Consider the following 56357-nt stretch of genomic DNA (forward strand, 5'->3'; position numbering starts at 1 on the left):
TTAAACTCTGCGCTGAAATTTCTTTTTTTCATTGAGGCACCTGTAATGTTCTGAGATGAGCATATCACCTCTGTTCAGGTGGCCAAATTCAGTAAACCACTACAGTCGAGGGTGTTCAGGTGGGCATATGAGCGTGGCAAAGTGAAGATGAATCCATGCCAGGGGGTGAAGCAATTTAAGGAGCAAGCGCGCACGCGTTACGTCACGGACAAAGAATATGATGCACTATTCAGCGTTTCGTCAGTACCGGTGAAGATTGCCATGGAGTTGGCATATTTATGCTGCGCACGTCAGGGTGACATCCTGGACCTTAAAAAGAGTCAGATACTTGATGAAGGTATTCTAATTCAGCAAAGCAAGACTGCAGTGAGTCAGATTAAAGCCTGGACAGTACGCCTATCGAATGCGATCACCATGGCAGATTCACTTCCGTTGAATAGTGGCATGGTCAGCCTTTACGTAATCCACCAGCAGTCAGGTTCTCGTTATACACGTGATGCTTTTAATGCTCAGTGGATGAAGGCGAAAAAGTTAGCCGCAGAAAAATTTCCTGAGCTCGAATTTAACTTCACGTTCCATGATCTGAAAGCTAAAGGGATATCTGATCTAGAAGGAACACTTCACGAGAAGCAGGAAATTTCAGGTCATAAAAATGCATCACAAACGGCGAGATATAACCGAAAAATTTCTGTAGTACCGGTGGTCGGGGGGCAGTAATGCCCTCCTCAAATACCCAAAAGAACCAAGAACCTTCAAATAAGCATTCTCATTTGAATAATCACATTAAGTTAGCATCATCAAGTTTGAGGAAGGGCGATCTTACTTGAATGTTTCAAATTGCAGATGCGTAAACATTTTATAACCCAGGATCCGCCACATCGTCGATGAACTGTCGAGCTTTGTCATTAAAGCCTACCGCAGAAAAAACGATTGTTAAGCTACCGTCACGGATGGTAACTGTTTGACGGCGCATAAATTCACCAATGAGGTGATTTATTCCTGCTTGTGTATAGGCGTACCAATACATTCCCATAGACGGGTCGCAGTTCTGCCACCAACGCAATTTGGTTCCATTGACATACATGCTTGATGAACTTCCAGATGCTTTACATTCGATACCATTACGAGGCAACAGGTAAGCATTCACATCACCTTTTGCAGACCTTGAAAGAAGCATATACCAATAGCCATCATCTGACATGACTGTCGGTTCACCACGTTTATTTATGTACCACCCCTCGGCATGGACTGGAATGAGAATACAACAAAAGAACAAAACTACTGAAGTAAAGGCGCGCATTTAAAATTCTCCTTAAATTTTCTGCTTAGAGAGATATTTTACTTGTATGAATGTCGAGTTCGGCTTTTCGTTAAATTGCACGAATACCATCATAGAGCAAGAATGTATCACCTGAAGTAAAATTTAACTTGTACTAGGGCACTTCACCGTAAAAATTTTCGAATGGCGAAACGGAATGGCGAAAGAATGGTGAATGGCGAAAAATGGACAATAAAAAACCACCTTTCGGTGGTTTATACGACACTGCTTATCATTGATTTTATTCTATTTTTTCCCATGGTAGCCGGAGTGGGACTTGAACCCACACAGCGCGAACGCCGAGGGATTTTAAATCCCTTGTGTCTACCGATTCCACCATCCGGCCAGGGAAGAAAGTGGAGGCGCGTTCCGGAGTCGAACCGGACTAGACGGATTTGCAATCCGCTACATAACCGCTTTGCTAACGCGCCTTAAATCTGTTGTCTTTCGACCTGCACCCGCAAACTGCCGATGCTTTAATCTGGAGCGGGAAACGAGACTCGAACTCGCGACCCCGACCTTGGCAAGGTCGTGCTCTACCAACTGAGCTATTCCCGCATGTCATCAAGTAACTATTAAACGACTTCCTAATCACTTGATTTCATTGTCGTCCGGCTAACTGTGCCGCCGTTCGATGCGTTGCATTCTACTGATATGACGTTATGAGTCAACGTTATTTTTTGCATCTCAGGATCGTTTGCTGAAAATTAAGCCGAAACGATCACTGTTCAAGCAAATCACCGCGCGCAGCGTTCAAATATTGCAGCATTGACCACAATGTCAGCACCGCCGCAACCCACAGCAGACCAATGCCGGCCCACTCTACCCAGGCATTCGGACGCCACAGCATCCACACCAGCGCCGCCATCTGCGCAGTGGTTTTAACTTTACCGATCCAGGACACCGCCACGCTGCTGCGTTTACCCAGCTCCGCCATCCACTCGCGCAGGGCAGAGATAATAATCTCACGTCCAATCATGGTCGCGGCAGGCAGCGTCACCCACCAGGTATGATAATGTTCCGCCACCAGCACCATCGCGATTGCCACCATCACCTTATCCGCAACCGGATCGAGGAACGCGCCAAAGCGGGTACTCTGGTTCCAGCGACGCGCCAGATAACCGTCAAACCAGTCCGTCACGGCAGCGATCAGGAAAATAAGCGCACAGGCAAAAGGCGCCCAGACGACCGGCAGGTAAAATGCCAGGACGAAGAACGGAATGAGCACAACGCGAAAGAGAGTGAGCAACGTAGGGATATTAAATCGCATGATGACGGTAACTGTCTGTTGTCAGTAAAATTTAGCTCTATGTTGCTACAGAGCCCTCAATGTTTCAACGAGTAGTAGATCTTTTCTGCCAGCCCTTGCGAAATACCCGGCACTTTTGCAATTTCTTCCATACTGGCGTTGAGTAATCCTTGCAATCCGCCCATATACTTCAACAGCATCTGGCGACGTTTTGGCCCGACGCCTTCAATCGTCTCAAGGGTACTTGTATTTTTCACTTTCGCCCGTTTTTTACGGTGCCCGCTGATGGCATGATCGTGCGACTCATCGCGAATATGCTGGATCACGTGCAGCGCAGGGGAATCCGGCGGCAGGCTAAAGCCCTCGCCTTCCGGCTCAAAGAACAGCGTTTCCAGGCCAGCCTTACGATCTGCCCCCTTCGCTACCCCTAGCAGCAGCGGATGGTTCTTGTCCCACTCTACGTCGAGCGATTCGAATACCGCCTTCGCCTGCCCCAACTGCCCTTTCCCGCCGTCGATAAGGATAACGTCCGGGATTTTGCTCTCTTCAATCGCTTTACCATAGCGACGGCGCAGCACCTGGTTCATGGCGGCATAATCGTCACCGGGCGTAATACCAGTGATGTTATAGCGACGATACTCTGCCCGCAGGGGGCCATTCGCATCAAAGACCACACACGACGCCACGGTCTGCTCACCCATCGTATGGCTGATGTCGAAGCATTCCATGCGTTTCACTTCCGGCAGCTTGAGCAGCGTAGCAAGGGCGGTTAAACGCTGGCTGACGGTCGACTGCTGGGACAGTTTGGTGGTCAGCGCCGTGGCGGCATTGGTTCGCGCCAGCTTCAGATAACGCGCGCGATCGCCCCGCGGTTTCGTCTGGACATTCACCCGGCGGCCTGCCAGCTCTGAAAGCGAATCTGCCAGCAGGGTTTTATCGTCGAGCGTGAAGTCTAGAAGGATCTCCGAGGGCAGCGTACGCATCTGGCTGCCCTGCAAATAAAACTGGCCGACAAAAGTCTCCACCACTTCACCCAGCTCAGTGCCGCCCGGCACTTTCGGGAAGTAGCTGCGGCTGCCGAGCACTTTGCCCTGACGAATAAACAGCACGTGAACACAGGCCAGACCGGCGTCAAAGGCAACGCCGATAACATCGAGGTCGTCGCCCGTATTAGAAACAAACTGCTTCTCAGTCACCCTGCGCACCGCCTGGATCTGGTCGCGGATGCGTGCGGCCTCTTCAAATTCCAGCGCCGCGCTGGCTTTTTCCATACGAGTAATCAGTTGCGTCAGCACCTGATCGTCTTTCCCGGCTAAAAACAGGCGGACATATTCCACCTGCTGCGCGTACTCTTCTTCGCTTACCAGCCCTTCAACGCACGGCCCCAGGCAGCGGCCAATCTGATATTGCAGGCACGGCCGGGAACGGTTGCGGTAGACGCTGTTTTCACACTGGCGAACGGGGAAGATTTTTTGCAACAGCGCCAGCGTTTCGCGTACGGCATAACCGTTCGGGAAAGGGCCAAAGTATTCACCTTTCGCATGCTTAGCCCCACGATGCATCGCCAGGCGAGGATGGGTATCACCGCTCAGGAAGATAAACGGGTAGGACTTATCATCGCGCAGCAGGACGTTGTAGCGCGGCTGATACAGCTTGATATAGTTGTGCTCAAGCAGCAGCGCTTCCGTTTCCGTGTGCGTCACGGTGACATCAATGTTGTGGATGAGTGCGACCAGTGCTTCGGTTTTACGGGAGGCAAGATTGCTGCGGAAATAGCTGGAAAGGCGTTTTTTGAGATCTTTCGCCTTACCGACATAGATAACCGTACCGCCAGCGTCGTACATTCGGTAGACGCCCGGCTGGCTGGTGACGGTTTTCAGAAATGCTTTTGAATCGAACGCTTCACTCACTGACTTATTAACGACTCCGCATTGCACAAACCATGGCGAATGGCCAGGTGAGTCAGTTCGACATCACCGTGAATGTTCAATTTACTGAACATCCGATAGCGATAGCTGTTGACCGTTTTCGGGCTGAGATTCAACTGCTCTGAGATCTCATTCACCTTCTGACCTTTAGTGATCATCAGCATAATCTGCAATTCGCGCTCAGACAAACTGGCAAACGGAGATTCCGTTTTTTCCGGTTCAATCTGACTCAGAGCCATCTGTTGAGCAATATCAGAAGCGATGTAACGCTGCCCGGCGTATACGGTGCGGATCGCATTGACAACTTCCTGCGGCGCGGCGCCTTTACTGAGATACCCGGCAGCACCCGCCTGCATAACCCTGGCAGGCAGTGGATTTTCGGTATGGACGGTCAGCATGATGACTTTGGTATCAACGAACATGCGCGCGATTTTGCGCGTGGCTTCAAGCCCGCCAATACCGGGCATGTTCATATCCATCAGCACCACGTCTGCGGAGTTAGCGCGACACCATTTGACGGCATCTTCGCCACAGCACGCCTCGCCGGCAACTTTAATACCCTTTATATCTTCAAGAATGCGTCGTATCCCTGCGCGCACCAGTTCGTGGTCATCAACAAGAAGGACGTTGATCAAAGGAAATGTCTCCAGAATAGGGATAACGCTACTGACTGCTAATTGGGTTTATATTAACGGTTTTCCATGCAAGATTAAAACGCTAAAAAATCGGCTATACGATTCTGGTCTCGTTTTTGGAAATTAGGCTGTACAGCAAGTGGAAAGAAAACCCTTGTCCGCTGGGCTTTTACCGCTATTTTCTAGCATCGATATTCAAAAAGTTACTAAAACAGTTGTTAACTCAAACGAAAAAGAGCGCGCGATTTTTTGTAACAACAATTAACGAATGACGAACCGGGGATAAACATTTAATTGCCGCTAACATATTGGACAGAGTATCTTCATAATCCGCGTCGACCAATAATCGCGGCGCGACAAGTATAAAAAACAACCACTGCATTTTTTGCCATAGCTTGTGGTATACTCCGCCGCCTTAACTTTCATCGTCGCGCTCATGCGCTGTTTTATAATGAGGAAAATAAATGAGCACACCTGAATTTGCCACTGCCGAGAATAACCAGGAACTGGCACAGGAAGTAAACTGCCTGAAGTCGCTGCTGACGCTTATGCTACAGGCGATGGGCCAGGCTGATGCTGGACGTGTGATCATTAAAATGGAAAAACAGATCGCGCAGATGGAAGACCAGGCGGAATCCGCTGTTTTTGCCAATACGGTTAAGCAAATTAAACAAGCCTACCGCCAGTAACAAAAACGGCTGGATGCAAAGCATTCAGCCGTTTTCTCGTCTGACACGCAGAACGTGATATCAGTCAGATAAGTCCCGTCGCCGCGGCATAACACGCTATCTGGATCTTATTCGGTGCGTTGAATTTCTTCTGCATATTCTTCTGGTGGAAATTGACGGTATTTTCCGAGATGGAAAGAATGATGGCGATTTCTGCCGACGTCTTCCCTTCTGCGGTCCACTTCAGAATTTCCCGTTCACGCTTGCTGAATTTCATTTCAGGCGGCATCACCGTCTCATGTTCAAAGCGCAACAGTGTAGTGAGCGCCATCTGAACCAGCATTTGTAAACGCAGCTCAATCTCTTCACTGGATATCGAGTGTGCCTGTAAGCTAGTACATGACACGGAGAGGAAGCCGAGCGCATGATTTGGCAGCATCAGACACTGCGTTATTCCCTTACGTAAACCGTGGTCCCGCGCGCCGTCCCATAATTGCTGGGCATCCGTGAATAATTCATCCGTCCAGGGCAAATGACCCTGAATGAAATTCTCCGGCTTCAGTACCGGGTCAATGGCGAAATAATTCTCGGATTGATATTGCGCCATCCATTGTTGCGGATAACTGGAATGGACGGATGTTCGCGGGCGGGTAAATGGCACAGGGTGTCGAACACAAAGCGCATAATAATCGAATTCAAGCGCCTGCGTTTGTCGCTGAAGTTCCTGATATACCTCGTCAGCACAGGTCATTTCCTGAAACCGGAGGACGCATTCCCGTCGCCAGGTGAAAAAGTCTATATCCCTCATACTTGCCGAATGAAGCCTCTGATAAAGATAATCATTATTATGGTGAATATAACCTAACACATAAAGCAGGATCATTTATATAAAATATCGACCACAGACGGATTATCTTTAATTTGGCGATGGCTTATCCACATCGGGTGGAATAAAAAATCAACAAAACTGAATTTATGGGAGGATAATTTGCTCCAGAAGTGACATCTGGAGCAAATTGAGCGTGAAAATGCTACTGCATTAAGAATTTTTCAAGGAACTGGCGGGTTCGAGGCTGCTGAGGATTGGCAAACAGCGCCTTAGCTGGCCCCTGCTCTACTATTCGCCCCTGATCCATGAAAATTGCCCGATCGGCAACGTCGCGAGCGAAGCTCATTTCATGCGTCACAATCACCATTGTGCGTTTTTCCTGCGCCAACTGTCGGATAGTGTTAAGCACTTCCCCGACCAGCTCAGGATCGAGTGCGGATGTGGGTTCGTCGAACAGGATCACATCCGGGCGCATCGCCAGCGCGCGCGCAATGGCGACACGCTGCTGCTGCCCGCCAGATAACCGACGCGGATAGCTCGTCTCCTTCCCGGCCAGGCCAACCTTTGCCAGCAGCTCGCGGGCGCGGGCCGTCGCGTCTTCCTTTGGTTCACCCTTTACGATGACCGGACCTTCGATAATATTTTCCAGCACCGTACGGTGCGGAAAGAGATTAAAGCTCTGGAATACGAAGCCAACATGCTGACGCAGGCGGCGAATCAGCCCTTTTTGCTGGCTGATGGGTTTCCCGGTATCAATGGTGATATCGCCCACGCGGATCGTCCCACCTTCGGGCTGCTCAAGCAAATTAATGCTGCGCAACAGCGTGGTTTTCCCTGACCCACTCGGGCCGATAATTGCCACCACTTCGCCCTGCTCAACCTCAAGGTCGATGCCGTGCAGCACCGTTTGCCCGTGGAATTTTTTCACCAGGTTTTTGACGTCAATTGCACTCATTTTGGATCTCGCTCCTGGCGGTTAAGCTGGTTTTCAAAATAGTTTTGCAGGGCGGACAGCACCGTCGCCATCACCCAGTAAATCAGCGAGGCCGCCAGATACATGGTAAACACTTCCAGCGTGCGCGAGGTGATCAGCTGCGCCTGACGGAACAGCTCCGGCACCTGAATGGTCGCCGCAAGCGAGGTGTCTTTCACCAGGCTGATAAAGCTGTTGCTCAGCGGAGGTAGCGCCACGCGCGCCGCCTGGGGCAGGATCGCCCGGCGCAGCGTCTGCCACGGGGTCATCCCGATACTGGCCGCCGCTTCCCACTGTCCTTTATCGATGGACGAGATCGCCGCACGCAGCGTTTCAGAGGTGTACGCCGCCGTATTCAGCGACAGGCCAATCATCGCCGCCGGGATCGGATCCAGCTCGATACCGAACTGGGGCAGCCCGTAGTAAATCATAAACAGCTGGGCGATAAGCGGCGTTCCGCGAAACACGGAGATGTAAAACCGCGCCAGCCACCGCACCGGCCAGAAGTTCGACATGCGCATCAGTGCCAGCACAAACCCGAGCACCAGCCCGAAGAACATCCCGCCGATACTGAGCTGTAAAGTAAACACCGCGCCCTTAAGCAAGAACGGCAGCGAATCAATAACCAGTTGAATACTTTCTTGCATTATTATTTTTCTACCTGATTTTTAGACATGGGGATGATAGGCAAACAGCGCAGGCGCCCCGCCAGTATGAACAAACAAAATGGGTCCTTCATCCTTAAAGCGCTTGCGGGCGATGCCGTCGATAAGGCCCGCCATCGCCTTACCGGTATAGACAGGGTCAAGCAGAATACCTTCGAGGCGGGCCAGCAGCTTAACGGCCTCCATCCCTTCATCATTGGGGGTGCCATAACCCGGCGCGAAGTAGTCATCCCACAGCAATATTTCCGCCTTCGCCTGAAGCGCAAGCTGTTCTGCCACCGCCTGTTGCAGGGTGACGACTTTCGGCTTTTGATCCGCAACGCTTCTGGAAACCGTCACGCCAATCAACTCTACGTCCGGCATCAGTTGCTCAAGCCCGACCGCTAAACCGGCATGGGTACCCGCGCTGCCGGACGCCACTACCACCGAGGACAAACTCACCGCGCCTTCGCACTGCTGGGCGATTTCCAGCGCGCTCTCAACATAGCCGAGAGCACCCAGCGCATTCGAGCCGCCAACCGGGATGACGTACGGACGAAAGCCCTGCGCTTCCAGGCGCGTCGCCAGTTCATCAAGCTGTGCAGCCGGGTCGGTCAACGCGTCAACCATTTCAACCTGCACGTTGAACAGATCCAGCATCAGGCGGTTACCGTTAGTCAGGTAATTCTCTGCCTGCGTGCCAATCGGGTTCTCCAGCAGGGCTACGCAGTGAAGGCCCAGCTTCGCCGCCACTGCCGCCGTCTGGCGAACGTGGTTAGACTGAATTGCCCCGGCGGTAATCAGCGTATCCGCGCCCTCGCGCAGGGCATCGGCGGCGAGAAATTCCAGCTTGCGCAGCTTATTCCCGCCCATCGCCATGGGCGTCACATCGTCACGCTTAATGAAAATATCGCGCCCCAGATAGTCAGAAAATCGCGGCAGATACTCCAGCGGCGTGGGTGCGCCGATAAATTCCAGACGGGGAAAGCGCGTTAAATTCTGTAGTGACATGGTTCCTCCGGTCACGCAAACAATTGTTATTTCATTATGCACGCAGACGCGCGAGAAATAAAAAAGGCGCTTTTAAAAGCGCCTTTTTTTGTCGGTCAGAGACTTATTTCGTCACGTCTGCGCCGAACCACTTCTCAGAAAGCGCCTTCAGGCTGCCGTCTTTCTGCATTTCAGCAATGGCAGCATCAATGGCTTTCAGCAGATCTTCGTTACCTTTACGCACCGCCACGCCGGACTCCTGACGGGAGAACGCATCGCCCGCGACGGCCAGGGTATTGTTGGTTTTCTTCACCAGATCCAGCGCTGCCAGGCGGTCAACCAGAATGGCGTCTATACGGCCTACGCGCAGATCCTGGTATTTCGTCGGGTCATCATCATAGGTGCGGATGTCCACGCCCTGCACGTTCTGGCGCAGCCACTCTTCGTAGTTGGTGCCCAGACCGACGCCGACTTTCTTACCTTTCAGATCCGCGGCGGATTTGATGCTGCCTTCGTTACCTTTCTTCACCAGCGCCTGGATACCGGACACGGTGTACGGCGTGGAGAAGTCATACTTCTTCTTACGCTCGTCAGAAATGGTCACCTGGTTAATCACCACGTCGATACGTTTGGAATCCAGTGACGCCAGCATACCATCCCATTTGGTCGGTTTCAGGGAGGCTTTGACGCCGAGATGCTTGGCCAGCTCTTGCGCAAACTCCACTTCAAAACCGGTCAGCTTACCGTCGTCGCCCTGGAAGCTGAACGGAGGATAGGTTCCTTCCAGCCCAACCAGCAGCGTGCCGCGCTCTTTGACTTTGTTGAGCAGATTATCTGCCGCGAACGTTTTCACGCTCATCCCCGCGACCAGCGCAACGGCCATCATCCCCATCAGCGCCTGACGACCCAGAACTGCTAATTTCATAAGTACTCCGATACAGTGGAATTTTTGAGTAGTGTAGAGAAATCGCCTGCAACGTCAAAGGCGGCTGCGCTACATCTTATTCTTTTTTAATATATATCAGAAGTTGTTCCGGCGTGGACTTTCTGCTTTATGACGCCCGGCATCTGGACTTTATATTGCGCGTACTTTCGCAGCGCGATGCGGTAATTGTTGGTACTGGTGGCGGGCAGCCAGGGCTCCAGATTTTCATCCAGGTATCCGGTCGTCAGCAGATCGCGGGAGATATTTTGCATGGTCAAATGCTGACCCAGGCGGCGCAGGCGAACCACGTATTCACGCACGGTGCCGTGACTCATCTCCGTTTGTTCAAACAGGAATTGCTTGAAGCCGATAATATCGAAGAAGTCGCTTTGCTCTTTGCAATGGAGATCGCCACAGAAACGGCAAAGCGCTACCCACTCTTTTTGCTCTTCAAGCCAGGCGGCTTCGTCCATCAGCGTGTCGAGGCGGGAAATCGCAATCTTATTCACGATTTCACCGCGACGAACCAGCGTGATGCGGTCGAGTAATTTTTTACAGTGGGCGCAATGCGTCTGGCTGTGTTTAAAGTCTTTCAGGTAGCGGCTTAAAGGCCGTCTTTTAGATTGCTGCACCGTCATGATAACTCCTGGTTGTCAATACGTTGTGCGGCATTTCCAAGGCGAATGACTCACCTATAACTTACCCAGTTTTGTGCGCAGGCGTTTAATGGCCTGGCTGTGCAGCTGGCTCACCCGTGACTCGCCCACCTCCAGCACGGCGCCAATCTCTTTGAGATTGAGCTCTTCCTGGTAATAGAGGGTTAACACCAGTTGCTCACGTTCCGGTAAAGCTTCAATCGCTTCCATCACGCGCTGACGTAAATTCCCTTCCAGTAAGTGGTGTAACGGGTTTTCTTGCTGATGCTCATCCGTCACCAGCTCGATGCTATCGCCATGCTCTTCGCGCCACTCATCATAAGAGAAGAGTTGGCTGTTATTGGTATCGAGCAACATCTGACGATACTCTTCAACAGGAATGCCCAGGCGCTCCGCCACTTCGGTTTCCGTCGCGTTGCGCCCCAGCTCCTGTTCCAGCTGCCCCATCGCATGCGCCACTTCGCGCGCGTTGCGGCGAACGCTGCGCGGCACCCAGTCGCGGCTGCGCAGCTCGTCCAGCATCGCACCACGAATACGCTGCACTGCGTAAGTCGTAAATGCCGTTCCTTGCAGAGCGTCGTACCGGTCAACTGCATTCAATAACCCGATACCGCCCGCCTGTAGCAGATCGTCCAGTTCCACGCTCGCCGGCAAACGCACCTGGAGGCGCAATGCTTCGTGACGCACCAGCGGAACATAACGCTGCCACAGCGAGTGTTTATCCATTACACCTTCAGCGGTATAGAGTGAATTCACGATAAACAGCCCTGCGTTAGTTGAGTTATCGGCATGATTATCCGATTCTGGAGGGGTTTTAATCGGGTGAATAGTGGGTGAAATGAGGGGTTATTTGGGGGGTTACGCGTAAATGCGGACAGAAAAAACCCCGCCGAAGCGGGGTTTAAGCGTAATCAGGCGATTAGCCTTGCAGCAGAGACAGAACCTGCTGAGGAACCTGGTTAGCTTTGGACAGCACGGAGTTACCGGCCTGCTGGATAATCTGCGCTTTGGACATGTTGGACACTTCGGTCGCATAGTCGGCGTCCTGGATACGGGACTGCGCTTCAGACAGGTTGGTAGTGGTGTTGTTCAGGTTGGTTACCGCAGAGCTCAGACGGTTCTGTACCGCACCCAGAGAAGAACGGAATTTATCGATGGAGCTGATAGCGTCGTCCAAGGCTTTCAGTGGGTCAGTAGTGGCAGTAGTAGCAGTCTGAGCGTCAGTGGTGATCTTACCATTCGCATCTTTGTGCGCAACCTTGCCAGAACCATTGGTGATAGAGCCATCAGTCTGAATAAAATAAGTAGCTGTATTTGTGGTGGTTAATGCAGCGTTGTTATCAACATACACATCCGCAGCACCGTTTTTAACCGCACCGGCGTTGTCAACGGCATAGCCGGTAGATGTTGTATAACCTGCTGCAGCAGCACCGCTCTGCAGTTTGTCAGCGCTGATAGAGGCATTAGTAACATCGATAGTACCAGCCGTACCGCCTGCCAGAGTCAGGGTTTCGCCAGATGCAGTGGTAATAGAAGAAGCAATCGCAGTACCACCGCCGTTAGCCTGCAGACCAGCCAGTGTTGCAACTGGTGGGGTACCCGCGCTGTTTTTGGTCAGGTTGCCGGTAGTATCCAGATACAGAGCAGCACCATCATCTTTAGCGGTTAAAGTACCGTCTTTAGCAATGATGACGTCTTGTTTAGTTGTACCGATAGTAACGGTAGCTGAGGTAGTGTCGCCCGCAGATGGGTTCAGGTAGCTCAGAACCTGTGCAGAGGTCGCGCCTGTTACACCGAAAGTAAACTTGTCGTTTGCTTTATCGTAGGTGTAGGTATTTGCTGCTCCTGAGAGACCATCAGCAACAGTGCCAGCACTGAGGACAGTGTCACCATTTGCCAGGCTACCTAATACATCTGCAGAAGATGCAGCTTTAAATCCTGCAGAACCTGTGTACGTATTACCAGCCAGGGTAAAGCCAGCAGCGGTCATATCGGCTGCAGTTGCAACTGCGTTGGCTACGCCACCTTTACCGTTAACGTTAAAACCGGACAGTTTCAGAGTATTAGAGTCTATTTGTTTCAGGTCGATGGTGATGGTCTGGCCATCGTTCGCGCCAACCTGAATTTTCATGGAGCCGTCTTTTGCCAGCACGTTCACGCCGTTGAACTGGGTCTGACCAGATACGCGGTCAATTTCGTCCAGACGGGATTTGATTTCATCCTGAATTGAGTCCAGGTCAGACTGGGAGTTAGTACCGGTAGAAGACTGAACGGTCAGCTCACGAATACGCTGTAAGTTGTTGTTGATTTCAGACAGTGCGCCTTCAGTAGTCTGTGCAACAGAGATGCCGTCGTTAGCGTTACGTGCAGCCTGAGTCAGACCTTTGATGTTGGAGGTGAAGCGGTTAGCAATCGCCTGGCCAGCAGCATCATCTTTTGCGCTGTTGATACGCAGACCAGATGACAGACGCTCAATGGCGGTAGACATTGAAGACTGGTTCTTGTTGATGTTGTTCTGAGTGATCAGCGAGAGGCTGTTGGTATTAATGACTTGTGCCATGATTACGTTTCCTGTTGTTCATCAAATCTGTGGGTTAGATTTGGGTTTCCACCCTTCGGCTTCATCGCCGTCAATGGTGTTATCGTCTGGTCCAAACCAACCTTTAGATTTTTTTTCAGGATCGCGTTAATTTTTTTAGCCACGGAAATACTCTTCTCCAATAGCGTTATTCTCGCCATTAAAAATTTGAACCTAACCGTAAACTTTCCTGAGTTGAGGCCGATAACCCCACTATTCGTTCTACATGTCGTTACATTAAGGAATAAATATGGCAAGTATTTCTACGTTGGGAGTCGGATCAGGTTTGCAGTTAGGCGACATTCTGGACAGTCTGACCGCTGCACAAAAAGCACAACTGACGCCGATCTCTAAGCAGCAAACTTCCTATACAGCAAAACTTAGTGCTTACGGCACGCTGAAAAGTGCATTGGAATCCTTCCAGACGGCAAATACTGCACTTAGCAAAGCCGATCTCTTTACAGCGACTACCACCGCCAGCAGCAGCACATCCTTCAGTGCTACAACCAGCGGCAGCGCGATTGCGGGTAAATACACCATTAACGTATCGCAGCTTGCGCAGGCGCAAACCCTGACAACAGCTAAAACGCAAAGTGATAATAAAACGGCGATTGCGACAGCGGACAGCACCATCACCATTCAGCAAGGTGGTGACAAGAAACCTGTCACCATTAATATCAGTGCAGAAAACAGTTCTCTAACTGGTATCCGAGATGCGATCAACAAAGCGGATGCTGGCGTAAGTGCCAGTATTATTAACGTCGGTAATGGTGAGTATCGTCTGTCCATTACGTCGAAAGATACCGGTAAAGACAATGCCATGACTATTAGTGTCAGCGGCGATGCGGCACTTCAGTCCTTCATGGGCTATAACGGTAATAGCGCAGATACCGCTAACGGCATGATGGAAAGCGTTACGGCCCAAAATGCGCTATTGAAAGTTAATAACGTTGATATTGAAAACAGCAGCAATACAATCAGTGATGCGCTGGAAGATATCACTCTCAACCTGAACGACGTGACAACCGGTAATCAGACCTTAACGATCACTACCGATAACACTAAAGCGACCAAAGCGATAAACGACTGGGTGACGGCGTATAACTCCCTGCAAGATACTTTCAGCAGCCTCACAAAATATACTGCTGTGGATGCGGGTTCAGACGCTCAGAATACCAGCAACGGCGCGTTATTAGGCGACAGTACGCTACGCACTATTCAGACTCAGTTGAGAAGCGTGCTGAATAATCCTCACACCAGTTCCAATATCAAGACCCTGGCTCAAGCTGGCATCACTACCGACCCAAGCACCGGTAAACTGGAAGTGGATGATGACAAGCTTAGCGCGGCAATGAAAAACAGCGCGGCTGGTATCAAAGACCTGCTGATCGGTGACGGGAAAACATCCGGTATCACCACCACCGTTGGAACAAACCTCACAGGTTGGCTCTCCAGTACCGGCATCATTCAGGCTGCAAAAGATGGCGTCAGTAAAACCCTGAACAATTTAACCAAGCAATATAACGCGGCCAGCGAGCGTATCGACACCATGGTAGCGCGTTATAAAGAACAGTTTACGCAATTGGACGTCATGATGAACTCGTTGAACTCTACGAGCAGCTACCTTACACAACAGTTCGAAAATACGTCTTCCAACAAGTAGTAACAGATAATCAGACCCGAGGGGGATAACATGTACGGCGCAAAAGGCACGCAGGCCTACGCAAAGATAGAAGTTGAAAGCGCGGTGATGAGCGCCAGCCAGCAGCAGCTGGTTATCATGCTATTTGATGGAGCCCTCAGCGCACTGGTACGGGCACGTCTGTTCCTTGCAGACGGTAATATCCAGGCAAAAGGGCTGGCGCTCTCCAAAGCGATTAATATCATCGAAAATGGCCTGAAGGTCGGATTGGATGAAGAGAGTAAAGACGAGTTAACACAAAACCTGATCGCTCTCTATGCCTATATGGTTCGTCGCCTGCTTCAGGCCAACCTTCGCAATGATGCCAGTGCCATCGAAGAGGTGGAAAATTTACTGCGCAATATTGCGGATGGCTGGAAGGAGGCAGCAGGTATACCAACTCTTGTCCAGGACGCCGTCTAATGAGTAACGCACCGCAACTTTATGCCCTTTATCAGCAACTCCTTGAGCAGAGCCAGTTGATGTTGCGACTGGCCCGGCAGGGACTATGGGATGATCTGATCATCTGTGAAACCGACTATGTTAATGCGGTGCACTCACTGGCTCGTCTCACTCAGGAAAGTGAACCTTCGATGCAGATTCAGGAGCAGCTTCGCCCGACGCTGCGGGTGATCCTGGACAACGAAGGCCAGGTAAAAACGTTGCTGCAAGCCAGAATGGATGAACTGGCGAAGCTGGTTGGGCAATCCTCCATCCAGAAAACCGTTCTCTCCACCTACGGTAACCAGGGCGGTCATGTCCTGGTTCCGCAAAGTAATAGCGATATCAATTAGCCATTTAACTGGCGTTCGAGCGTTAACCGTTTCGTTCGCCAGGCATTTCTGCCAAACCTGCTCCATACTTGAGTTTCGCGACCTCATGGAGATGGTGCATGCGCAACCCAACACTTTTACAATGTTTTCACTGGTACTACCCCACCGGCGGTGAACTGTGGCGAGAAGTCACGGCATTAGCCCCCAACCTGAACGAAATCGGCATCAATATGGTCTGGTTACCGCCGGCATACAAAGGGGCATCCGGCGGCTATTCCGTCGGGTATGACTCTTATGACCTTTTCGACCTCGGTGAGTTTGACCAGAAAGGCAGCGTCGCCACCAAATACGGCGATAAAGCCCAGTTGTTGGAGGCCATCAACGCCTTAAAAAGTAACCAGATTGCGGTGCTTCTGGACGTGGTGGTCAACCACAAAATGGGGGCCGATGAGAAGGAACCCGTCCGCGTGCAGCGCGTGGATGCGCAGGATCGCACCCAAATCAGCGATGAGATCATCGAATGTGAAGCCTGGACGCGCTACACCTTTCCCGTTCGGGCCGGCCAGTATTCGCAGTTCATCTGGGATTACAAATGCTTTAGCGGTATCGACCACATTGAAAACCCTAATGAGGACGGTATCTTCAAAATCGTGAACGACTACACCGGCGAAGGCTGGAACGATCAGGTCGACGACGAGATGGGCAATTTCGATTACCTGATGGGTGAAAATATCGATTTTCGCAACCATGCGGTGACGGAGGAGATCAAATACTGGGCGCGCTGGGTGATGGAGCAAACCCACTGCGACGGCTTCCGCCTGGACGCGGTAAAACACATCCCGGCCTGGTTCTACAAAGAGTGGATTGAGCACGTCCAGGAGGTGGCCCCGCAGCCGCTGTTTATCGTGGCGGAATACTGGTCTCACGAAGTGGATAAATTGCAGCACTACATCAATCAGGTGGACGGTAAAACCATGCTGTTTGATGCGCCACTGCAAATGAAATTTCACGAAGCATCACGCCAGGGACGCGACTACGATATGAGCCAGATTTTCACCGGTACGCTGGTGGAAGCCGATCCGTTCCATGCCGTGACCCTGGTGGCCAACCATGACACCCAACCCTTGCAGGCGCTGGAAGCCCCGGTTGAAGCCTGGTTCAAACCGCTGGCGTACGCGCTCATCCTGCTGCGTGAAAACGGCGTGCCGAGCGTGTTCTACCCGGATCTTTTTGGCGCCAGCTATGACGACACCGGCGGGGATGGCGAGACGTATCACATCGATATGCCGGTGATTGAACAGCTCCACGAGCTGATCCTCGCCCGGCAGCGTTTTGCCCACGGCGTGCAGACGCTGTTTTTCGATCATCCAAACTGCATTGCGTTCAGCCGCAGCGGGACTGAGGAGCACCCGGGCTGTGTGGTGGTGCTGTCGAATGGTGATGACGGCGAGAAGACGATCTGCCTCGGGGAAAATTACGGCAATAAGACCTGGCGTGATTTTTTAGGCAACCGCGAGGAAACCGTGACCACGGCGGCGGATGGCGAAGGGACGTTCTTCTGTAACGGGGGAAGCGTCAGCGTCTGGGTGATTGAGGACGCGCTGTAATGCTGGAACAGTGCGGTCTTAAAGTGAACGGAATGACCACCAGAGCCGTATGTTCCCCCTCACCCCAGCCCTCTCCCTCCAGGGAGAGGGGGCCGACGGTGAAGGCATTATTTTGTGGAGATCCCTCAGACCACGGGTAGAGGGCGCAAACTCCAAAACGGTTACGGAAGCTTACTCTCCAGCGGATACTTGCTCAGGTAATCTGCGCATTCCACCGTTGGGCGGTCAACCTTGTACAGTTCCATGCCGTCATACTCCAGCGCCGCCCCATCACGATCGAGCGGATAGACGTCTCGTTTTTCGGTCACGTTATAATAATCATCTGAACGCAGCATGATCTTACCCGTCACCGCGATAACGCGCTGCCACTGACGGCAGTCCAGGGTATCACCCTCTGGCGTCACCACCAGCGTGGCAATCGCCTCCGGGCTCACCATCGCGCTCTGCGGCCCTTTCGACTGCCAGTAACCTGCCAGATGCGAAGGTGCCGGATGCTTAACCACTTCCTGATAGTTTTCGACCTGAACGCATCCCGCTAACGTCAGCATTGCAGCCACAATTGCTACTTTTTTCATCATCTTTCCTGCATGCGAAGAAAAAAATATTGTGGCATTAAAGCCATCAGGCTGCCAGCGTAAGATTGGAAGGTTTCACACCTGCATCGACATCACGTCCTGATACGCCGACACCAGCTTGTTACGCACCTGCAACCCCATCTGCAATGACACCGACGCTTTTTGCAGATCGGCCATCACATCGTTGAGCGCCACGCCGGGTTCGCCAAGGGTAAATCTCTCAGCCTGGGTACGGGCCGCGTTTTGCTTGTCGCTGATCCGGTCCAGCGCCGCATGCAGTTGACCGGCGAAGCTAATGCCCTGCGGCTGGTCAGCCACGCTCTGATTACGGGCGGTCATCGCCGTTGCCTGTAACTGACTGAGTACCCCTTCAATGCCCTGTATAGCCATGACTCTCCCCTGGATGGTTTTTTACGAGGTCAAGACTAACAGCTTGTCAATAAGATAATGGCGGTAAATAGCGTTAAAAAACCAGGTTATTTGACGCATAGAAAATCCCGAATCATCAAATAATGGCAGGGCCATCAGTATGGAACTTTTGTCGTGTTTGCCGACCCGGGAGTCAGTTTTGTTTCTCTACACGAATAACGTAAACCACCAGGATTTAAGAGGTGCGCAATGAGTGCGACAGCAGCATCGACAGCGCCGCAGAATAAATCACTCGAGTGGATGAACCGCCTTCGCGCCAACCCTAAGATCCCGTTGATTGTGGCAGGCGCTGCCGCCATTGCGATCGTTGTCGCGATGGTCTTATGGGCAAAAAGCCCGGATTACCGCGCGCTCTACAGCAACCTTTCCGACCAGGATGGCGGTGCCATCGTCACCCAGCTGACCCAGATGAACATCCCGTATCGCTTTGCCGATAACGGTGGTGCGCTTGAAGTGCCGGCAGATAAAGTGCACGAGCTTCGCCTGCGTCTCGCCCAGCAGGGACTGCCGAAAGGCGGCGCGGTTGGGTTTGAATTGCTGGATCAGGAAAAATTCGGCATCAGCCAGTTCAGCGAGCAGGTTAACTACCAGCGCGCGCTGGAAGGTGAGCTGGCCCGTACGATTGAAACCTTAGGCCCGGTGAAAAGTGCCCGCGTGCACCTGGCGATGCCAAAGCCGTCCCTGTTTGTCCGTGAACAAAAGTCCCCTTCTGCCTCTGTGACGGTTAACCTCGAACCTGGCCGTGCGCTGGATGAAGGGCAGATCAGCGCCGTCACGCACCTGGTCTCCAGTGCGGTTGCCGGTCTGCCGCCGGGTAACGTTACGCTGGTGGATCAGAGCGGTCACCTGCTGACGCAGTCCAACACCGCCGGGCGCGATCTCAACGACGCCCAGCTGAAATACGCTGCCGACGTGGAAGGCCGTCTCCAGCGTCGCATCGAAGCGATTCTGGGCCCGGTGGTGGGCAACAGCAACGTGCATGCGCAGGTCACCGCGCAGATTGATTTCTCGAATAAAGAACAGACCGAAGAGCAGTACGCCCCGAACGGGGATGCTTCTCGCGCCGTGTTACGCTCGCGTCAGATCAATGAGACGGAACAGGTCGGTGGCCAGTATCCTGGCGGTGTGCCGGGTGCGCTCTCTAACCAGCCTGCGCCTGCCAACGCCGCGCCAATCTCCACGCCGCCGGCCAACCCGCAGAACGGTCAGCAAACGAATCAGCAGACGACCTCGACCGCGAACAGTGCCGGCCCGCGTAACAGCAGCCGTAACGAAACGACCAACTACGAAGTCGACCGGACTATCCGCCATACCAAACTGAACACGGGAGATATTCAGCGTCTCTCTGTTGCCGTGGTGGTGAACTACAAAACGCTGCCGGACGGTAAACCGCTGCCGCTCACGGCAGAGCAGATGAAGCAGATCGAAGATTTGACCCGCGAAGCGATGGGCTTCTCTGAAAAACGTGGCGATACCCTCAACGTTGTGAACTCACCGTTCAACCCGGTGGATGAGACCGGTGGCGAACTGCCGTTCTGGCAACAGCAGGCGTTCTTCGATCAGCTGATGTCCGCAGGCCGCTGGCTGCTGGTGCTGATTGTCGCGTGGCTGCTGTGGCGTAAGGGTGTCCGTCCTCAGCTTCAGCGTCGCGCTGAAGCCGAAAAAGCTGCGCTGGAACAGAAGAACGCGCGTCCGGACGAGGAAGAAGCGGTTGAAGTTCGTCTCAGCAAAGATGAACAGATGCAGCAGCGCCGTGCTAACCAGCGTATGGGCGCAGAGGTGATGAGCCAGCGCATTCGCGAAATGTCAGATAACGATCCGCGCGTCGTCGCGCTGGTCATCCGCGGTTGGATGGGTAACGAACATGAGTAATACGCTTACAGGCACCGATAAGAGCGTCATCCTGCTGATGACCATTGGCGAAGATCGCGCGGCGGAGGTGTTTAAACACCTCTCTCAGCGAGAAGTGCAGATCCTCAGCGCGGCGATGGCCAACGTGCGCCAGATCTCCAACAAGCAACTGACCGAAGTGCTGGCGGAGTTTGAGCAGGAAGCCGAGCAGTTTGCTGCGCTCAACGTCAACGCCAACGAATACCTGCGCTCCGTGCTGGTTAAGGCGCTGGGCGAAGAGCGCGCCGCCAGCCTGCTGGAAGATATTCTCGAAACGCGCGACACCGCCAGCGGGATCGAAACGCTCAACTTTATGGAACCGCAAAGCGCCGCCGATCTTATTCGCGACGAGCACCCGCAGATTATCGCCACCATTCTGGTCCACCTCAAACGGGGCCAGGCGGCCGATATTCTGGCGCTGTTCGACGAGCGCCTGCGCCACGACGTGATGCTGCGTATCGCCACCTTCGGCGGCGTCCAGCCAGCCGCGCTGGCGGAGCTGACCGAAGTGCTGAACAACCTGCTCGACGGCCAGAACCTCAAGCGCAGCAAAATGGGCGGCGTGAGAACGGCAGCGGAAATCATCAACCTGATGAAAACGCAGCAGGAAGAGGCGGTTATTACGGCGGTGCGCGAGTTCGACGGCGAACTGGCACAGAAAATTATCGACGAGATGTTCCTGTTCGAAAACCTGGTCGAAGTGGACGATCGCAGCATCCAGCGCCTGCTTCAGGAAGTGGATTCGGAGTCCCTGCTTATCGCCCTCAAAGGCGCCGAGCAGCCGCTGCGCGAGAAGTTCCTGCGCAACATGTCCCAGCGTGCGGCCGATATCCTGCGCGACGACCTGGCCAACCGTGGCCCGGTGCGTTTGTCTCAGGTGGAGAACGAACAGAAAGCGATCCTGCTTATTGTTCGTCGTCTGGCAGAAACCGGCGAGATGGTGATTGGCAGCGGAGACGACACCTATGTCTGATGAACTGTCGTGGAAGCGCTGGACGCCTGACGACCTCTCCCCTCCCACCGCAGAGTTCACCCCTGCCATAGTGTCGTCCGATGAGGGCGACGCCGGGGCGGGCGTGCCCGAGCTGAGTGAAGAGGAACAGCGCGCCCAGATGCTGGCCCAGATGCAAATGCAGGCGCACGAGCAGGGCTTCAACGCCGGGATGAACGAAGGCCGTCAGACCGGGCACGCACAGGGTTATCAGGAAGGGCTGGCGAAAGGTTTAGAGCAGGGCATTGAGCAGGCGCGCCAGCAGCAGGCGCCGCTGCATGCCCGTATGCAGCAGCTGGTGAGCGAGTTTCAGCACACGCTGGATGCGCTCGACAGCGTGATTGCCTCGCGCCTGATGCAGATGGCGCTGGAGGCGGCCCGTCAGGTGATCGGCCAGACGCCGGTCGTGGATAACGCCGCGCTGATTAAGCAAATCCAGGGGCTGCTCCAGCAGGAGCCGCTGTTCAGCGGCAAACCGCAGCTGCGCGTGCATCCTGATGATTTGCAGCGCGTGGAAGAGAGCCTCGGCGCGACGCTGAGCCTGCACGGCTGGCGGCTGCGCGGCGATCCGTCGCTCCATCACGGAGGCTGTAAGGTCTCGGCGGATGAGGGCGATCTGGATGCCAGCGTCGCGACCCGCTGGCAGGAACTGTGCCGCCTGGCGGCACCGGGAGTCGTCTGATGACCGCACGCCTTACGCGCTGGCTTAACACGCTCGATAATTTTGAAACGAAGATGGCGCAGCTGCCATCCGTTCGTCGTTATGGACGCCTGACGCGTGCCACCGGTCTGGTCCTGGAAGCCACGGGTCTGCAACTTCCGCTCGGCGCCACCTGCGTGATTGAGCGTCAGGACGGGAGTGAGACGCGTGAAGTGGAAAGTGAAGTGGTCGGGTTTAACGGCCAGCGACTGTTTCTGATGCCCCTTGAGGAAGTGGAAGGGATTTTGCCCGGCGCCCGCGTCTACGCGAAAAACATCAGCGGTGACGGCCTGCAAAGCGGCAAACAGCTCCCGCTCGGTCCGGCGCTGCTGGGCCGCGTGCTGGACGGGAGCGGCAAACCGCTCGATGGCCTGCCCTCCCCTGATACCACCGAAACCGGCGCGCTGATCACCCAACCCTTTAACCCGCTGCAACGCACGCCAATCGAGCACGTACTGGATACCGGCGTGCGGCCGATTAACGCCCTGCTCACCGTGGGACGCGGCCAGCGTATGGGGCTGTTTGCCGGCTCCGGCGTGGGTAAATCGGTCCTGCTCGGCATGATGGCGCGTTATACCCAGGCGGACGTTATCGTCGTCGGCCTGATTGGTGAGCGTGGTCGCGAAGTCAAAGATTTCATCGAAAACATTCTTGGTGCGGAGGGTCGCGCCCGCTCGGTGGTGATCGCCGCCCCGGCGGACGTATCGCCGCTGCTGCGTATGCAGGGTGCCGCCTACGCCACGCGAATCGCGGAAGATTTCCGCGACCGGGGCCAACACGTGCTGCTGATTATGGACTCCCTGACCCGCTACGCGATGGCGCAGCGTGAGATTGCGCTGGCCATCGGCGAGCCGCCCGCCACCAAAGGTTACCCGCCGTCGGTCTTCGCCAAGCTCCCGGCGTTGGTTGAGCGTGCGGGGAATGGCATCAGCGGCGGAGGCTCCATCACCGCGTTCTATACGGTACTGACCGAAGGCGATGACCAGCAGGACCCGATTGCCGATTCTGCGCGCGCGATCCTCGACGGCCATATCGTGCTGTCGCGCCGTCTGGCCGAAGCCGGGCACTACCCGGCGATTGATATTGAAGCGTCGATCAGCCGTGCGATGACGGCCCTGATCACCGAGCAACACTACGCCCGCGTGCGTAACTTCAAACAACTGCTCTCCAGCTTCCAGCGCAACCGCGATCTGGTAAGCGTCGGGGCGTACGCCAAAGGCAGCGATCCGATGCTCGATAAAGCGATTGCCCTGTGGCCGCAGCTGGAGGCATTTCTGCAACAGGGTATTTTTGAACGCGCCGACTGGGAAGATTCCCTCCAGGCACTGGAGCTGATTTTCCCGCAGGTGTAACACAGGTGGAGGGCGAAGGTCATGGCGCAGAACAGCGCGTTATCAACGCTGAAAGATCTGGCTGAAAAAGAAGTTGATGATGCCGCATTGCAACTTGGCGCAATGCGACGCGGGTGCCAGCAGGCTGAAGAACAGTTGAAGATGTTAATCGACTATCAGCATGAATATCGCACCAACCTTAACACCGACATGACGCAGGGCATTGGTAGCCAGCGCTGGATTAACTATCAGCAGTTTATCCAGACGCTGGAAAAGGCGATTGAGCAGCATCGCCAGCAGCTTAACCAGTGGACGCAAAAAGTCGATACCGCGCTGAATTTCTGGCGCGAGAAAAAACAGCGGTTGCAGGCCTGGCAAACCTTACAGGACCGGCAGATTGCAGCCTCGACCCTGGCGGAAAACCGTCTGGATCAGAAAAAAATGGATGAGTTTGCCCAGCGCGCATCAATGAGGAAACCAGAATGATCACACTGCAACAACTGCTGATGACCGACAGCGACCCGTCCGGCGGCACGCTGACCGGAAAAGGCGCTGAGGGCGCGCAAGATTTTCTCTCTCTGCTGGCGGGCGCGCTGACCGAGACCACCGGCAAAGGCAAAGATGCTCCGCTGACGCTGGCCGATCTGAAAGCGGCGGGCAGCAAGCTGTCGACAGCGGCACAGGAAAAAAACGGTGATACCACGCTCCAGGCCAAAATCGCCGAGCTGCTCTCCCGCCAGGAGACCCTGACTGATGAAGATACCGCCGTCTCCCTGCAAAGCCTCGTCTCCGGCCTGAAACCCGCAGCGAATACGGATGCGCTGAAGGCGCTGACCCGGACGGACGCGAAAGCAAACAGCGAGACCACGACTGAAGAAGAGGAGCTGGCCGGGTTAAGCGCGCTGATGGCGATGTTGCCGCACCAGCAGACTACCACCCCAATGGCGACGCAGCCAGCAAGCACCGGGGAGGTCGCCCCTCGTGCCGCCCTCCCCTCTGCGCTAGCCCAGACGGACAACGGCCAGCATCAGCCGCTTAGCCATGCGTTAACGGGTCAGGAAAAAACGTCGGTTCAGGACAGCGACACGTCGCTGCCCGCCACGGCAGCCGTTACCGCCGTCGCGGAGAAGCAGGACGTAGTGAGCACGGCGTCGTCTGCCGCCAGCCCAACCGCGACGCTGGCCCCGATCGTTAGTCACCTGGCAACCCCCCAGTCTGCCGCTACCGTTGCGACCGCGCCGGTGTTAAGCCAGCCGCTGGGCACGCACGAATGGCAGCAGAATCTAAGCCAGCACATCACCCTGTTCACCAGACAGGGCCAACAGACCGCAGAGCTACGCCTGCACCCGGAAGATCTGGGTCAGGTGCAAATTTCGCTTAAGCTGGATGACAACCAGGCGCAGTTGCAGATGGTTTCGCCCCACAGCCACGTTCGTGCGGCGCTGGAAGCGGCCCTGCCGATCCTGCGCACGCAGCTTGCGGAAAACGGCATACAGCTTTCCCAAAGCAGCGTCAGCAGCGAAGGCTTTGCCGGGCAGCAGCAATCTTCATCCGGGCAACAACAGCATGCTTCGCGTTCAGGCCAGCATGGCGGGTTTAACGAGGAGAGCGAAGAGTTATTGCCTGCCCCTGCCGCCCTGCAATCCGCCGCGCGCGGCAGCCGTGCCGTAGACATCTTTGCCTAAACGCCAGAGGTAACGTGATTATCCCCGTCTTTTCCACGCTTTGACCTAAGCCGGACACGGGATAATCACCGTATTAAGCTGTACCGAAACAGGAAGCTCGTATCAGATGACAGACTCCGCTATCACCAAAAAAAGCAAGCGTTCCATCTGGATCCCGCTGCTGGTGTTGATTACCCTCGCGGCCTGCGCCACCGCAGGCTACAGTTACTGGCGTATGCAGCAGGAACCCTCCAGCGCAGCCGCCAAAGCTGAAGCGCCGCCTCCACCGGCGCCGGTCTTCTACCCGCTGGATACGTTCACCGTGAACCTCGGCGATGCGGATCGCGTGCTTTACGTGGGCATTACGCTGCGTCTGAAAGATGAAGCGACCCGTGCACGTCTGAACGACTACCTGCCAGAAGTGCGTAGCCGTCTGCTGCTGCTGTTTTCTCGTCAGGATGCCTCCGCGCTCGCCACCGATGTGGGCAAGCAAAAGCTGGTCGATGCGATCAAACAGACGCTGGCGACCCCGCTGGTCAACGGCCAACCTAAGCAGGAAGTCACTGACGTTCTGTATACAGCCTTCATTCTGCGGTAACGACATGGGCGACAGTATTCTTTCTCAGGCAGAAATCGATGCGCTGCTCAATGGCGACAGCGATAAGAGTGACGATCCGAAGCCGGGTCTGACCGGCGACGATAATATTCGTCCCTACGATCCCAATACCCAGCGTCGCGTGGTGCGCGAGCGTTTACAGGCGCTGGAGATCATCAACGAACGTTTCGCACGTCAGTTCCGAATGGGGCTGTTTAACCTGCTGCGTCGTAGCCCGGATATCACCGTCGGTGCGATCCGCATTCAGCCGTATCATGAGTTTGCCCGCAACCTGCCGGTGCCAACCAACCTTAACCTGATCCATCTGAAACCGCTGCGCGGTACCGGCCTGGTGGTGTTCTCGCCAAGCCTGGTGTTCATCGCAGTGGATAACCTGTTCGGTGGCGATGGCCGTTTCCCGACCAAAGTGGAAGGCCGCGAGTTTACCCATACCGAACAGCGCGTTATCAACCGCATGCTGAAGCTGGCGCTGGAATCCTACAGCGACGCGTGGAAAGCGATTAACCCGCTGGAAGTGGAGTACGTCCGTTCCGAGATGCAGGTGAAGTTTACCAACATCACCACTTCACCGAATGACATCGTGGTGAACACCCCGTTCCACGTCGAAATCGGCAACCTGACGGGCGAGTTCAACATCTGCCTGCCGTTCAGCATGATTGAACCGCTGCGCGAACTGCTGGTGAACCCGCCGCTGGAGAACTCACGCCATGAAGATCAGAACTGGCGTGAGAACCTGGTGCGCCAGGTTCAGCACTCGCAGCTGGAGCTGGTGGCTAACTTTGCCGACATCTCCATGCGGTTATCGCAGATCCTGAAATTACAACCCGGCGACGTTTTGCCGATAGATAAACCCGACCGCATTATTGCCCATGTGGATGGCGTACCCGTGCTGACAAGCCAGTACGGCACAATTAACGGCCAGTATGCGTTACGCGTTGAGCACTTGATCAACCCGATTTTGAATTCGCTGAATGAGGAACAGCCCAAATGAGTGACATGAACAATCCGTCCGATGAAAACAGCGGAGCACTGGACGATCTGTGGGCTGACGCGTTAAACGAGCAAAAAACGACGCCGACGAAAAGCGCGGCAGACGCGGTCTTCCAGCAGTTAGGCGGCGGCGACGTCAGCGGGACGTTACAGGACATCGACCTGATTATGGACATTCCGGTCAAGCTGACCGTTGAGCTGGGCCGCACCCGCATGACTATTAAAGAGCTGCTGCGCCTGACGCAGGGTTCCGTTGTAGCCCTGGACGGTTTAGCGGGTGAGCCACTGGATATTCTGATCAACGGCTACCTGATTGCACAGGGCGAAGTAGTGGTGGTGGCCGATAAATACGGCGTACGTATCACCGACATCATTACCCCTTCCGAACGTATGCGTCGCCTGAGCCGTTAAGTATGAAAACCCAGGCAACACTGTCCGCGCCCTCCGCCGTACCCGGCTCCCCGCTGCTTCAGGTGAGCGGCGCGCTGTTCGGTATTATTGCCTTTATCCTTATCGCTGCCTGGCTGGCAAAGCGTTTCGGGCTGGCGGGGAAAACGGCCGGCACGCGCGGACTGAAGGTCAGCGCCAGCACCACACTCGGCCCACGCGAGCGCGTGGTCATTGTGGAAGTGGAAGATGCGCGACTGGTGCTAGGCGTGACCGCCTCCAGCATTAACGTTCTTCACACGCTGCCCCCTTCGCCTGTCACGGTGGAGGCTAACGCCCCGGCCCCTGCGGATTTTCAGTCCGTTATGAAGAGTTTGCTCAAGCGTTCCGGGAGATCCTGATGCGCCGTTTGTTATTGCTTACGCTGGCAGGTCTGGGCCTGTTCGCGCCTTCTGTGTATGCGCAGCTGCCGGGGCTGGTTTCCACGCCGCTGGCGAACGGGGGACAAAGCTGGTCCCTCTCCGTGCAGACGCTGGTGTTCATCACCTCACTGACCTTTATCCCGGCGATCCTGCTGATGATGACCAGTTTCACCCGCATCATCATTGTGTTTGGTCTGCTGCGAAATGCGCTCGGCACGCCGTCCGCGCCGCCCAATCAGGTGCTGCTGGGTTTAGCCCTGTTCCTGACCTTTTTCATTATGTCGCCGGTGATCGACAAGATTTACACCGAGGCGTACCAGCCGTTCAGCGAAGATAAAATTTCCATGCAGGTTGCCCTGGAAAAGGGGGCTCAGCCATTACGTGAATTTATGCTTCGCCAGACGCGCGAAGCGGATTTGGCCCTGTTTGCCCGTCTCGCTAACACGGGCGAGTTACAGGGACCGGAAGCGGTGCCGATGCGCATTCTGCTGCCAGCGTATGTGACCAGTGAGCTGAAAACGGCGTTCCAGATTGGCTTCACCATTTTCATTCCGTTCCTGATTATTGACCTGGTGATCGCCAGCGTCCTGATGGCGCTCGGGATGATGATGGTCCCGCCCGCAACCATTGCCCTGCCCTTTAAGATCATGCTGTTCGTGCTGGTCGATGGCTGGCAACTGCTGGTCAGCTCGCTGGCGCAGAGTTTCTACAGTTGAGGAGCACGCAATGACGCCTGAGTCGGTCATGATGATGGGCACGGAAGCGATGAAAGTCGCGATTGCCGTCGCCGCGCCCCTGCTTCTGGTTGCGCTGGTAACCGGTCTGATTATCAGTATTCTTCAGGCCGCCACGCAGATTAACGAAATGACCCTGTCGTTCATCCCGAAGATCATCGCCGTCTTCGTGGCGATTATCGTTGCCGGGCCCTGGATGCTCAATTTGCTGCTGGACTACATGCGCAACCTGTTCACCAATCTGCCTTACATCATCGGCTGACGGACGATGCTGCAATTCACCAGCGATCAGTTTGTTCAGTGGCTCGGGATCTATTTCTGGCCGATGCTGCGCATCATGGCGCTGATCTCCACCGCCCCCATACTCAGTGAAAAGTCGGTGCCTAAACGCATCAAAATTGGGTTGGGCATGGTTATCACCATTATCGTTGCCCCTTCCCTGCCGGCGGTGGATATTCCGATTTTTTCCCCGAATGCGATCTGGATTGCCCTGCAACAGGTGATGATTGGCGTGGCGGTCGGATTTACGATGCAGCTCGCCTTCGCCGCGGTACGAACGGCGGGCGAACTGATCGGTTTGCAGATGGGTCTGTCTTTCGCGACGTTCGTTGACCCGGGCAGCCATCTGAATATGCCCGTGCTGGCGCGTATTATCGACCTGCTGGCGATGCTGTTGTTTCTCTCGTTCAACGGCCACCTGTGGCTCATCTCTATGCTGGTGGACACCTTCCACACGCTGCCGATTGGCGACAACCCGGTGAACAGTAACGCTTTTCTGGCGCTGGTGCGGGCTGCCGGGCTGATCTTCCTCAACGGGCTGATGCTGGCGCTGCCTGTCATAACCCTGTTGCTCACCGTTAACCTCGCATTGGGTTTACTCAACCGAATGGCCCCGCAGCTGTCGGTATTCGTCATCGGCTTTCCGGTGACGTTGACGGTTGGCCTTTTATTAATGTCATTATTGATGCCACTTATCGCCCCCTTCTGCGAGCATTTATTCAGCGAGATATTCAATCTCTTAGCGGATATTGTCAGCGAACTTCCACGCAAATAATAACCCGCAGTGTTTGCAATGTCTTTCTGAGGATATTCCTAAAAATAATCTTGAAAAACATCTACCAGGATATATCTGACGCGGTTTAAATGTTTCTAACCACCTCACAATACTTAATATTTACTTTACTTTAAGATGATTCCTGGCAAATTATACGTAACTTTACGGGATAGTGAGTTCGCCTGAAAGTCTTTGTCATGCTCACAGGTTTTATTAGATTTTTTCCATCCCGTATGGCTGTTTATGAGCTCTCAGGCAGGTGGTGAATTATCGTTACGCATTGAGTGAGGGTATGCCATGTCAACGATCATTATGGATTTATGCAGCTACACCCGGCTAGGGTTAACCGGGTACTTAGCAAGCAGAGGGGTAAGAAAGAGAGACATCAACGATGCACACACCGTTGAAGAACTCGCAGCCGCTTGTGAGTCTCACAAGCCCGGCGTGGTGTTTATTAATGAGGACTGTTTCATTCACGACCCCGCTAACAGTCAGCACATTAAGCAGATCATTAATCAGCATCCCAGAACCCTGTTTATTGTTTTTATGGCGATCGCCAATATTCATTTCGATGAGTATTTGTTGGTGCGTAAAAACTTATTAATCAGTTCGAAATCGATTAAACCAGAGTCGCTTGATGACATTCTGGGCGATTATTTGAATAAAGAAGTTAAGAATGTAGGGGCGGTTAACTTACCCACCCTATCATTAAGCAGAACTGAATCAAGTATGCTAAGAATGTGGATGGCTGGACAAGGGACAATTCAGATCTCAGACCAGATGAATATCAAGGCAAAAACAGTATCGTCACACAAAGGAAATATTAAAAGGAAAATTAAAACGCATAATAAGCAAGTGATATACCATGTCGTACGCCTGACAGATAATGTGACGAATGGGATTTTCGTTAATATGCGCTAATTTGCACGGCCATGTTGTACCCTACCTTGATCTCTGGCCTGGCCAGAGATTTTGCTTTTCAGCAGCCGGGCCGGGGAGAAGACGCCCCCGACGCCGACCTATTCCGCCGTTTCCACAAAGATCCCATCCGGGTGCCCCAGTTCGTTGAAGAACCAGATGCCGAGCGGGTAATCTTCCAGCGACACCAGATACATTGTGCCTTCATTAAACTCTTCTATTGCCAGCACCACGCCCGGGCGGCGCGGCCCACCGTCCGTTTTGACGGTTACCCGATCGTTGACCTTCATACATTCCTCCTGTGGTTTTGAGCCAGTGTAGAACAAATTACCCTGGCTGGCATCGCCGCCTGACGCGAATGGCGTTTTTGTGTGCGGTCTATACTTAGCTGTTGAGACGGTTAAATGAGGAGCCCGCCATGAAGACTGACAAAGAGTACAGCGACACCATTAAGCGTGAGGTGGAAGTGGATGTCGATGCCCTGCTTGCCGCCATTAATGAAATCAGTGAGTCCGAAGTTCATCGCGCGGAGGATAATTCAGACCGTGTCGTGGTCAATGGTCGTGATTACCATACCTACCGTGAACTGGCTGAAGCATTCGAGCTGGATATCCATGACTTTAGCGTCTCGGAAACGAACCGCTAAGGCGAAAAAAATCCCGGTCATGGGGATGACCGGGATCAAACTTGCTTATGCAAGAAGCACTTGTAAATTCGTTACACCAGGAAATCTGATGCAGGTAAGACATTATCCCCAACAGATTTGTCTTACAAGCATATATTCTCTTAGCGAATATTATATTTTATACATGTGAATTTTGGTTATGAGTATAAACATGCGCTGCGTGTGGGTTTATCGGGATCGTTTCCACTTCAACGGGACATCAATGCTGAGTTTTTTTAAGACTTTTCTTAGATGAACATCATTATTCAGGAGACGTTATGCCTTCGCTAAAGGAGACTCTGCTCGTCTTTACCGATCTCGACGGTACGCTGCTGGATTTTCACACTCTCGACTGGCAGCCTGCCGCTTCCTGGCTGAAGAGATTACAGGATGAACAGGTACCAGTCATTCTGTGCAGCAGCAAAACCGCGTCCGAAATGCGTGACATCCAGCAGGAACTTGGCCTTGGCGGGCTGCCCTACATTGCGGAAAACGGCGCGGTGATCCAGCCTGACGTACGGTGGGAAAACGCCGCACGGTTCATCTCAGAAAAGAAGCATGACGATATCCGGCAGTTTATTGCCCGGGTACGCCAGGAGATGCATCTGAAATTCACCACCTTCGACGATGTGGATGAGCGCGTGGTCGCCGAATGGACCGGGCTAAGCCGTCCCCGTGCGGCGCTTGCACGTAAACACGAGGCTTCCGTGACGCTGATCTGGCGTGACAGTGATGAACAAATGAAACGCTTCGCAGCCGAACTGGCCCGGCAGGGGCTGAAGATCGTCCCGGGTGCTCGCTTCTGGCATATTCTGGACACGAGCTGTGGCAAAGACGTGGCGGTGCACTGGCTTGTGGAACAGTATCGCCTGCACGACGGATTTGACCCGACAACGCTGGGCCTGGGCGACGGCCCCAATGATGCCCCTCTGCTGGACAGCGTAGCCTTCGCCGTGGTGGTGAAAGGCTTCAACCGGGAGGGGGTCAGCCTTAAGAACAACGATCCCACAAGGGTTTATCGCACTCAGCACACCGGACCGGCCGGCTGGCGCGAGGGGCTTGATTACTTTTTAACGTGATCCTGCCAGATGACCCGGTTACGCCCGCGCTGTTTCGCCTCATACAGACGCGCATCGGCGGTGGATTGCAGATTTTCGAAGTGATAATTGCCCTTCTCCTGCGCGCCAGAGACGCCAAACGACGCGCTCACGCGCAGGGTAGTACTTTTCTTAATCAGGATCTCTTTGCTGTCGATACGCTCACGGATCTGCTCTGCAACTTCCGCCGCCTCTTCAAGCGTCATGCCGGGCAGCACCACACAGAACTCTTCGCCGCCGACGCGCCCGGCAATATCTTTAGTGCGCAGGGTACTGGCAATCAGCCCCGCAGCATGGGACAACACCTTATCACCCGCCTGGTGCCCGAAACGGTCATTAATGCTCTTAAAGCAGTCAAGATCGATCTGGATGACAGAGAAAGGCAGCGCCTGCTGTTCACACTGCTTCGCCAGTATTTTCGCCCGCTCAAACAGCGACCCACGATTATTCAACCGGGTCAGAGGGTCGTGCCAGGCCTGCCATTGCAGCGAATTCTGCAACGAATACATATTACTGACCATGCGCCGGATCACCAGCCATGAGATGAGCAGCATCGCGGTGAACAGCGCCCAAAGCAATGCCAGCACAATACTGATGCTGCCGAAATCGCCGCGCACCCCTTCTTCCAGGGTGTGCACGCGCAGGACGATGCCATCAAAGTGGTCGAGACGCTCCCAGCTGACAAAACGACTCCCCAGGCGAATGCCGCCTTCGGAATCCGATTCTATTGCGTGCGCTATCTGCGCTAGTTCGGGCGCGTCAAAATGATTAACGTCCGCAGCAGATGATCCAGACGTCGCGAGCAGGGTGAGACGACTGTCATACAGCTGGTATTCCCCTTCCGGGTTATCGCCTACAGCCTCCACCAGCAGACGACGCAGGGTGGCAAAGGTGAAATCCATCGCCACCACGCCATACCAGACGTGATTGTAATAAACAGGCACACTGGCGGTGATCAGCGGCTTTTTGCCCACAAAGGAGGAAGGAGGCGAGATAAACCAGCGCACGGCACGCGCACGGTTCTCACGCTCGGACTGTTGGGTAAACCAGGGCTGAGTGACCAGATGGTAGTAACGCTGCACGATATCGCTGGCATTTTCCGGCGTATCCGTTTCCAGAAAGAATCCGGCGCGAGAGACATAAATCACGCGCTCTTCGTTGCCGGAAGAACTGGATGCCAGACGCAATAAATACCCCACTTCAAGCGCGGCGGACAGTTCATTATCAAGAAACTCATCATCGCGATTCAGAAGGGTGGTCTTTTCAACGAAGGCATCAGACACACCGTTGATCGGCAATGTGCGCTGTTTATCAACCTCAATTTGCCAGGTGGGGGATGCGCGCAAACGGGCAAAACGCTTTACCGCATCATGCAGCACGCCAAACGCCAGCGGCGTTTCCAGCGCATCACGCATGCTGTGGCGAAAAAACAGCATTTTATCGACGCTGAACTGGAGTTGTCTGTCCAGCGCACTGGCAACCGTTTCCAGATGGTTACGCTGACTGGAGATATAGGCATCTTCCAGTACCACAACTTCGCGCCAGGTCAGGAGGGTGGAAAAGATCAGGACAACGATAAAACAGAGGTTAACAACCAAACGGGGATTGCTACGCTTATGCAGCCACTGCAAAAAAGATTGTTTTACAACAAAGGTATTGTGCTGCACACGCACTCCCTGAGTGTCGCTCACCATCCGATATGATAAGTCTTCTGCCAGTAAAAACGCCCGGCAAGGCCGGGCGTTGTGTGATTAAGCCTTATCGCGTTTTTGCCTTTTATCACCAGGCTGAAGCTCATCTTCACGAAAAGCCTCCCGCTTAATGCCGTATCCGTCATGCCACCGACACTCCACCATTCCACTGGAATAACCGGTGACAATCATGCATGGACCACCATTCTTTGGCTTAACTTCATCACTGACCAAAAAGACCATACCTGCCTCCTGTATCAGGGTGAAACGTTTTCAATTTAGACGAGGAATGGTCTTTTTGCATCCGGGGTCAGCAAAAATTAATGCGATTTTCCGCGTACTTTTTCTACCAGCTTGACCACTGCCACCACAATGACACCTACGATAAAGCCCAACACAAGGTTAAGCAGCGTCGGCAGAATGGCGGCGATCACCGAACCATGTCCCGACGCCAGATGTTCAATTGCATGATGCAGCGAAGCAACGCCGTGCACGATAATACCGCCGCCGACCAGGAACATCGCCAGAGTTCCCACTATCGACAAACTTTTCATCAGCCACGGCGCCAGCACCAGCAGGCTTTTGCCGATAACGCGGGCAATGGCGCTGGATTTTTTTTCCAGCCAGAAGCCGATATCATCCAGCTTGACGATCAGACCGACCAGCCCATACACCCCAACCGTTACAAGAATGGCAATCAACGAAAGCACCATGACCTGATTCATCAGCGGTGCTTCGGATACGATCCCAAGCGTAATCGCCACAATCTCGGCCGAAAGGATAAAGTCAGTACGGATCGCACCTTTGACCTTATCGCGCTCGAACGTTTTTGGATCCTGCGCGGCCAGCGCTTCCAGACGCTGCTGGCGCATTTCCGGGGTGTCTTTCTCTTTGCGTGCGGCAAACATATGCAACACTTTTTCGGCACCCTCGAAGCACAGGAACGCCCCGCCAATCATCAGCAATGGCGTAATGGCCCAGGGTATAAAGGCGCTAATGAGAAGCGCCAGCGGAACAAGGATCACCTTGTTAATAAAGGACCCTTTCGCTACGCCCCACACCACCGGCAGCTCACGGTTCGCCCGCACGCCGCTGACCTGCTGCGCGTTAAGTGACAAGTCATCCCCCAGTACCCCGGCGGTTTTTTTCGCCGCCAGTTTCCCCATGACTGAAATGTCATCCAGCAAGGTGGCGATATCGTCCAGTAATGTTAATAAGCTACTTCCTGCCAAAATATCTATCCTTCTTTTTTTGCTAATTAAGTGAGTAGTATGGAACAAAACTCACCGCCCGGAAACAGGCACCTCACGTCAACAAAAATTTCACATTAACAACACAATTAAAGCACTCGCCAGCCCGATAGTTTTGGCGTTAACTATGAGCGAACTTTTTATTTCGTCGTGAGGGACTATGCGTTTTCGGCATTTATTACCGCTCATTGGAGCACTTTTTTCCCTGTATATCATCTGGGGATCCACCTACTTTGTCATTCGTATTGGCGTGGAAAGCTGGCCCCCGCTGATGATGGCCGGTATTCGTTTCCTTACGGCTGGCGTGCTGCTGATGGCGTTTTTATTGCTGCGCGGCCACAGGCTACCGCCGCTGCGTCCCCTGCTTAACGCCGCCCTGATTGGCCTGCTGCTGCTGGCGGTGGGCAATGGCGCAGTAACCGTCGCCGAACACCAGAACGTGCCGTCGGGCATCGCCGCCGTGGTCGTCGCGACCGTGCCGCTGTTTACGCTCTGCTTTAGTCGTCTGTTCGGGATCCGCACCCGTAAGCTCGAATGGCTGGGCATCGCGATTGGGCTTGTGGGTATTATCATGCTGAACAGCGGCGGAAACCTGAGCGGAAACCCCTGGGCTGCCGTTATGATCATGATCGGCTCGATGAGCTGGGCCTTCGGCTCGGTCTACGGCTCCCGCATTGAGCTGCCCTCCGGGATGATGGCGGGTGCCATTGAAATGCTCGCGGCAGGCATCGTGCTGCTGATTGCCTCGGCGTTGACGGGTGAAAAACTGACGGCAATGCCAGATCTCTCAGGTTTCCTGGCCGTCGGGTATCTGGCGCTGTTCGGCTCGATTATTGCCATCAACGCCTATATGTACCTGATCCGCAACGTCTCACCGGCGGTTGCCACCAGCTACGCCTACGTTAACCCGGTGGTTGCCGTGCTGCTGGGTACCGGTTTTGCGGGCGAAGTGCTGTCGACGATTGAATGGCTGGCGCTGGGCGTGATTGTCTTTGCCGTGGTGCTGGTCACGCTGGGTAAATATTTACTGCCCGCGAAACCGATTGTCACGGCGTGTGAGGTGGAGAAACCGTGATCGGGTGAATGCCCTGGGTATCGATCTGCGCGGCCTGACCGCCGCCGCAGATCCACTCTTCCAGCCGCTCCGTCAGTTCCACGTCATTCAGCTTCATTCTTCCGCGCAGTGCGCACTCCCAGACAATCAGCACCCGCCAGCCTTGGGCGTAAAGCTGCGAAACATCGCGTTTATCACGCTCGACGTTCCTGCCAATCTTCTCCAGCCAGAAGTCGGTGCGTGTCGCTGGGACTTTAAACAGATAGCAGTCGTGATGATGCCAGAAACAGCCGTGGGTAAAGATGATGCATTGATACGCATCGATCACGAAATCAGGACGCCCGGCAAGCGTGGCATCCTGAACCCTGAATTCAAACCCGATGGAGGTCAGGAGGCCAGCGATCCGTTTTTCGATCGCGGTATCACGCGTGCCGATGGCACGCATGTTTTTACTGCGCGTGGCCTTATTGTGAACGTCCGCCATTGACGGCCTCACTCTGACGCAGCTGAACGGCCTTGCTGATGCGTGAGGCCAGCAGTTTTGCGACGGCGGCAAAGGCTGGCACCACCACCGAGTTGCCAAACTGACGATAGGCTTGTGTATCCGACACCGGAATGCGAAAACTGTAGCCCTGCGGCGCCTCAAAGCCCATTAAGCGGGCGCACTCGCGCGGCGTTAAGCGCCGCGGTCGGTGCTGTTGATTCTGAGGGTCGTCGAAATCTTTTTCGCCCAGCGCCTTATCCCAGCCCCGATCGATAAGAATTTCCGCGCCATCTTTGTAATAGCGCGCCGACAGCGTACGCGTCACGCTGTCAGGATTAAGCGGATTGACCATGCCAAACCCAAAGCCATTGCCTTTGGCCTGATGCTTTTTGGCATAGCGATAGAGGTATTTCCACAGCACTGGCGTCAGAATGAATTTCGCATCGACGGCGGGCTCCAGCAGATCGGCCACTGTCGGACGGCGCGCCGGATACAGCGAGGGCAAATCGCGCAGCGTAAAATCGCCTTTCAGATTGAGATCGCGGCGGAATCCCACCAGCACGATGCGTTCGCGGTGCTGTGGCAGGAAGTGTTTGCCGTCGATAATTTTCGGATCGTCCGGCCCCATGTCCTCTGCATCCGCCACGTCGTAACCCAGTTCATCCAGCGTTTGCATGATAATGCGGAAGGTTTTGCCGCCGTCATGGCTCTTTAAATTCTTGACGTTCTCCAGCACAAAAATTGCCGGGCGGCGGGCATCAATAATCCGGGCAACATCAAAGAACAGTGTGCCCTGCGTATCACAGGCAAAGCCGTGCGCACGTCCCAGCGCGTTCTTTTTCGACACGCCAGCCAGTGAGAACGGCTGACACGGAAAGCCTGCCAGCAGCACATCGTGCGCCGGAATGGTGTTGCGAATGTGCTCAGCGGCTTCTTCGTCGCTGACGCCGGTTTTGTGGCTCAGGGTGACGTCGCGGATGTCGGCATTAAACTGGTGCTCGTTGGGGTCGCAGTACCAGTTCGCCTTATAGGTGCGGACGGCATGTTTGTTCCATTCACTGGTGAACACGCACTGCCCGCCAATAGCTTCAAAGCCATGGCGAATGCCGCCAATACCGGCAAAGAGATCGATAAAGCGAAAGGCATAATTCGGATGCGCAGCAGGCGGGTGCGGCAGCAGGTTACGCAGATAACAGAACTCGCCGTCGCTCAGGCGGTGCCCTGCCCTGTCGCTTATCAGCAGCCGCTTGAGTATTGCCGGGCTCCAGTGGCTCTCGCCATGTGCCACCAGCTGGTTTGCCAGCGTTTTAGCATCATACATTTCCAGCAGCTGACGCAGGAGTGCCTGCACGGCTGCCGTTGATTTCTCAACCCGCTCAGGCGCGGGCACAGTCACTGATCGATTTTCCTGCATTCTCTTAACCGGACAATAAAGACAGAAAACAGAGTACCACAGTTCAGGATCGCACACTGCGACGGAAATGGGTCAATATCTGGCTGTCGGTTCCGAGGTAATCGCCCTGTAATTCAGCACTCAGCTTCGCCATAAACTGGATCAGGAAATCGGCATTGTGACGCGCAAGTTCGCGTCCCCGTGCGGTTTGCATGGTGTCCGGCAGGCGCAGGAGTTTGGTCTGAAAGTGATCGAGCGCGAAAGCTTTATCATCCAGCGCACGCGCCCCGGCAAACGGGTCGTCGGCATCAAACAACGCGGTGCCCAGCGCACCGGACACGGCAAAGACGCGCGCAAGGCCGATGGCGCCTAACGCCTCCAGCCGGTCGGCATCCTGGACCGTTTTGGCCTCCGGGCTTTGCGGCGCGATACCGGCACTGAAGCTGTGGGCTTCAATGGCATGCTCAACGGCCGCATACCGATCGGGCGGAAAATCAGGAAAATCGCGGCTCAGGATCTGGCGCGTTTCTCGCGCTGCCAGCCGCGAGGAGTGACTACGCTGCGGGTGATTTTTCGGCAGGCTGACAATGTCATGGAAGTAGCATGCGGTCAGCACAACCAGCGGATCGCAATCCCCGTCAGCCATAATGGCCTGCGCCGTCATCCAGACGCGGCGAAAATGGGCGATATCGTGCGCCGCATCATCAGTAAAATGATTTTCGTCGAGCCAGCGCTCAAAACGGTGCTGCCACTGCGCAAGTTCCATCATCCCATCCTGTTGCTCAAAAGAGAGTGAATTATAATACACCCGAATCAAAACCCTTAATAAATAGAATTTAGAAATACTTAATAATAATTACCCGCTATATTTTCAATGAATTAATTCACGCGAAAAATAAAGAGATAAAACGAAATATTTTGTAATATTTTTACCAGTTTAATTACATTTATTTTTGAACCTAAATAATAATCCATAGAATAGTATCAGCCATGTAGTTACGGAGGGTAATTACATATATTCAGACAATTTATATTTAAAGGGAATATATAATGAAAAGAAAAGTTCTGGCAATTCTTGTACCCGCGTTATTAATGGCTGGCGCAGCAAATGCGGCGGAAATGTATAACAAAGACGGCAACAAAGTTGACCTGTACGGTAAAGTTGATGCACGTCATACCTTCTCCGACAACCCAGGCGACGACGGCGATGAAACCTATGTCCAGATTGGTTTCAAAGGCGAAACACAAATTAATAACGATCTTATTGGTTACGGCCAGTGGGAATATAAAACCTACGCTAACGATACCGAAGGCGCAGGCGACACCTCTTTTAACCGTCTGGCCTTTGCTGGCCTGAAATACGGCGAATATGGCTCATTCGATTATGGCCGTAATTACGGCGTCGTGTATGACGTTGAAGCCTGGACCGATATGCTGCCAGTATTTGGTGGCGACTCCTATACCTGGACCGACAACTATATGGTTGGCCGTACTAACGGTGTGGCGACCTACCGTAATAATGACTTCTTCGGTCTGGTTAACGGCCTGAACTTTGCACTGCAATATCAGGGTGCTAATGAAGGTGCTAACGCAAACGAAAATCAGGAAGGCACCAAAAACGGCCATGATGATGTTCGTTTCCAGAACGGCGACGGCTTCGGTATGTCAACTACCTATGACTTCGATTTCGGTCTGTCGCTGGGTGCCGCTTATTCATCGTCTGACCGTACCAACGACCAGGTTGCTTACGGCGCAGGTACCTATAATCGCTTCAGCAAATATGCCGGCGGTGAACGTGCGGAAGCGTGGACAATCGGTGCAAAATACGATGCGAATGATGTCTACCTGGCAATGATGTATGCGGAAACCCGCAACATGACTCCGTACGGCAACGATGGCATCGCCAACAAAACTCAGAACTTTGAAGCCGTAGCGCAGTACCAGTTTGACTTCGGTCTGCGTCCATCCCTTGCGTGGGTCTATTCAAAAGGCATCGATTTGGGTGGTAACGATTATCATCCAGGCAATGGTTATGACTATGTAGACCAGGATCTGGTTAACTACATCGACGTGGGCATGACCTACAGCTTCAACAAGAACTTCTCCACCTACGTTGATTATAAAATCAACCTGCTGGACGAAGATGATGCCTTCTACAGTGACAACGGTATTGCAACCGATGACATCGTTGGCATCGGTATGATCTACCAGTTCTGATCCCCATAAATAGCAAAGCCCGCAACGCGGGCTTTTTTTATTTGACGCTGAAATATTACGGCGCTTCCTGCAAGGCCAGGCGAACAAACCCGTTATTCTGCGCCAGTAATTCATGTGCTTTCCAGGCATCCATACCCGTCAGCACCATTAGCACCGCCGTTTTACACTGATGGTTACAGCTTTCCAGCGCCGCCTTCGCCTGCGCCCGGGAGCATCCCCCCGCTTCCATTACAATGGCAATTTGTCGCTCGGCCCATCTGGTATTGCTTGCCTCCAGATCAACACGCAGGTTGCTGTACACCCGTCCTGTCCGTATCGCCAGACCGGTGGTGACCATATGCATTATCATGCTTTGCGCAATGCCCACTTTGGCGTTGGTATACCCGGCAACCACATCCGCGCCCAGATCGGGGGCAATAACCATGCTCGCCAGCTGCGCCGCTTCACTTTGCGCATCCTCCGTAATGAGCGCGACCGTTGAGCCCAGAGACCACGCATGACGCATCGCGCCCCAAACCCATGGCGTTTTGCCGCTGACGGACAGCGCCAGCATCATGTCGTGCTCGCCGAATTTTATCGTCTGAAGGTCGGCAACGCCGCGCGCGTAGCTTCCGGCGTTATCGCCTGCTGTCATCGCAATGACCGGATGTTTTCCCGGCGCGAACGCTTCTGCCGCCTGCTTCGCCACGCCTCCGGACGCGCCTGCGCCGATCAGCACCAGACGTCCGCCGTGACTAAGCGTCGCCGCCGCGTTATCCACCACGCGAGCCAGCATACTTAAGTGAGGGGTAAGTGCAGAAGAGATTTGTGCGTCATCCTGGTGTATGACATTAAGCATATCCAGCGTAGATAATCTGTCGATGTTCATCGTGCTGGCGTGCCGTCTTTCCCTGGCCGTACCGGTAAGCATAATGCTCATAAACTGCCTCCTTATTATGAGTACCCCCACACTATAAAGTGTTTTATACAGGTCACATGAGAGAAGGCTCACGAAACGCCTCTCTTTACATGGCTTTATGAAATGCCCGTCATCAGCGATAATTAGCCCTTTCTTTTTCATCGCGGAGTGTTAATGAGCGATTTGCAGCCCTTCCCCCCGACGCGCAAGCGCCCTATGAAGCTGAATACGCTGGTTACGCTGATGGTGTGCGCCATTATCGGTTCTGTGCTGCTGGTGGTCTTCGCGCTGTACTCTGTGCAGATCACCCGTGCCACGCGCGATGACGTGAAAGATACCGCGCTGGGTATCGCCCGAACGCTGGCCGACAGCCCGGAGATCAAGCGTGGCCTGATGGAATCGCCGCAGGCCGGCATCATCCAGCCGATTGCCCAGGCGGTGACGAAGCGCAACGACCTGCTGTTTACCGTGGTTACCGACCTGCGTGGGATCCGCTATTCCCATCCAAACGAAGCGCTGTTAGGTTTGCATTTTATTGGCGACGATCTGACGCCCGCCCTCGAAGGGAAAGAGAATGTCTCCGTGAACCGCGGCGCGCTCGCGGAAGCACTGCGCGTTTTTACGCCCGTTTATGACGATCGGCACGACCAGATCGGCGTGGTCGTGGTGGGTATTTCGCTGAATAAAGTTGAAGATCAGATTGCCCGCGGTCGGCTCAATGCCGTGTGGACTATCCTATTCAGCGTTCTGATGAGCTCAGTGGCGATATGGGGTCTGGTCCGGGTTCTGAAACGTATTCTCTTCGGGCTGGAGCCTTACGAGATCTCCGCCCTCTTTGAGCAGCGCCAGGCCATGTTGCAGTCCCTGCGCGAAGGCGTGATGGCCGTAGATATGCACGGGCGCGTGACGATGATTAACCACACCGCCAGAGAAATTTTGCTCCTGAGCTCGGGTGAGCACTCCGAGAGCAGCGGCGAACCACTGCTGGCCAGCCTGCGGGAAGTGGCCAAAACCGGCATTGCTCGTCAGGATCAAGAGATCGGCTGTAACGGACGGCTACTGCTGTGCAACATGGTCCCCGTGAAAAGCCAGAATCAGGTCATCGGGGCAATCAGCACCTTCCGCGATAAGACCGAAATCAGCCAGTTAATGCAGCGTATCGATGGTATGGTCAACTATGTTGATGCCCTGCGCTCACATACGCATGAGTTTATGAACAAGCTACACGTGATCCTCGGCCTGCTGCACATGAAGCGCTACGATAAGCTGGAAGAGTACATCATCCAGACCGCACAGAATTATCAGACGGATATCGGCGCGATACAGCGCAAGGTTAAATCGCCGGTCATTGCGGGTTTCCTGCTGGGTAAAATCAACCGCGCCAAAGAGGCGGGAGTGACCCTGACGCTGGCCGAGGAGAGTCAGCTTCCTGACACCAGCAATGAAGAGCAGGTTGCGGTTCTGATCACCGTGCTGGGCAATTTAATCGAAAATGCCCTGGATGCGATGGAAGGTCAGCCGGAAGGCGAGATCGGCCTGCTGCTGCATTATCAGAACGGCTGGCTGAGCGGTGAGGTCAGCGATGACGGTCCCGGCATTGATCCCGAGCGGCTGGAGGCTATTTTTACAAAGGGCTACTCAACAAAAGGTGAAAACCGTGGCGTTGGGTTGTTCCTTGCACGTCAGCAGATCCAGAACCTGGGCGGAGATATTACCGTCGAGTCGGAGCCTGGCGTATTTACCCAATTTTTTGTTCAGATCCCCTGGGATAGCGAGAGGAATATCGCGTGATAAATGTATTAATTGTCGATGATGACGCCATGGTAGCCGACCTCAACCGTCTGTATGTTAACCGCGTTGAGGGTTTTAACTGCTGCGGCGTCGCTTCCACGCTCAACCAGGCCGAAGCATTGATCGCAAACCCAGGCCAGCCGATCGATCTGGTGCTGCTGGATGTCTATATGCAGCAGGATAACGGGCTGGATCTATTGCCCATCATCCGGGCATCGGGCCGCCCGATTGACGTTATCATGATTTCGTCAGCATCCGACGCCGCAACGATCCAGACGTCGATACACTATGGCGTGGTGGATTACCTGATTAAACCGTTCCAGTTCCCGCGTTTTGAAGAGGCGCTGAACGGCTGGAAGGCAAAGCGCAGTCTGATGGGCTCGCATCAGTATTATGAACAGGCCGACGTCGACAGGCTGATCCACGGCGGCGCGCCGGAGCTGGCCGACAGCAAAAAATTACCGAAAGGCTTAACGCCGCAGACGCTGCGCACCATTTGCCAGTGGATCGACAGCCATCCGGAGATAGAATTTTCCACCGACGATCTGGCGAATGCGGTCAACATTTCCCGCGTGTCCTGCCGCAAATACCTGATCTGGCTGGCGCAAATCAATATCCTGTTCACCAGCATTCACTACGGCGCCACCGGTCGACCGGTATATCGCTACCGTTTGCAGCCGGAACAGGTCGGCCTGCTCAAACAGTACTGCCAGTAATTCGGTAGCTGTCGTCCAGAAGGGTAAAACGGAAGTGGTGCATCGAGGAGATCACCACTTCTTTTGTTTTGGTGACAAAAATGGCTTCAATATCGGGGCGCGAACGCAGCGCGGCGCAGCCCTGCTCCACGCCCATGCCGTAGATCAGCGTGGTCCAGATATCGCCGTCGAGGGAGTCTTGCGAAATAATCGTCACGCTGTCCAGTTCGTTATCCAGCGGGTAGCCGGTACGCGGGTCAAGTATGTGATGATAACGTTTGCCGTTCTGCTCGAAGTAGCGCTCATAGGTGCCTGACGTCACAACCGACCGGTTTTCTACCGTTATGGCGCCAATCAGCGCATCACCGGCGAACGGTTTTTTCAGCCCGACGCGCCAGCCACCCTCCGGCGAGCCTAACGTCTGGACGTTGCCGCCAAGGTTGATCAACCCGAGTTCGGCGCCCTCTTTATGCAAGTAATCCCGCACCCTGTCGGCGATATAACCTTTGGCGATAGCCCCCAGATCGATCTCCATTCCCTGGCGTGTAAGAAACACGCTGCTGTTGGCGTCATCCAGTACCACGTTCGCAGGATCCGTGATACTCAGCAAGGCGGCGATCTCGTCCGCGGGCGGTACAGCGTCCCCCTTAAAGCCAATTTTCCAGCGTTTGACCAGCGGACCTATCGCCAGGTTGAACGCACTGTCTGTAGGCAGGCTGGCCGCTTTCGCGCAGCGGATCAGGTCAAACACCGGGCGACTGACGACAACCGGATGCTGACCGGCAGCATGGTTGACATCCATCACCTGCGAATCCGCACGGTTGACGGTGAGGAGATCTTCGTACTGTTTGATCAGGCGAAACACGCGGGACGCGAGGGCTTCGTCATGGGAGAAGAGTTTCAGGAGGATGGGCGAGCCCATCAGAACGGCGTTGTAGCTGTAAACGCGATGGCTATCAGGCATTGCATAAGTCCTCAGATGTAGCCCCGGCAAGCACCGCGCCGCCGGGGAAACAGGAGCCTTACCGTGTTTTCGAACGCATAGCCGCCTGATGTCCGGCAAGCGTACCAAAAATAATGATATCTGCCACCGCATTACCACCGATGCGGTTACCGCCGTGGATACCCCCGACAACCTCACCCGCAGCAAACGCTCCCGGCAATACGTTGTGGTTGCTGTCCAGCACGCAGGTTTCTGTATTGATGGTCACACCGCCCATGGTGTGGTGCACGCCCGGCGCAATCTGAATGGCATAGAACGGCCCTTCGTTGATAGGCGCACGCAGCGCGGTGGTGCGGCCAAAATCATCGTCATGCTGTTTTTCCACAAAGCCGTTGTAGCGTTCCAGCGTTGCCAGGAACTGGTGGTGATCCATCCCCAGCGCTTCCGCCAGGGCTTTTGGCGAGCTGGCGCTGGTGACAAACCCTTTCGCGATGTACTCATCCGCGGCTTTGTTTTTGGCGCGAACATGCTCGTCAAAGACGATGTAAGCGTATTTCTCCGGCAGCGCGATGATTTGCGCCGAGACTTTGTCGCGGGTCGACATTTCGTTATAGAAGCGGTTGCCCTGCTGGTTTACCAGAATCGCCCCGCCGCCGCGGATGGATTCGGAAATCAGGTACGACGTTTTCTGCTCAACGGTTGGGTGGATCTGGATTTCGCCCATATCGACGGTGCCTGCGCCAATACGCTCCAGCAGCGCGATACCGCCGCCGGTTGCGCCTTTGTGGTTAGTCGTCACGAACCCTTCCAGGTCCGGACGGTATTTCACCACCATCTGGCTGTTGGCGCTGAAGCCGCCCGTCGCGACAATTACGCTTTTAGTTGCCACGGTGAGGGTTTCGTTCTCTTCGGTGGTCAGACGCACGCCGGTCACTTCGCCGTTTTCGAAGATGATGTCGCTCACGGAGGTATCCAGCATCACCTCGATGTTGCGTTTGTTGACATTGCGCACCAGGCCGCTAATCAGATATCCGCCCACCGCGGAACCATCTTTCGGACGGTGCGTACGGTCGATGCTCATCCCGCCGGTGGTGGTGATGTCGTTGAGCATAATGCCGCGCGTTGCCAGCCATTCGATGGCCTGCGGCGCGTTCTCGACAAAGCGACGCAGCAGTTCAGGGTTGTTCTTATTGCCACCGCCTTTCAGGCTTTCCTGGTAGAACAGCTCTTTGCTGTCCTGAATGCCCTTCACGCGCTGGAAGCGGGTCTCCGCCGCGTTCATCCCGGCAGAGGCTTTAATGGTGTTCCCGCCAATAGTCGGCATTTTCTCAACGATCAGCACGCTCGCGCCTTCGTCGTGCGCCTGAATCGCCGCCGCCAGACCGGCGCCGCCGCTGCCGACCACCACCACGTCCACGCTTTTAGTCTCATTCGGGTCAGCGCCCTCTTCTGCCGCCAGCGCTTTGCTGGATTTCAGCATCGCCTTCGAGACCGCTTTTTTCACCGCCTCGCTCTGGCTGGTCGCGCCGGTGATAGCATCCACGTGCGGAGTGTTGGCATCCAGAATTCGGGTGCGGATCTCTTCGAAGCTGGTGACAAACTCGACGTCTTCACTCGGGCCGGAGGCCAGTTCGATATCGGCGATGCGGTCGGTTTCGAGGCTGACGTTAATCACCAGTTCGTTAGCATCGTCCTGCACTTTTTCAATAAAGGTGCCCGGTTTGAATTTAGATTCGCCCATGCTCATGTCGCGGATCATCGCTTCCACCAGCGAGAAGCGCCACAGCGGTTCCGGGATGCTCAGTTCTTCGCGTCGGGTACTGTCCATAAACAGCTCCAGGCTTTCGCCCGCCGCGATGCGATCGGTCCAGTCCGGATAGGCGATGGTGGCGCGGCCAACGGCAATCAGGTCGTAACCGTGATCCAGCGCTTCATTCACATCCGTGGCATTCACCACGCCGCCAACGCCCATCACCGGTACCTGCGCCAGCGTGTCAGAGCGCATGGCGCAGTATTTTTCGATAAGTGGCGTCGGGTCCTGAGTATCGACGATAGAAGGACGCAGGGCGGCGCCAAGGGAGAAGTGCAGATAATCCACCCCACGAGCGGCCAGTTTTTCCAGCAGATACAGGGTGTCTTCGAAGCGAATGCCGGGGACTTCCAGCTCTTCCGGTGAGAAACGGTAGCCAATGATAAACGCGTCGTCCGCGTACTGGCGCACCATCTTATGGGTAATGTCCAGCACCGCCAGCGGGAATTTCGCACGGTTATCGCGGCTGCCACCCCACTCGTCGTCGCGCTGATTAGAGTTCGGGGAGTAGAACTGCTGGATCAGATAGGTATTCGCCCCGTGGATTTCGACGCCATCGAAGCCGGCCTGAATTGCGCGGCGTACGGCTTCGCCGAACTTGCCGATCATGCCTTCCACTTCTTCTGAAGTCAGAGCAACCGGCGTCGCGGCACCGTCACGCGGCGCGGCAACCGCGCTTGGGCCAACCGGCGTGCGGCCGCCGATCAGTTTTGGGTCGACCATACGGCCGCCGTGGTAAATTTGCAGAAGGGCTTTGGAACCTTTGGACTTAATGGCGTCAGCGATTTTTGCCAGTCCGGCGATTTTTTCGTCGTTATCAATACCAATTGCGCCCGGGAACGCAAGGCCGAGATCGTCAACAAAACAGCATTCAACGATAATGGTGCCGATGCTGCCAGCGCGGGCGCGGTAGTACTCCACCAGCTCGCTGGTCACGGTGCCATCGTAATACCCCGTACAGGTTGTCATCGGGGCCATTAACAAACGGTTTTTCAGTTCAGTACCATTCGGTAATGTGAAGGGGCTTAAAATACGTTCGTTAGTGCTCATAATAGAAACTCCAAACTTTAAAAATTAAGAATTCGTTATCGGTATGGATTTTTTATTTCGTGTTTTTGCCGATGTCATGACATTAATATAAAGCTTTTTTTAGTTTCTAAAGTCATTACGTTAGTTAATAAACTATTTAATCCCTGCGATAACATTAATAACACATTGGTGTTAGCGCGAATGTTTTATACGTTCACATTAATTTAAAAAAAGTTAAATCAACAATGGTAAGGCCAATACACCATACACACCAAAAACCCTTTAAAATCAAAACGTAAAATACAGTCCAAACTAATAATGTTATAAAATTGATAAATAAAATGCTTAAAAATAGCGAATAACCACACTACTCAGAGTGGTTATTATAAAAAGTATAAAATTACGTCCTCAATTCTGTTTTTTTGATCGCGATCAATAGTAATGGCATCCAAAGGCGCAATATAAAAACATCATCATTTTTTATTTAGCGCAAACAAAAATGCGTTAAATCGCTATTACTGAAAACACAAAAACGCACCTTAAATAACTAAAAAAAGCAAAACGAATAAAGCAATCGAATTTGTGTTTTCGCTGTACGACGAATTTTTGACAACTTAAGACGTGAAACTATGAAAACAAAAACTGCTGTAACGCCTCCTGCGGCGAATCTGGCATCAAATGGAACAGCAAAACGCCTGCTGATGATGGCCCTGCCCGTCATTGTCGCCGTCCTGCTGTTGTTTGTCCCCGTTCCGGAAGGGCTGCCGCCATATGCGTGGCACTACTTCGCTATCTTTGTCGGCGTCATCGTCGGGTTGATTTTCGAACCGCTGCCGGGCGCCGTAATCGGCCTCACCGGCGTCGTGGCGATTGCGCTGTGCAGCCAGTGGGTGCTCTTTAGCCCGGAACAGCTGGCTGACCCGAAATTCAAGCTGGCGGGCGCCTCCTTTAAATGGGCGGTGAGCGGGTTTGGTAACTCCACCGTCTGGCTGATCTTCGGTGCCTTTATGTTCGCCGCAGGCTACGACAAAACCCGCTTCGGCCGCCGTCTGGCGCTGATTCTGGTGAAGTACCTGGGCCGTCGCAGCCTGACGCTCGGTTACGCCATTACCTTCGCGGACCTGCTGCTGGCCCCGTTCACCCCGTCCAACACCGCGCGCAGCGGTGGGACCATCTACCCGATTATCGCTAACCTGCCGCCGTTGTACGGTTCAAAACCCAACGACCCAAGCGCGCGCAAAATCGGTTCCTATCTGATGTGGGTGGCAATCACCGCGGCTTGTATCACCAGCTCGATGTTCCTTTCCGCTCTGGCACCTAACCTGCTGGCACTGGCGCTGGTGAAAAGCACCGTTGGAATTGATATCTCCTGGGGGACCTGGTTCCTCGCCTTCCTGCCGCTGGGTATCCTGCTGATCCTGACCATGCCGCTGCTGGCCTACTGGTTCTACCCGCCAGAAGTGAAGGTAAACAATGAAGTACCACTGTGGGCGACCCGCGAACTGGAAAAACTGGGCAAACTGTCGCGCAATGAGATCCTGCTGCTGGTGTTCGTGTGCTGCGCGCTGCTGATGTGGATCTTCGCCGCGGCGTGGATTGAACCGGCCATGGCTGCCCTGCTGATCGTTGGCCTGATGCTGTGGACCGGCGTGCTGGAGTGGAACGACATCACCGGCAACAAAGCCGCGTGGAATACCTTCGTCTGGTTCGCCACCCTGGTGGCGCTGGCGGATGGTCTCTCCTCCACCGGCTTTATCAGCTGGCTGGGTAAAGAAGGCGGCATGCTGATGAGCGGTATCTCTCCGGGTGTGGCCACCATCGTCCTGCTGCTGGCGTTCTACCTGCTGCACTACCTGTTTGCCAGCACCACCGCGCACACTACCGCGCTACTGCCAGCGATGCTGACGATTGCCTCCACTATTCCGGGCATGAATATGGAAGTGTTCGTTCTGCTGATGGTGACCTCGCTGGGCGTGATGGGGATCATTACCCCGTACGGTACTGGCCCAAGCCCGATTTACTACGGTAGCGGCTACCTGCCAACCAAAGACTACTGGCGCCTCGGCACCATCTTCGGTGCCATTTTCCTGGCAGCTCTGCTGCTGATTGGTTACCCGTGGATGTCCATGATGTTCTGATTTCTGACCGCCGGACATTTCCTCCGGCGGTTAAATTTTTGTGGAGCAAGCTATGTCAAACAAACCTTTTATCTACCAGAACCCCTTCCCACTCGCGCATGACGACACCGAATATTATCTGCTGACCAAAGAGCACGTTTCCGTTGCCGAGTTCGACGGTCAGGAAGTGCTGAAAGTCGAGCCAGAGGCGTTGACCCTGCTGGCCCAGCAGGCCTTCCACGACGCGGCGTTTATGCTGCGCACCTCTCACCAGAAGCAGGTTGCGGCTATTCTGAGCGACCCGGAAGCCAGCGAGAACGATAAGTACGTCGCCCTGCAATTCCTGCGCAATTCCGAGATTGCGGCGAAAGGCGTGCTGCCGACCTGCCAGGATACCGGCACCGCGATTATTATGGGTAAGAAAGGCCAACGCGTCTGGACCGGCGGCGGTGACGAAGCAGCGCTGAGCCAGGGCGTGTATAACACCTATATTGAAGACAACCTGCGCTACTCGCAGAATGCGGCGCTGGATATGTATAAAGAGGTGAATACTGGCACCAACCTGCCCGCGCAGATCGACCTCTACAGCGTGGATGGTGACGAGTACAAATTCCTCTGCATGGCGAAAGGCGGCGGTTCCGCCAACAAAACTTATCTGTATCAGGAAACCAAAGCGCTGATCACCCCGGCGAAGCTGAAAAATTATCTGGTTGAGAAGATGCGGACCCTCGGCACCGCGGCCTGCCCGCCTTACCATATCGCCTTCGTTATCGGCGGCACCTCAGCGGAAGCCACGCTGAAAACCGTCAAGCTCGCCTCTGCGCGCTACTATGATGGCCTGCCAACCGAAGGCAACGCGCACGGCCAGGCGTTCCGCGACGTCCAGCTCGAGCAGGAACTGCTTCAGGAAGCGCAAAACCTCGGCCTTGGCGCGCAGTTTGGCGGGAAATACTTCGCCCACGATATTCGCGTGATCCGTCTGCCGCGCCACGGTGCCTCCTGCCCGATCGGCATGGGTGTTTCGTGCTCCGCCGACCGCAACATCAAGGCGAAGATTAACCGCGAGGGGATCTGGATTGAGAAGCTGGAGCACAATCCGGGCCAGTATATTCCTGAATCCCTGCGCCAGCAGGGGGAAGGCGACGTAGTAAGCATTGATCTGAACAAGCCGATGCCCGATATTCTGGCGCAGCTTTCCGCGCACCCGGTCTCCACCCGCCTGTCGCTGAATGGCACCATTATTGTGGCGCGCGACATCGCCCATGCGAAGCTGAAAGAGCTGCTCGACAACGGGGAAGAACTGCCGCAGTACGTCAAAGATCACCCGATTTACTATGCAGGCCCGGCCAAAACGCCAGAAGGTTACGCGTCTGGCTCACTCGGCCCGACCACTGCGGGACGTATGGACTCCTATGTGGACTTACTGCAATCCCACGGCGCGAGCATGATCATGCTGGCGAAAGGTAACCGCAGCCAGCAGGTGACGGACGCCTGCCATAAGCACGGCGGCTTCTACCTCGGCAGCATTGGCGGCCCGGCGGCGGTGCTGGCGCAAAACAGCATCAAGAGTCTGGAGTGCGTGGCGTATCCGGAACTGGGAATGGAAGCGATCTGGAAAATTGAAGTGGAGAACTTCCCGGCGTTTATCCTGGTGGATGACAAAGGCAACGATTTCTTCCAGCAGATCCAGAACAAGCAGTGCAAAGGCTGTTCACAGCGCTGAGTCTTTCCACAATGACGGCAGCAGCGACAGCGTTTCATTAATTAACCCGCGCTTGTCGCTGCCCGGTTTCCAGATCGTCACCATCGTTTGACCGATCCCCTGGCTGCCCACTTCGGTGTGCAGCCTTTTTACGTTTTGCCATCGCGCCGCCTGAAGATGCGTCGGCAAAAATCCCCAGCCGCACCCTTTCTCCAGCAGGCCGCGCAGCATCTCCAGTTCGTTAGTGAAAAGCGTGTGCCCTGAAATTTGCAGGCGACGGGCAACCGGCTCGTCTGACGCGGCATGCATAATCACCTGCGGAACCAGAGAGAGATCGAGCAGCGACACCGGCGACGCAACCTCCGCAAAAAGCGCCGTTGCGGCGTAAAAATCCATTTCGATCGCCCCTAGCGCCCGCCACTCCATCTCATTGCCCACGCTGCGGTTGCGCGCCTGGCAGATCCCCAGATCGGCCTGACCGTCCGCCAGCATGGCTTCCGCCTCATCGCGCGATGCGCTGGTCAGGCTCAGGCGGATCTTTTTCGCCGCCAGTGTGGCAATCAGCGCCTGTAAAAAAGCTCTGGGGGTGAACGGATCGTAAACGAGGGCAATGTCCTGCGTGGCGCTGTCCGGCACCGATCGGGCAAACGCCTCAAATGCTTTGACCTGCCGCATCAGCAGGTGCGCCTGCCGCTGAAGCTGCTCCCCCTCCGGCGTCAGGCGCAGGCTGCGCCCCTCCCGCAGGAACAGAGCGTAGCCCAGCCCATCCTCAAGAAAATCGATCAGATCCCGCAAGGTTGTACGATCTTTGCCGAGTTTACTGGCCGCCTTCATCAGGCTGCCGTGCTCAGCGACGGCGGTGAACGCCTCAAGTTGGGCAAAGGAATAGATCAGGGATGCCACGTCATTCTCCACGCGATTTTTCCGGGGGATTTTCCCCCATAACGCGTTTTCTATTATAGGCCGCAGGTTCTTAAACTGAAGTCCTTCCTGAGCCAAACGAGATAAATATGAAAATCAAAACAAACCGCACGCTGCTCGCGGCGCTGGTTGTCAGTAGCCTGCTCTCGCCCGCCGTCATGGCGGCCTGCAACGGTACCGACCTCACGACCTGTCCGGCGCCTTTCGATGCCAGACTCCCGGACGCACATACCATGCTCACCTGGAGCCAGGCCGATCGCGTGGTGGGCTTTCGCAATGACTACCGCAACTACGCGGGCGATGTGTTCCGCCACGGCAACGCAACGCCGCTGCTGCCCGCAGAAAAACCGCTCACCGATGCCCGCTATCAGGTGAAGGGTAAGATTTACAATCTTCAGGATTACCTGAAACGCCAGAACGTCAGCGGCATGCTGGTGCTGAAAAATGGCAAAGTGGCCTATAAATACCTGGGAGAAGGCAATACCAACTCAACGCTCTGGACGTCGCGTTCCGTGGGCAAATCGGTGGTTTCCGCGCTGGTGGGCGTTGCGATAAAAGAGGATAAAATCCACTCCCTGGACGACCTCATCACCCTGTACGAACCGGATTTAAAAGGCACCGCCTGGGAGGGCGTAACGCTAAAACAGCTCATCACCCACACCTCGGGCGTGGCGTGGAACGAAGATTACACTAACCCGCAGTCAGACTTCGCCCGGCTTACCGAATGCGAAGCGAAACCGGGCACCTACGACTGCGTGCGCACCCTGGTGAAAGGATTACACCGTGAACACCCGGCGGGTGAAAACTGGTCCTATTCCTCGGGTGGCGCCTGGCTGTTAGGCGATGTGCTTGAGCGCGCCACCGGCATGACGCTCGCGGCGTATCTGGAGAAAAGCATCTGGCAGCCGTACGGTATGGCGAGCGACGGCGTGTGGCATGCCTACAGCAAAGGCCAGCACGACGTGGGTGCGCATGGATTTAACGCCACGCTGGAAGACTGGGGGCGTTTCGGGGAGTTTATACTGCATAACGGTACACTGCCGGACGGAAAGCAGATCCTCCCCGAGGGCTGGGTGAAGCAGTCCTCAGCCTGGACACAGGCCAAAGGATCGGTGTCCGAGGCGCATCCGAAGGGGTTGTACGGCTACCAGTGGTGGAACAACGAAGTGCCGGCCACCGCCACAAACGTGGAGCCGAAAGTCGAAAATTCGCTGAAGGATTCCCTGTGGGCGCTGGGTATTTTTGGTCAGATGATCGTGGTTAATCAGAAAGAAAATCTGGTTATCGTCCAGTGGTCCACCTGGCCGCAGGCAGAACCGTCATTCAGCGCCCAGCCGCTGGAAGCGTCGCTGATGTTTAGCGCGATTGCGAACGCGCTGCGCTGATAATCCCAAGCCAGGCCCCGCCTGGCTTCTCACCTGCGCGGTGTCACAAAACTGATATATCAGCAACTTAGCGAAATGTGGTAAATAAAAGATCACCGAAATGTTAAGTTATTGTTGAATATGTAAATACTGGTCAACGCTTTGTCATTAATGCACCACACGCATCAGTCCATGCGCGATTTGCGCTTATCAATTTCCACTTCCTGATCCAGTTTTCAGAAACAGACGAGCATATCGTCACTATAAAACTGGAGATAATCATGGTTTCCTCAACCTCACCTGCAACGGTTCGTTCGAAAGCGGGCGCGATTTTCCGCGTCACGTCGGGCAACTTTCTTGAGCAATTCGACTTCTTTCTGTTCGGCTTTTATGCCACCTACATCGCCCACACGTTCTTCCCGGCAAGCAGTGAATTTGCGTCGCTGATGATGACCTTCGCCGTCTTTGGCGCGGGCTTTCTGATGCGTCCGATCGGGGCCATTGTGCTGGGGGCTTACATTGATAAAGTGGGTCGCCGTAAAGGACTGATCGTCACCCTGTCGATTATGGCCGCCGGAACCTTTCTGATTGTGCTGATCCCTTCTTATCAGAGCATTGGCCTGTGGGCGCCGCTGCTGGTGCTGACCGGCCGCCTGTTGCAGGGCTTTTCGGCAGGCGCCGAGCTGGGCGGGGTTTCGGTTTATCTGGCGGAGATCGCCACGCCGGGCCGCAAGGGTTTCTACACCAGCTGGCAGTCGGGTAGCCAGCAGGTCGCCATTATGATCGCGGCGGCGATGGGCTTTGCGCTGAATATGGTGCTGGAAGAGAGTGCCATTCGCGAATGGGGGTGGCGTATTCCGTTCCTGTTTGGCTGTCTGATTGTGCCGTTCATCTTTTTCCTGCGCCGCAAGCTGGAGGAGACCGAGGAATTCAGCGCCCGTCGCCACCATCTGGCGATGCGTCAGGTCTTCACAACGCTGCTCGCCAACTGGCCAGTAGTCATCGCGGGCATGCTGATGGTGGCGATGACCACCACCGCGTTTTACCTGATCACCGTTTACGCACCGACCTTCGGTAAAAAAGTCCTGATGCTCAGCGCCTCGGACAGTCTTTTGGTCACGCTGCTGGTAGCCATTTCTAACTTCATTTGGCTACCGATTGGCGGTGCGCTGTCGGACCGCTTCGGACGCAAACCGGTGCTGATCGCCATGACGCTGCTGGCGCTGGCGACCAGCTATCCGGCACTGACGATGCTGGCGGCAGCCCCGAGTTTCTCCATGATGCTGACCGTGCTGCTGTGGCTCTCTTTCCTCTACGGCCTGTATAACGGCGCGATGATCCCGGCCCTGACGGAGATCATGCCAGCAGAGGTGCGCGTGGCGGGCTTCTCGCTGGCTTATAGCCTGGCAACGGCGGTCTTTGGCGGTTTTACGCCGGTGATTTCTACCGCCTTAATTGAGTACACCGGCGATAAAGCCTCCCCGGGCTACTGGATGAGCTTTGCCGCCGTTTGCGCCCTGCTGGCAACGCTTTATCTCTATCGTCGTCGCACGTTAATTCTGCAAACTGCCGTTAAGGAGTGATCCCTCATGCTTACATTCAGAACGGTGATTGCCGCCCTGACCTTCACCACCCTCAGCGCGGGCGCGCTTGCGCAGGAGGTGACGGTGATGATTTCTGGCGGCTTCAAAGCGGCGCTGGAGAAGCTGACGCCGCAGTACGAAGCGCAAAGCGGCGACAGGCTCATTGTGGTCTCCGGCCCGTCGATGGGCAAAACAACGCAGGCCATTCCGGCCCGGCTCGCCCGGGGCGAAAAAGCGGACGTGTTGATTATGGTGGGCGATGCGCTGGCGAAACTGGAACAGGATCGCAGGACGGCGGCGGGCTCCCGCGTGGAGCTGGCGGATTCGCCCGTCGGGATGGTCGTCAAAGCGGGCGCGCCGGTGCCGGATATCAGTACGGTACCCGCCCTGCGGCAAACGCTGCTGAAGGCGCATTCCATGGCTTATTCCGACAGCGCCAGCGGCCGGTATGTTGAGAGCCAGTTGTTCCGTAAGCTGGGCATCGACGGCCAGGTCCAAAATAAAGCGCACCGGGTTGAGCGCATCCCGGTGGCGTCTGAAGTGGCAAAAGGGAAATACGATCTCGGCTTTCAGCAGGTGAGCGAGCTTCTGCCGGTCCCGGGCGTGACGTTTGTGGGTAAGTTGCCTGACGACATACAGTACATTACCCGTTTCGCCGGAGCCGTAACGCAGAAGGCCGACCATCCTGAGCAGGGAAAAGCGCTGCTGGCCTTTCTCTCCTCGCCACAGGCGGCCAGCGTCATTACGGCAATGGGCTTAACGCCCGTCAGTGCACCTCGCGATACTGCTCGGTGATCAGCGTTTCGAGTTCGGCAGCAATGTAGGACTGGATCCGCCCGCGGCGGCGAATCAGCCCCACGGTTCGCCTGACCTCTGGCTCGGTTAAAGGCACCGACGTCAGCAGCGAATGCTCTGCGCGGGGCATTGACATGGCGGGAACGGCCGCAATGCCGATCCCGGCTTCAACCATCCCGAGCATAGTCGTCACGTGCCGCGTTTCGCAGATGCTGGGGCGCTCAGGCCGAATATGTCCGACCCGCTGGTCGAGAAGATTGCGGTTGCCGGAGGTCTTATCCAGACCGATATAATCCTGCTGATAAAAAGCCTGCCACGTCAGGCTTTTTCTTTTTGCAAGCGGGCTGTCTCGTCGGCAGGCGGCCACGTAGACGTCCTCCACCAGCGGGACAAACTCGATGTCGGGCTGTAAACTCCGGGCAAAGCAGATACCAAAATCCGCCTGTCCGCGGGTGACGGCCTCGATAACATTTCCGGCGCTGCTGTCGATAAGTTTAATGCGCACGCGGGGGTAACGGGACTGAAAGCAGCGGATCACATCCGGCATAAAGTAACAGGCGGCAGACGGCACCGTCGCCACGGTGATTAATCCCGTGCGCTCCTCGCTGGCCTTATCGATATCCGAAAGCATGGACTCCACGTCGACAAGCAGTTGCCCGCACCGGTCGGCAAAGGTCTGTCCATACAGGGTCAGCGTGACGCGC

Annotated in this window: 56 protein-coding genes, 3 tRNA genes and 2 pseudogenes (1 of these 61 running past the window's edge); 32 read left to right on the top strand and 29 right to left on the bottom strand. The window is 54.7% G+C overall.

Annotated elements, in window-relative coordinates:
- Positions 1-99 precede the first annotated feature (99 nt).
- Positions 100-717, top strand: a pseudogene (locus ACOTZP_RS15315) (tyrosine-type recombinase/integrase); the annotation flags it as partial.
- A gap of 139 nt (positions 718-856) precedes the next feature.
- Here the strand turns inward: ACOTZP_RS15315 and ACOTZP_RS15320 are convergent.
- From ACOTZP_RS15320 to uvrY, 7 genes are all read right to left on the bottom strand, one after another.
- The gene (locus ACOTZP_RS15320; protein ID WP_165472875.1) at positions 857-1300 is read right to left on the bottom strand and encodes a hypothetical protein; all 444 of its coding nucleotides are present in this window, start codon (positions 1298-1300) and stop codon (positions 857-859) included.
- A gap of 277 nt (positions 1301-1577) precedes the next feature.
- Positions 1578-1664 (bottom strand) — tRNA-Leu (locus ACOTZP_RS15325).
- Positions 1665-1675: 11 nt separating this feature from the next.
- Positions 1676-1749, bottom strand: a tRNA-Cys gene (locus ACOTZP_RS15330).
- 51 nt (positions 1750-1800) lie between these two features.
- A tRNA-Gly gene (locus tag ACOTZP_RS15335) sits at positions 1801-1876 on the bottom strand.
- A 163-nt stretch (positions 1877-2039) separates the two neighbouring features.
- Positions 2040-2588, bottom strand: coding sequence for a CDP-diacylglycerol--glycerol-3-phosphate 3-phosphatidyltransferase (gene pgsA / locus ACOTZP_RS15340; protein ID WP_003859652.1), 549 nt, complete (start codon positions 2586-2588; stop codon positions 2040-2042).
- Positions 2589-2644: 56 nt separating this feature from the next.
- Positions 2645-4477, bottom strand: a complete 1833-nt coding sequence (uvrC, locus tag ACOTZP_RS15345; RefSeq protein ID WP_045337574.1) for an excinuclease ABC subunit UvrC — start codon at positions 4475-4477, stop codon at positions 2645-2647.
- The gene (gene uvrY / locus ACOTZP_RS15350; RefSeq protein WP_003859647.1) at positions 4474-5130 is read right to left on the bottom strand and encodes a UvrY/SirA/GacA family response regulator transcription factor; all 657 of its coding nucleotides are present in this window, start codon (positions 5128-5130) and stop codon (positions 4474-4476) included. The genes uvrC and uvrY overlap by 4 nt, the downstream gene beginning before the upstream one ends.
- A gap of 397 nt (positions 5131-5527) precedes the next feature.
- Between uvrY and ACOTZP_RS15355 the strand changes: the two genes are divergently transcribed.
- Both ACOTZP_RS15355 and ACOTZP_RS15360 read left to right on the top strand, forming a co-directional pair.
- A complete protein-coding gene (locus tag ACOTZP_RS15355; protein WP_418235935.1) occupies positions 5528-5608 on the top strand; it encodes a hypothetical protein in 81 nt (26 codons plus the stop codon).
- A complete protein-coding gene (locus tag ACOTZP_RS15360; protein WP_003859644.1) occupies positions 5595-5819 on the top strand; it encodes a DUF2594 family protein in 225 nt (74 codons plus the stop codon). The genes ACOTZP_RS15355 and ACOTZP_RS15360 overlap by 14 nt, the downstream gene beginning before the upstream one ends.
- Positions 5820-5883: 64 nt before the next feature.
- Here the strand turns inward: ACOTZP_RS15360 and sdiA are convergent, their stop codons facing one another.
- From sdiA to ACOTZP_RS15400, 8 genes are all read right to left on the bottom strand, one after another.
- Positions 5884-6606, bottom strand: coding sequence for a transcriptional regulator SdiA (sdiA, locus tag ACOTZP_RS15365; protein ID WP_032622448.1), 723 nt, complete (start codon positions 6604-6606; stop codon positions 5884-5886).
- Positions 6607-6829: 223 nt separating this feature from the next.
- Entirely contained in the window at positions 6830-7582 is a 753-nt protein-coding gene (gene tcyN, locus ACOTZP_RS15370) for an L-cystine ABC transporter ATP-binding protein TcyN (protein WP_023306513.1), read from the bottom strand.
- Complete coding sequence (tcyL, locus tag ACOTZP_RS15375; RefSeq protein WP_271074851.1) at positions 7579-8247, bottom strand: cystine ABC transporter permease; 669 nt, start codon at positions 8245-8247, stop codon at positions 7579-7581. Before tcyL ends, tcyN begins: the two co-directional genes overlap by 4 nt.
- 21 nt (positions 8248-8268) lie before the next feature.
- The gene (dcyD, locus tag ACOTZP_RS15380; RefSeq protein ID WP_022648541.1) at positions 8269-9255 is read right to left on the bottom strand and encodes a D-cysteine desulfhydrase; all 987 of its coding nucleotides are present in this window, start codon (positions 9253-9255) and stop codon (positions 8269-8271) included.
- 103 nt (positions 9256-9358) lie between these two features.
- Positions 9359-10159, bottom strand: a complete 801-nt coding sequence (gene tcyJ, locus ACOTZP_RS15385; protein ID WP_023300481.1) for a cystine ABC transporter substrate-binding protein — start codon at positions 10157-10159, stop codon at positions 9359-9361.
- Positions 10160-10245: 86 nt separating this feature from the next.
- Positions 10246-10797: a flagella biosynthesis regulatory protein FliZ gene (gene fliZ / locus ACOTZP_RS15390; RefSeq protein ID WP_023300482.1), complete on the bottom strand. Its 552-nt coding sequence runs from the start codon at positions 10795-10797 to the stop codon at positions 10246-10248.
- Between the two features lie 54 nt (positions 10798-10851).
- On the bottom strand, positions 10852-11571 hold the full coding sequence (locus ACOTZP_RS15395; RefSeq protein WP_003859623.1) for an RNA polymerase sigma factor FliA: 720 nt from the start codon (positions 11569-11571) through the stop codon (positions 10852-10854).
- A gap of 163 nt (positions 11572-11734) precedes the next feature.
- On the bottom strand, positions 11735-13375 hold the full coding sequence (locus tag ACOTZP_RS15400; RefSeq protein WP_271074849.1) for a FliC/FljB family flagellin: 1641 nt from the start codon (positions 13373-13375) through the stop codon (positions 11735-11737).
- Positions 13376-13643: 268 nt separating this feature from the next.
- On the opposite strand from ACOTZP_RS15400, the gene fliD reads away from it, so the two are divergent.
- From fliD to amyA, 4 genes are all read left to right on the top strand, one after another.
- The gene (gene fliD / locus ACOTZP_RS15405) at positions 13644-15056 is read left to right on the top strand and encodes a flagellar filament capping protein FliD (RefSeq protein WP_023306515.1); all 1413 of its coding nucleotides are present in this window, start codon (positions 13644-13646) and stop codon (positions 15054-15056) included.
- Between the two features lie 30 nt (positions 15057-15086).
- Positions 15087-15497 (top strand): flagellar export chaperone FliS, encoded by a 411-nt coding sequence (gene fliS / locus ACOTZP_RS15410; RefSeq protein ID WP_006811147.1) that lies wholly within the window; start codon positions 15087-15089, stop codon positions 15495-15497.
- The gene (fliT, locus tag ACOTZP_RS15415; protein ID WP_006811148.1) at positions 15497-15868 is read left to right on the top strand and encodes a flagella biosynthesis regulatory protein FliT; all 372 of its coding nucleotides are present in this window, start codon (positions 15497-15499) and stop codon (positions 15866-15868) included. The genes fliS and fliT overlap by 1 nt, the downstream gene beginning before the upstream one ends.
- A 98-nt stretch (positions 15869-15966) precedes the next feature.
- Complete coding sequence (gene amyA / locus ACOTZP_RS15420) at positions 15967-17454, top strand: alpha-amylase (protein WP_003859614.1); 1488 nt, start codon at positions 15967-15969, stop codon at positions 17452-17454.
- Between the two features lie 161 nt (positions 17455-17615).
- On the opposite strand, the gene yedD is transcribed toward amyA, so the two are convergent.
- Complete coding sequence (gene yedD, locus ACOTZP_RS15425) at positions 17616-18029, bottom strand: lipoprotein YedD (RefSeq protein ID WP_421633750.1); 414 nt, start codon at positions 18027-18029, stop codon at positions 17616-17618.
- A 75-nt stretch (positions 18030-18104) separates the two neighbouring features.
- Positions 18105-18419, bottom strand: coding sequence for a flagellar hook-basal body complex protein FliE (gene fliE, locus ACOTZP_RS15430; RefSeq protein ID WP_023300486.1), 315 nt, complete (start codon positions 18417-18419; stop codon positions 18105-18107).
- A gap of 228 nt (positions 18420-18647) precedes the next feature.
- Between fliE and fliF the strand changes: the two genes are divergently transcribed.
- From fliF to rcsA, 14 genes and pseudogenes are all read left to right on the top strand, one after another.
- Entirely contained in the window at positions 18648-20330 is a 1683-nt protein-coding gene (gene fliF / locus ACOTZP_RS15435; RefSeq protein ID WP_271074848.1) for a flagellar basal-body MS-ring/collar protein FliF, read from the top strand.
- Positions 20323-21321 carry a flagellar motor switch protein FliG gene (fliG, locus tag ACOTZP_RS15440; protein ID WP_003859608.1) on the top strand — a complete coding sequence of 333 codons (999 nt, stop codon included), beginning with the start codon at positions 20323-20325 and terminating at the stop codon, positions 21319-21321. Before fliF ends, fliG begins: the two co-directional genes overlap by 8 nt.
- Positions 21314-22021: a flagellar assembly protein FliH gene (fliH, locus tag ACOTZP_RS15445; protein ID WP_022648550.1), complete on the top strand. Its 708-nt coding sequence runs from the start codon at positions 21314-21316 to the stop codon at positions 22019-22021. Before fliG ends, fliH begins: the two co-directional genes overlap by 8 nt.
- Positions 22021-23391 (top strand): flagellar protein export ATPase FliI, encoded by a 1371-nt coding sequence (gene fliI / locus ACOTZP_RS15450; protein ID WP_032624018.1) that lies wholly within the window; start codon positions 22021-22023, stop codon positions 23389-23391. The genes fliH and fliI overlap by 1 nt, the downstream gene beginning before the upstream one ends.
- 21 nt (positions 23392-23412) lie before the next feature.
- Positions 23413-23856 carry a flagellar export protein FliJ gene (fliJ, locus tag ACOTZP_RS15455; protein WP_006811155.1) on the top strand — a complete coding sequence of 148 codons (444 nt, stop codon included), beginning with the start codon at positions 23413-23415 and terminating at the stop codon, positions 23854-23856.
- Complete coding sequence (gene fliK / locus ACOTZP_RS15460; RefSeq protein ID WP_421633751.1) at positions 23853-25055, top strand: flagellar hook length control protein FliK; 1203 nt, start codon at positions 23853-23855, stop codon at positions 25053-25055. The genes fliJ and fliK overlap by 4 nt, the downstream gene beginning before the upstream one ends.
- Before the next feature lie 106 nt (positions 25056-25161).
- A complete protein-coding gene (gene fliL / locus ACOTZP_RS15465; RefSeq protein WP_003859598.1) occupies positions 25162-25632 on the top strand; it encodes a flagellar basal body-associated protein FliL in 471 nt (156 codons plus the stop codon).
- A 4-nt stretch (positions 25633-25636) separates the two neighbouring features.
- The gene (fliM, locus tag ACOTZP_RS15470; RefSeq protein ID WP_006811158.1) at positions 25637-26641 is read left to right on the top strand and encodes a flagellar motor switch protein FliM; all 1005 of its coding nucleotides are present in this window, start codon (positions 25637-25639) and stop codon (positions 26639-26641) included.
- Positions 26638-27051, top strand: a complete 414-nt coding sequence (fliN, locus tag ACOTZP_RS15475) for a flagellar motor switch protein FliN (RefSeq protein WP_003859592.1) — start codon at positions 26638-26640, stop codon at positions 27049-27051. The genes fliM and fliN overlap by 4 nt, the downstream gene beginning before the upstream one ends.
- A gap of 2 nt (positions 27052-27053) precedes the next feature.
- The gene (gene fliO, locus ACOTZP_RS15480; protein WP_058646934.1) at positions 27054-27428 is read left to right on the top strand and encodes a flagellar biosynthetic protein FliO; all 375 of its coding nucleotides are present in this window, start codon (positions 27054-27056) and stop codon (positions 27426-27428) included.
- Positions 27428-28165: a flagellar type III secretion system pore protein FliP gene (fliP, locus tag ACOTZP_RS15485; RefSeq protein WP_022648554.1), complete on the top strand. Its 738-nt coding sequence runs from the start codon at positions 27428-27430 to the stop codon at positions 28163-28165. The genes fliO and fliP overlap by 1 nt, the downstream gene beginning before the upstream one ends.
- Before the next feature lie 10 nt (positions 28166-28175).
- Positions 28176-28445, top strand: a complete 270-nt coding sequence (gene fliQ, locus ACOTZP_RS15490; RefSeq protein ID WP_003859587.1) for a flagellar biosynthesis protein FliQ — start codon at positions 28176-28178, stop codon at positions 28443-28445.
- A 6-nt stretch (positions 28446-28451) separates the two neighbouring features.
- Positions 28452-29244, top strand: a pseudogene (gene fliR / locus ACOTZP_RS15495) (flagellar biosynthetic protein FliR); the annotation flags it as partial.
- Positions 29245-29534: 290 nt separating this feature from the next.
- On the top strand, positions 29535-30158 hold the full coding sequence (gene rcsA, locus ACOTZP_RS15500; RefSeq protein ID WP_023306523.1) for a transcriptional regulator RcsA: 624 nt from the start codon (positions 29535-29537) through the stop codon (positions 30156-30158).
- Positions 30159-30256: 98 nt separating this feature from the next.
- On the opposite strand, the gene dsrB is transcribed toward rcsA, so the two are convergent.
- Entirely contained in the window at positions 30257-30445 is a 189-nt protein-coding gene (dsrB, locus tag ACOTZP_RS15505) for a protein DsrB (protein WP_003859583.1), read from the bottom strand.
- Between the two features lie 128 nt (positions 30446-30573).
- Here dsrB and yodD point away from each other — a divergent pair, with 128 nt between their 5' ends.
- Both yodD and ACOTZP_RS15515 read left to right on the top strand, forming a co-directional pair.
- Positions 30574-30801, top strand: a complete 228-nt coding sequence (yodD, locus tag ACOTZP_RS15510) for a YodD family peroxide/acid resistance protein (RefSeq protein WP_017383339.1) — start codon at positions 30574-30576, stop codon at positions 30799-30801.
- Between the two features lie 296 nt (positions 30802-31097).
- Positions 31098-31898 (top strand): mannosyl-3-phosphoglycerate phosphatase-related protein, encoded by an 801-nt coding sequence (locus tag ACOTZP_RS15515; protein ID WP_023300489.1) that lies wholly within the window; start codon positions 31098-31100, stop codon positions 31896-31898.
- Here ACOTZP_RS15515 and dgcQ read toward each other — a convergent pair.
- From dgcQ to ACOTZP_RS15530, 3 genes are all read right to left on the bottom strand, one after another.
- The gene (gene dgcQ / locus ACOTZP_RS15520; protein WP_032671304.1) at positions 31883-33583 is read right to left on the bottom strand and encodes a cellulose biosynthesis regulator diguanylate cyclase DgcQ; all 1701 of its coding nucleotides are present in this window, start codon (positions 33581-33583) and stop codon (positions 31883-31885) included. The genes ACOTZP_RS15515 and dgcQ overlap by 16 nt on opposite strands.
- An 84-nt stretch (positions 33584-33667) precedes the next feature.
- The gene (locus ACOTZP_RS15525; protein ID WP_022648559.1) at positions 33668-33850 is read right to left on the bottom strand and encodes a YodC family protein; all 183 of its coding nucleotides are present in this window, start codon (positions 33848-33850) and stop codon (positions 33668-33670) included.
- Positions 33851-33927: 77 nt separating this feature from the next.
- On the bottom strand, positions 33928-34842 hold the full coding sequence (locus ACOTZP_RS15530; protein WP_169441341.1) for a DUF808 family protein: 915 nt from the start codon (positions 34840-34842) through the stop codon (positions 33928-33930).
- A 175-nt stretch (positions 34843-35017) separates the two neighbouring features.
- Here ACOTZP_RS15530 and yedA point away from each other — a divergent pair, with 175 nt between their 5' ends.
- Positions 35018-35932, top strand: a complete 915-nt coding sequence (yedA, locus tag ACOTZP_RS15535) for a drug/metabolite exporter YedA (RefSeq protein ID WP_023300492.1) — start codon at positions 35018-35020, stop codon at positions 35930-35932.
- Here the strand turns inward: yedA and ACOTZP_RS15540 are convergent.
- Genes ACOTZP_RS15540 through ACOTZP_RS15550 form a run of 3 tightly spaced genes read right to left on the bottom strand, consistent with a single transcriptional unit; the run spans position 35904 to position 38554 of the window.
- On the bottom strand, positions 35904-36395 hold the full coding sequence (locus ACOTZP_RS15540) for a very short patch repair endonuclease (RefSeq protein ID WP_022648562.1): 492 nt from the start codon (positions 36393-36395) through the stop codon (positions 35904-35906). The genes yedA and ACOTZP_RS15540 overlap by 29 nt on opposite strands.
- The gene (locus ACOTZP_RS15545) at positions 36376-37809 is read right to left on the bottom strand and encodes a DNA cytosine methyltransferase (protein WP_087878644.1); all 1434 of its coding nucleotides are present in this window, start codon (positions 37807-37809) and stop codon (positions 36376-36378) included. Before ACOTZP_RS15545 ends, ACOTZP_RS15540 begins: the two co-directional genes overlap by 20 nt.
- Before the next feature lie 43 nt (positions 37810-37852).
- Positions 37853-38554: a phosphohydrolase gene (locus ACOTZP_RS15550; RefSeq protein WP_022648564.1), complete on the bottom strand. Its 702-nt coding sequence runs from the start codon at positions 38552-38554 to the stop codon at positions 37853-37855.
- A gap of 284 nt (positions 38555-38838) precedes the next feature.
- On the opposite strand from ACOTZP_RS15550, the gene ompC reads away from it, so the two are divergent.
- The gene (gene ompC / locus ACOTZP_RS15555) at positions 38839-40005 is read left to right on the top strand and encodes a porin OmpC (protein WP_023300494.1); all 1167 of its coding nucleotides are present in this window, start codon (positions 38839-38841) and stop codon (positions 40003-40005) included.
- Positions 40006-40060: 55 nt separating this feature from the next.
- On the opposite strand, the gene ACOTZP_RS15560 is transcribed toward ompC, so the two are convergent.
- Positions 40061-40924 (bottom strand): N-acetylmuramic acid 6-phosphate etherase, encoded by an 864-nt coding sequence (locus ACOTZP_RS15560; protein ID WP_046619336.1) that lies wholly within the window; start codon positions 40922-40924, stop codon positions 40061-40063.
- A gap of 153 nt (positions 40925-41077) precedes the next feature.
- Here ACOTZP_RS15560 and ACOTZP_RS15565 point away from each other — a divergent pair, with 153 nt between their 5' ends.
- On the top strand, positions 41078-42694 hold the full coding sequence (locus tag ACOTZP_RS15565; protein ID WP_045308599.1) for a sensor histidine kinase: 1617 nt from the start codon (positions 41078-41080) through the stop codon (positions 42692-42694).
- Positions 42691-43410, top strand: coding sequence for a two-component system response regulator DcuR (gene dcuR / locus ACOTZP_RS15570; protein ID WP_022648568.1), 720 nt, complete (start codon positions 42691-42693; stop codon positions 43408-43410). Before ACOTZP_RS15565 ends, dcuR begins: the two co-directional genes overlap by 4 nt.
- Here the strand turns inward: dcuR and ACOTZP_RS15575 are convergent.
- Together ACOTZP_RS15575 and ACOTZP_RS15580 are read right to left on the bottom strand one after the other, a co-directional pair.
- Positions 43391-44353 (bottom strand): FAD:protein FMN transferase, encoded by a 963-nt coding sequence (locus ACOTZP_RS15575; protein ID WP_038416330.1) that lies wholly within the window; start codon positions 44351-44353, stop codon positions 43391-43393. The two genes, dcuR and ACOTZP_RS15575, sit on opposite strands and share 20 nt — an antisense overlap.
- Before the next feature lie 58 nt (positions 44354-44411).
- Entirely contained in the window at positions 44412-47192 is a 2781-nt protein-coding gene (locus ACOTZP_RS15580) for a flavocytochrome c (protein ID WP_063199201.1), read from the bottom strand.
- Between the two features lie 608 nt (positions 47193-47800).
- On the opposite strand from ACOTZP_RS15580, the gene ACOTZP_RS15585 reads away from it, so the two are divergent.
- Both ACOTZP_RS15585 and fumA read left to right on the top strand, forming a co-directional pair.
- Positions 47801-49309 carry an anion permease gene (locus ACOTZP_RS15585; protein WP_072201094.1) on the top strand — a complete coding sequence of 503 codons (1509 nt, stop codon included), beginning with the start codon at positions 47801-47803 and terminating at the stop codon, positions 49307-49309.
- A gap of 52 nt (positions 49310-49361) precedes the next feature.
- Entirely contained in the window at positions 49362-51011 is a 1650-nt protein-coding gene (gene fumA / locus ACOTZP_RS15590) for a class I fumarate hydratase FumA (protein ID WP_271074845.1), read from the top strand.
- Here fumA and ACOTZP_RS15595 read toward each other — a convergent pair.
- Positions 51000-51905, bottom strand: a complete 906-nt coding sequence (locus ACOTZP_RS15595) for a LysR family transcriptional regulator (protein WP_171936408.1) — start codon at positions 51903-51905, stop codon at positions 51000-51002. The genes fumA and ACOTZP_RS15595 overlap by 12 nt on opposite strands.
- 95 nt (positions 51906-52000) lie before the next feature.
- Here ACOTZP_RS15595 and ACOTZP_RS15600 point away from each other — a divergent pair, with 95 nt between their 5' ends.
- From ACOTZP_RS15600 to ACOTZP_RS15610, 3 genes are all read left to right on the top strand, one after another.
- Complete coding sequence (locus ACOTZP_RS15600) at positions 52001-53296, top strand: serine hydrolase domain-containing protein (protein ID WP_271074844.1); 1296 nt, start codon at positions 52001-52003, stop codon at positions 53294-53296.
- 260 nt (positions 53297-53556) lie between these two features.
- Positions 53557-54858 carry an MFS transporter gene (locus ACOTZP_RS15605; RefSeq protein WP_023300503.1) on the top strand — a complete coding sequence of 434 codons (1302 nt, stop codon included), beginning with the start codon at positions 53557-53559 and terminating at the stop codon, positions 54856-54858.
- A 6-nt stretch (positions 54859-54864) separates the two neighbouring features.
- A complete protein-coding gene (locus tag ACOTZP_RS15610; protein WP_271074843.1) occupies positions 54865-55653 on the top strand; it encodes a substrate-binding domain-containing protein in 789 nt (262 codons plus the stop codon).
- On the opposite strand, the gene ACOTZP_RS15615 is transcribed toward ACOTZP_RS15610, so the two are convergent.
- A protein-coding gene (locus tag ACOTZP_RS15615) for a LysR family transcriptional regulator (protein ID WP_271074842.1) crosses the window boundary here: on the bottom strand, positions 55625-56357 show its 3' portion. Its footprint extends 170 nt past the window's final position; 733 of the gene's 903 nt are visible here — the last part of the coding sequence; the start codon falls outside the window, past its right edge; it ends in the stop codon at positions 55625-55627. The two genes, ACOTZP_RS15610 and ACOTZP_RS15615, sit on opposite strands and share 29 nt — an antisense overlap.

This window comes from Enterobacter cloacae complex sp. SYL001, assembly GCF_049237025.1.
In the GTDB taxonomy this organism is placed as follows: domain Bacteria; phylum Pseudomonadota; class Gammaproteobacteria; order Enterobacterales; family Enterobacteriaceae; genus Enterobacter; species Enterobacter intestinihominis.

Excerpts from the sequence above, each read along its gene's own strand:
- ACOTZP_RS15560 (WP_046619336.1), bottom strand. The coding sequence starts at position 40,924 with ATGAGCATTATGCTTACCGGTACGGCCAGGGAAAGACGGCACGCCAGC.
- fliF (WP_271074848.1), top strand. The coding sequence starts at position 18,648 with ATGAGTGCGACAGCAGCATCGACAGCGCCGCAGAATAAATCACTCGAG.
- ACOTZP_RS15400 (WP_271074849.1), bottom strand. The coding sequence starts at position 13,375 with ATGGCACAAGTCATTAATACCAACAGCCTCTCGCTGATCACTCAGAAC.
- dsrB (WP_003859583.1), bottom strand. The coding sequence starts at position 30,445 with ATGAAGGTCAACGATCGGGTAACCGTCAAAACGGACGGTGGGCCGCGC.
- dcyD (WP_022648541.1), bottom strand. The coding sequence starts at position 9,255 with ATGTCACTACAGAATTTAACGCGCTTTCCCCGTCTGGAATTTATCGGC.
- tcyL (WP_271074851.1), bottom strand. The coding sequence starts at position 8,247 with ATGCAAGAAAGTATTCAACTGGTTATTGATTCGCTGCCGTTCTTGCTT.
- fumA (WP_271074845.1), top strand. The coding sequence starts at position 49,362 with ATGTCAAACAAACCTTTTATCTACCAGAACCCCTTCCCACTCGCGCAT.
- ACOTZP_RS15525 (WP_022648559.1), bottom strand. The coding sequence starts at position 33,850 with ATGGTCTTTTTGGTCAGTGATGAAGTTAAGCCAAAGAATGGTGGTCCA.
- fliN (WP_003859592.1), top strand. The coding sequence starts at position 26,638 with ATGAGTGACATGAACAATCCGTCCGATGAAAACAGCGGAGCACTGGAC.
- fliL (WP_003859598.1), top strand. The coding sequence starts at position 25,162 with ATGACAGACTCCGCTATCACCAAAAAAAGCAAGCGTTCCATCTGGATC.
- tcyN (WP_023306513.1), bottom strand. The coding sequence starts at position 7,582 with ATGAGTGCAATTGACGTCAAAAACCTGGTGAAAAAATTCCACGGGCAA.
- amyA (WP_003859614.1), top strand. The coding sequence starts at position 15,967 with ATGCGCAACCCAACACTTTTACAATGTTTTCACTGGTACTACCCCACC.
- fliT (WP_006811148.1), top strand. The coding sequence starts at position 15,497 with ATGAGTAACGCACCGCAACTTTATGCCCTTTATCAGCAACTCCTTGAG.
- yodD (WP_017383339.1), top strand. The coding sequence starts at position 30,574 with ATGAAGACTGACAAAGAGTACAGCGACACCATTAAGCGTGAGGTGGAA.
- ACOTZP_RS15320 (WP_165472875.1), bottom strand. The coding sequence starts at position 1,300 with ATGCGCGCCTTTACTTCAGTAGTTTTGTTCTTTTGTTGTATTCTCATT.
- fliQ (WP_003859587.1), top strand. The coding sequence starts at position 28,176 with ATGACGCCTGAGTCGGTCATGATGATGGGCACGGAAGCGATGAAAGTC.
- fliK (WP_421633751.1), top strand. The coding sequence starts at position 23,853 with ATGATCACACTGCAACAACTGCTGATGACCGACAGCGACCCGTCCGGC.
- fliH (WP_022648550.1), top strand. The coding sequence starts at position 21,314 with ATGTCTGATGAACTGTCGTGGAAGCGCTGGACGCCTGACGACCTCTCC.
- fliG (WP_003859608.1), top strand. The coding sequence starts at position 20,323 with ATGAGTAATACGCTTACAGGCACCGATAAGAGCGTCATCCTGCTGATG.
- ACOTZP_RS15565 (WP_045308599.1), top strand. The coding sequence starts at position 41,078 with ATGAGCGATTTGCAGCCCTTCCCCCCGACGCGCAAGCGCCCTATGAAG.
- ACOTZP_RS15610 (WP_271074843.1), top strand. The coding sequence starts at position 54,865 with ATGCTTACATTCAGAACGGTGATTGCCGCCCTGACCTTCACCACCCTC.
- ACOTZP_RS15550 (WP_022648564.1), bottom strand. The coding sequence starts at position 38,554 with ATGGAACTTGCGCAGTGGCAGCACCGTTTTGAGCGCTGGCTCGACGAA.
- fliD (WP_023306515.1), top strand. The coding sequence starts at position 13,644 with ATGGCAAGTATTTCTACGTTGGGAGTCGGATCAGGTTTGCAGTTAGGC.
- fliS (WP_006811147.1), top strand. The coding sequence starts at position 15,087 with ATGTACGGCGCAAAAGGCACGCAGGCCTACGCAAAGATAGAAGTTGAA.
- ACOTZP_RS15585 (WP_072201094.1), top strand. The coding sequence starts at position 47,801 with ATGAAAACAAAAACTGCTGTAACGCCTCCTGCGGCGAATCTGGCATCA.
- ACOTZP_RS15600 (WP_271074844.1), top strand. The coding sequence starts at position 52,001 with ATGAAAATCAAAACAAACCGCACGCTGCTCGCGGCGCTGGTTGTCAGT.
- fliO (WP_058646934.1), top strand. The coding sequence starts at position 27,054 with ATGAAAACCCAGGCAACACTGTCCGCGCCCTCCGCCGTACCCGGCTCC.
- ACOTZP_RS15605 (WP_023300503.1), top strand. The coding sequence starts at position 53,557 with ATGGTTTCCTCAACCTCACCTGCAACGGTTCGTTCGAAAGCGGGCGCG.
- fliP (WP_022648554.1), top strand. The coding sequence starts at position 27,428 with ATGCGCCGTTTGTTATTGCTTACGCTGGCAGGTCTGGGCCTGTTCGCG.
- fliE (WP_023300486.1), bottom strand. The coding sequence starts at position 18,419 with ATGGCTATACAGGGCATTGAAGGGGTACTCAGTCAGTTACAGGCAACG.
- ACOTZP_RS15540 (WP_022648562.1), bottom strand. The coding sequence starts at position 36,395 with ATGGCGGACGTTCACAATAAGGCCACGCGCAGTAAAAACATGCGTGCC.
- fliM (WP_006811158.1), top strand. The coding sequence starts at position 25,637 with ATGGGCGACAGTATTCTTTCTCAGGCAGAAATCGATGCGCTGCTCAAT.
- ACOTZP_RS15580 (WP_063199201.1), bottom strand. The coding sequence starts at position 47,192 with ATGAGCACTAACGAACGTATTTTAAGCCCCTTCACATTACCGAATGGT.
- yedD (WP_421633750.1), bottom strand. The coding sequence starts at position 18,029 with ATGAAAAAAGTAGCAATTGTGGCTGCAATGCTGACGTTAGCGGGATGC.
- ACOTZP_RS15360 (WP_003859644.1), top strand. The coding sequence starts at position 5,595 with ATGAGCACACCTGAATTTGCCACTGCCGAGAATAACCAGGAACTGGCA.
- yedA (WP_023300492.1), top strand. The coding sequence starts at position 35,018 with ATGCGTTTTCGGCATTTATTACCGCTCATTGGAGCACTTTTTTCCCTG.
- rcsA (WP_023306523.1), top strand. The coding sequence starts at position 29,535 with ATGTCAACGATCATTATGGATTTATGCAGCTACACCCGGCTAGGGTTA.
- ompC (WP_023300494.1), top strand. The coding sequence starts at position 38,839 with ATGAAAAGAAAAGTTCTGGCAATTCTTGTACCCGCGTTATTAATGGCT.
- ACOTZP_RS15515 (WP_023300489.1), top strand. The coding sequence starts at position 31,098 with ATGCCTTCGCTAAAGGAGACTCTGCTCGTCTTTACCGATCTCGACGGT.
- fliI (WP_032624018.1), top strand. The coding sequence starts at position 22,021 with ATGACCGCACGCCTTACGCGCTGGCTTAACACGCTCGATAATTTTGAA.
- tcyJ (WP_023300481.1), bottom strand. The coding sequence starts at position 10,159 with ATGAAATTAGCAGTTCTGGGTCGTCAGGCGCTGATGGGGATGATGGCC.
- fliJ (WP_006811155.1), top strand. The coding sequence starts at position 23,413 with ATGGCGCAGAACAGCGCGTTATCAACGCTGAAAGATCTGGCTGAAAAA.
- sdiA (WP_032622448.1), bottom strand. The coding sequence starts at position 6,606 with ATGAGGGATATAGACTTTTTCACCTGGCGACGGGAATGCGTCCTCCGG.
- fliZ (WP_023300482.1), bottom strand. The coding sequence starts at position 10,797 with ATGACGGTGCAGCAATCTAAAAGACGGCCTTTAAGCCGCTACCTGAAA.
- ACOTZP_RS15545 (WP_087878644.1), bottom strand. The coding sequence starts at position 37,809 with ATGCAGGAAAATCGATCAGTGACTGTGCCCGCGCCTGAGCGGGTTGAG.
- pgsA (WP_003859652.1), bottom strand. The coding sequence starts at position 2,588 with ATGCGATTTAATATCCCTACGTTGCTCACTCTCTTTCGCGTTGTGCTC.
- ACOTZP_RS15575 (WP_038416330.1), bottom strand. The coding sequence starts at position 44,353 with ATGCCTGATAGCCATCGCGTTTACAGCTACAACGCCGTTCTGATGGGC.